This is a genomic window from Limnohabitans sp. TS-CS-82 (assembly GCF_002943475.1).
Window position 1 is genome coordinate 1 of record NZ_PTQX01000014.1, and the last position, 55603, is coordinate 55603.

62 protein-coding genes, 1 tRNA gene and 1 riboswitch (1 of these 64 cut by a window edge) are annotated in these 55603 nt (G+C 57.8%); of the genes, 38 read left to right on the forward strand and 25 right to left on the reverse strand.

Going from position 1 to position 55603, the window contains the following annotated elements:
* The 4 genes from C5F52_RS22355 to C5F52_RS22370 all read left to right on the forward strand — a co-directional run.
* A partial coding sequence (locus tag C5F52_RS22355) for an IS3 family transposase (RefSeq protein WP_146100140.1) occupies window positions 1–204 on the forward strand: 204 nt, incomplete at its 5' end.
* Between the two features lie 124 nt (window positions 205–328).
* On the forward strand, window positions 329–1078 hold the full coding sequence (locus C5F52_RS22360) for a hypothetical protein (protein ID WP_104800579.1): 750 nt from the start codon (window positions 329–331) through the stop codon (window positions 1076–1078).
* A 344-nt stretch (window positions 1079–1422) separates the two neighbouring features.
* Window positions 1423–1944, forward strand: coding sequence for a hypothetical protein (locus C5F52_RS22365; RefSeq protein WP_146100141.1), 522 nt, complete (start codon window positions 1423–1425; stop codon window positions 1942–1944).
* Window positions 1945–2021: 77 nt separating this feature from the next.
* Entirely contained in the window at window positions 2022–2945 is a 924-nt protein-coding gene (locus C5F52_RS22370) for a hypothetical protein (protein WP_104800581.1), read from the forward strand.
* Between the two features lie 410 nt (window positions 2946–3355).
* On the opposite strand, the gene C5F52_RS22375 is transcribed toward C5F52_RS22370, so the two are convergent.
* The gene (locus tag C5F52_RS22375; protein ID WP_104800582.1) at window positions 3356–3856 is read right to left on the reverse strand and encodes a GNAT family N-acetyltransferase; all 501 of its coding nucleotides are present in this window, start codon (window positions 3854–3856) and stop codon (window positions 3356–3358) included.
* A 23-nt stretch (window positions 3857–3879) separates the two neighbouring features.
* On the reverse strand, window positions 3880–4185 hold the full coding sequence (locus tag C5F52_RS22380) for a DUF1778 domain-containing protein (RefSeq protein ID WP_104800735.1): 306 nt from the start codon (window positions 4183–4185) through the stop codon (window positions 3880–3882).
* Between the two features lie 918 nt (window positions 4186–5103).
* Between C5F52_RS22380 and C5F52_RS22390 the strand changes: the two genes are divergently transcribed.
* Window positions 5104–5955, forward strand: a complete 852-nt coding sequence (locus tag C5F52_RS22390; protein WP_161499751.1) for a hypothetical protein — start codon at window positions 5104–5106, stop codon at window positions 5953–5955.
* Between the two features lie 110 nt (window positions 5956–6065).
* Here C5F52_RS22390 and C5F52_RS22395 read toward each other — a convergent pair whose 3' ends face one another.
* The 7 genes from C5F52_RS22395 to cysS all read right to left on the reverse strand — a co-directional run bounded on the left by C5F52_RS22395 (window position 6066) and on the right by cysS (window position 12279).
* Window positions 6066–6773: a hypothetical protein gene (locus tag C5F52_RS22395; RefSeq protein WP_104800585.1), complete on the reverse strand. Its 708-nt coding sequence runs from the start codon at window positions 6771–6773 to the stop codon at window positions 6066–6068.
* Window positions 6774–6911: 138 nt separating this feature from the next.
* Window positions 6912–7004: transfer RNA gene (locus tag C5F52_RS22400), tRNA-Ser, on the reverse strand.
* Between the two features lie 24 nt (window positions 7005–7028).
* Entirely contained in the window at window positions 7029–8297 is a 1269-nt protein-coding gene (locus C5F52_RS22405) for an aspartate kinase (protein WP_104800586.1), read from the reverse strand.
* Window positions 8298–8332: 35 nt separating this feature from the next.
* Window positions 8333–9298, reverse strand: a complete 966-nt coding sequence (tilS, locus tag C5F52_RS22410; RefSeq protein ID WP_104800587.1) for a tRNA lysidine(34) synthetase TilS — start codon at window positions 9296–9298, stop codon at window positions 8333–8335.
* Window positions 9264–10238, reverse strand: coding sequence for an acetyl-CoA carboxylase carboxyltransferase subunit alpha (locus C5F52_RS22415; RefSeq protein WP_104800736.1), 975 nt, complete (start codon window positions 10236–10238; stop codon window positions 9264–9266). The genes tilS and C5F52_RS22415 overlap by 35 nt, the downstream gene beginning before the upstream one ends.
* Before the next feature lie 20 nt (window positions 10239–10258).
* On the reverse strand, window positions 10259–10903 hold the full coding sequence (locus C5F52_RS22420; protein ID WP_104800588.1) for a DNA-3-methyladenine glycosylase: 645 nt from the start codon (window positions 10901–10903) through the stop codon (window positions 10259–10261).
* Window positions 10904–10905: 2 nt separating this feature from the next.
* Window positions 10906–12279, reverse strand: coding sequence for a cysteine--tRNA ligase (gene cysS / locus C5F52_RS22425; RefSeq protein WP_104800589.1), 1374 nt, complete (start codon window positions 12277–12279; stop codon window positions 10906–10908).
* Between the two features lie 192 nt (window positions 12280–12471).
* On the opposite strand from cysS, the gene C5F52_RS22430 reads away from it, so the two are divergent.
* From C5F52_RS22430 to C5F52_RS22445, 4 genes are read left to right on the forward strand one after another with little or no spacing between them, the layout of a single operon-like run.
* The gene (locus C5F52_RS22430; protein ID WP_161499752.1) at window positions 12472–13014 is read left to right on the forward strand and encodes a tetratricopeptide repeat protein; all 543 of its coding nucleotides are present in this window, start codon (window positions 12472–12474) and stop codon (window positions 13012–13014) included.
* The gene (locus C5F52_RS22435) at window positions 13011–13616 is read left to right on the forward strand and encodes a peptidylprolyl isomerase (RefSeq protein ID WP_104800591.1); all 606 of its coding nucleotides are present in this window, start codon (window positions 13011–13013) and stop codon (window positions 13614–13616) included. Before C5F52_RS22430 ends, C5F52_RS22435 begins: the two co-directional genes overlap by 4 nt.
* Before the next feature lie 42 nt (window positions 13617–13658).
* Window positions 13659–14165, forward strand: a complete 507-nt coding sequence (locus tag C5F52_RS22440; protein ID WP_104800592.1) for a peptidylprolyl isomerase — start codon at window positions 13659–13661, stop codon at window positions 14163–14165.
* A 5-nt stretch (window positions 14166–14170) separates the two neighbouring features.
* Complete coding sequence (locus C5F52_RS22445; protein WP_201747076.1) at window positions 14171–14995, forward strand: UDP-2,3-diacylglucosamine diphosphatase; 825 nt, start codon at window positions 14171–14173, stop codon at window positions 14993–14995.
* Window positions 14996–15062: 67 nt separating this feature from the next.
* On the opposite strand, the gene C5F52_RS22450 is transcribed toward C5F52_RS22445, so the two are convergent.
* The gene (locus C5F52_RS22450; protein WP_236657972.1) at window positions 15063–17951 is read right to left on the reverse strand and encodes a DUF349 domain-containing protein; all 2889 of its coding nucleotides are present in this window, start codon (window positions 17949–17951) and stop codon (window positions 15063–15065) included.
* Between the two features lie 82 nt (window positions 17952–18033).
* On the opposite strand from C5F52_RS22450, the gene C5F52_RS22455 reads away from it, so the two are divergent.
* The 21 genes from C5F52_RS22455 to C5F52_RS22555 all read left to right on the forward strand — a co-directional run bounded on the left by C5F52_RS22455 (window position 18034) and on the right by C5F52_RS22555 (window position 33290).
* Window positions 18034–18879, forward strand: coding sequence for a lytic transglycosylase domain-containing protein (locus tag C5F52_RS22455; RefSeq protein WP_104800593.1), 846 nt, complete (start codon window positions 18034–18036; stop codon window positions 18877–18879).
* A 3-nt stretch (window positions 18880–18882) separates the two neighbouring features.
* Window positions 18883–19012, forward strand: a riboswitch (ZMP/ZTP riboswitch).
* Between the two features lie 53 nt (window positions 19013–19065).
* The gene (gene glyA, locus C5F52_RS22460) at window positions 19066–20310 is read left to right on the forward strand and encodes a serine hydroxymethyltransferase (protein WP_104800594.1); all 1245 of its coding nucleotides are present in this window, start codon (window positions 19066–19068) and stop codon (window positions 20308–20310) included.
* Window positions 20311–20333: 23 nt separating this feature from the next.
* Window positions 20334–20783 carry a transcriptional regulator NrdR gene (nrdR, locus tag C5F52_RS22465; protein ID WP_104800595.1) on the forward strand — a complete coding sequence of 150 codons (450 nt, stop codon included), beginning with the start codon at window positions 20334–20336 and terminating at the stop codon, window positions 20781–20783.
* Window positions 20784–20836: 53 nt separating this feature from the next.
* The gene (locus tag C5F52_RS22470; protein WP_104800596.1) at window positions 20837–21358 is read left to right on the forward strand and encodes a Tfp pilus assembly protein FimT/FimU; all 522 of its coding nucleotides are present in this window, start codon (window positions 20837–20839) and stop codon (window positions 21356–21358) included.
* Window positions 21349–21906 carry a type IV pilus modification protein PilV gene (pilV, locus tag C5F52_RS22475; protein WP_104800597.1) on the forward strand — a complete coding sequence of 186 codons (558 nt, stop codon included), beginning with the start codon at window positions 21349–21351 and terminating at the stop codon, window positions 21904–21906. Before C5F52_RS22470 ends, pilV begins: the two co-directional genes overlap by 10 nt.
* Before the next feature lies 1 nt (window position 21907).
* Window positions 21908–22654 (forward strand): PilW family protein, encoded by a 747-nt coding sequence (locus tag C5F52_RS22480; RefSeq protein WP_161499753.1) that lies wholly within the window; start codon window positions 21908–21910, stop codon window positions 22652–22654.
* Entirely contained in the window at window positions 22651–23388 is a 738-nt protein-coding gene (locus tag C5F52_RS22485; protein WP_146100144.1) for a pilus assembly protein, read from the forward strand. Before C5F52_RS22480 ends, C5F52_RS22485 begins: the two co-directional genes overlap by 4 nt.
* Window positions 23389–23396: 8 nt before the next feature.
* Window positions 23397–23858 (forward strand): type IV pilin protein, encoded by a 462-nt coding sequence (locus C5F52_RS22490; RefSeq protein ID WP_104800600.1) that lies wholly within the window; start codon window positions 23397–23399, stop codon window positions 23856–23858.
* 25 nt (window positions 23859–23883) lie between these two features.
* Window positions 23884–24063, forward strand: coding sequence for a type II toxin-antitoxin system HicA family toxin (locus C5F52_RS22495; RefSeq protein ID WP_104800601.1), 180 nt, complete (start codon window positions 23884–23886; stop codon window positions 24061–24063).
* Window positions 24064–24074: 11 nt separating this feature from the next.
* Window positions 24075–24491, forward strand: coding sequence for a type II toxin-antitoxin system HicB family antitoxin (locus tag C5F52_RS22500; protein WP_104800602.1), 417 nt, complete (start codon window positions 24075–24077; stop codon window positions 24489–24491).
* Between the two features lie 25 nt (window positions 24492–24516).
* Window positions 24517–25620, forward strand: a complete 1104-nt coding sequence (gene ribD / locus C5F52_RS22505) for a bifunctional diaminohydroxyphosphoribosylaminopyrimidine deaminase/5-amino-6-(5-phosphoribosylamino)uracil reductase RibD (protein ID WP_104800603.1) — start codon at window positions 24517–24519, stop codon at window positions 25618–25620.
* A gap of 31 nt (window positions 25621–25651) precedes the next feature.
* On the forward strand, window positions 25652–26341 hold the full coding sequence (locus C5F52_RS22510) for a riboflavin synthase (RefSeq protein ID WP_104800604.1): 690 nt from the start codon (window positions 25652–25654) through the stop codon (window positions 26339–26341).
* Entirely contained in the window at window positions 26338–27474 is a 1137-nt protein-coding gene (ribBA, locus tag C5F52_RS22515; RefSeq protein WP_104800605.1) for a bifunctional 3,4-dihydroxy-2-butanone-4-phosphate synthase/GTP cyclohydrolase II, read from the forward strand. Before C5F52_RS22510 ends, ribBA begins: the two co-directional genes overlap by 4 nt.
* A gap of 22 nt (window positions 27475–27496) precedes the next feature.
* The gene (gene ribH, locus C5F52_RS22520; protein WP_104800606.1) at window positions 27497–27970 is read left to right on the forward strand and encodes a 6,7-dimethyl-8-ribityllumazine synthase; all 474 of its coding nucleotides are present in this window, start codon (window positions 27497–27499) and stop codon (window positions 27968–27970) included.
* A complete protein-coding gene (gene nusB, locus C5F52_RS22525) occupies window positions 27967–28503 on the forward strand; it encodes a transcription antitermination factor NusB (RefSeq protein WP_104800607.1) in 537 nt (178 codons plus the stop codon). The genes ribH and nusB overlap by 4 nt, the downstream gene beginning before the upstream one ends.
* 2 nt (window positions 28504–28505) lie before the next feature.
* Window positions 28506–29693 (forward strand): pyridoxal phosphate-dependent aminotransferase, encoded by a 1188-nt coding sequence (locus C5F52_RS22530; protein ID WP_104800608.1) that lies wholly within the window; start codon window positions 28506–28508, stop codon window positions 29691–29693.
* Window positions 29694–29698: 5 nt separating this feature from the next.
* Window positions 29699–30103, forward strand: coding sequence for a tol-pal system-associated acyl-CoA thioesterase (ybgC, locus tag C5F52_RS22535; RefSeq protein WP_104800609.1), 405 nt, complete (start codon window positions 29699–29701; stop codon window positions 30101–30103).
* Window positions 30100–30789, forward strand: coding sequence for a protein TolQ (gene tolQ / locus C5F52_RS22540; protein ID WP_104800610.1), 690 nt, complete (start codon window positions 30100–30102; stop codon window positions 30787–30789). Before ybgC ends, tolQ begins: the two co-directional genes overlap by 4 nt.
* Before the next feature lie 14 nt (window positions 30790–30803).
* The gene (locus C5F52_RS22545; protein ID WP_104800611.1) at window positions 30804–31235 is read left to right on the forward strand and encodes a biopolymer transporter ExbD; all 432 of its coding nucleotides are present in this window, start codon (window positions 30804–30806) and stop codon (window positions 31233–31235) included.
* Window positions 31236–31260: 25 nt separating this feature from the next.
* Window positions 31261–32223, forward strand: coding sequence for a cell envelope integrity protein TolA (gene tolA / locus C5F52_RS22550; RefSeq protein WP_104800612.1), 963 nt, complete (start codon window positions 31261–31263; stop codon window positions 32221–32223).
* A 26-nt stretch (window positions 32224–32249) separates the two neighbouring features.
* On the forward strand, window positions 32250–33290 hold the full coding sequence (locus tag C5F52_RS22555) for an acyltransferase family protein (protein WP_104800613.1): 1041 nt from the start codon (window positions 32250–32252) through the stop codon (window positions 33288–33290).
* Here the strand turns inward: C5F52_RS22555 and C5F52_RS22560 are convergent.
* The 8 genes from C5F52_RS22560 to C5F52_RS22595 form a co-directional block, all read right to left on the reverse strand.
* Complete coding sequence (locus tag C5F52_RS22560; RefSeq protein ID WP_201747077.1) at window positions 33254–34243, reverse strand: tripartite tricarboxylate transporter substrate binding protein; 990 nt, start codon at window positions 34241–34243, stop codon at window positions 33254–33256. The genes C5F52_RS22555 and C5F52_RS22560 overlap by 37 nt on opposite strands.
* Window positions 34244–34290: 47 nt before the next feature.
* Window positions 34291–34932 carry a maleylacetoacetate isomerase gene (gene maiA, locus C5F52_RS22565; protein WP_104800614.1) on the reverse strand — a complete coding sequence of 214 codons (642 nt, stop codon included), beginning with the start codon at window positions 34930–34932 and terminating at the stop codon, window positions 34291–34293.
* 59 nt (window positions 34933–34991) lie between these two features.
* On the reverse strand, window positions 34992–35693 hold the full coding sequence (locus C5F52_RS22570; RefSeq protein ID WP_104800740.1) for a fumarylacetoacetate hydrolase family protein: 702 nt from the start codon (window positions 35691–35693) through the stop codon (window positions 34992–34994).
* Window positions 35694–35804: 111 nt separating this feature from the next.
* Window positions 35805–36842, reverse strand: coding sequence for a cupin domain-containing protein (locus C5F52_RS22575; RefSeq protein WP_104800615.1), 1038 nt, complete (start codon window positions 36840–36842; stop codon window positions 35805–35807).
* A gap of 15 nt (window positions 36843–36857) precedes the next feature.
* Entirely contained in the window at window positions 36858–38066 is a 1209-nt protein-coding gene (locus C5F52_RS22580) for a 3-hydroxybenzoate 6-monooxygenase (protein WP_104800616.1), read from the reverse strand.
* A 138-nt stretch (window positions 38067–38204) separates the two neighbouring features.
* Window positions 38205–39410, reverse strand: coding sequence for an MFS transporter (locus tag C5F52_RS22585; protein WP_236657973.1), 1206 nt, complete (start codon window positions 39408–39410; stop codon window positions 38205–38207).
* Between the two features lie 22 nt (window positions 39411–39432).
* Window positions 39433–40557, reverse strand: a complete 1125-nt coding sequence (gene aroC / locus C5F52_RS22590) for a chorismate synthase (protein ID WP_104800618.1) — start codon at window positions 40555–40557, stop codon at window positions 39433–39435.
* A 45-nt stretch (window positions 40558–40602) separates the two neighbouring features.
* Window positions 40603–41064 (reverse strand): CBS domain-containing protein, encoded by a 462-nt coding sequence (locus tag C5F52_RS22595; protein WP_104800619.1) that lies wholly within the window; start codon window positions 41062–41064, stop codon window positions 40603–40605.
* 77 nt (window positions 41065–41141) lie between these two features.
* Here C5F52_RS22595 and C5F52_RS22600 point away from each other — a divergent pair, with 77 nt between their 5' ends.
* A complete protein-coding gene (locus C5F52_RS22600) occupies window positions 41142–42485 on the forward strand; it encodes an O-acetylhomoserine aminocarboxypropyltransferase (protein ID WP_104800620.1) in 1344 nt (447 codons plus the stop codon).
* A 12-nt stretch (window positions 42486–42497) separates the two neighbouring features.
* On the forward strand, window positions 42498–43337 hold the full coding sequence (locus tag C5F52_RS22605) for an alpha/beta fold hydrolase (RefSeq protein ID WP_104800741.1): 840 nt from the start codon (window positions 42498–42500) through the stop codon (window positions 43335–43337).
* A gap of 3 nt (window positions 43338–43340) precedes the next feature.
* On the opposite strand, the gene C5F52_RS22610 is transcribed toward C5F52_RS22605, so the two are convergent.
* Entirely contained in the window at window positions 43341–44561 is a 1221-nt protein-coding gene (locus C5F52_RS22610) for a YihY family inner membrane protein (RefSeq protein ID WP_236657974.1), read from the reverse strand.
* Window positions 44562–44583: 22 nt separating this feature from the next.
* Between C5F52_RS22610 and C5F52_RS22615 the strand changes: the two genes are divergently transcribed.
* Window positions 44584–45012: a DUF2069 domain-containing protein gene (locus C5F52_RS22615; RefSeq protein WP_236657975.1), complete on the forward strand. Its 429-nt coding sequence runs from the start codon at window positions 44584–44586 to the stop codon at window positions 45010–45012.
* A 12-nt stretch (window positions 45013–45024) separates the two neighbouring features.
* The gene (locus C5F52_RS22620; protein WP_104800623.1) at window positions 45025–46458 is read left to right on the forward strand and encodes an FAD-binding oxidoreductase; all 1434 of its coding nucleotides are present in this window, start codon (window positions 45025–45027) and stop codon (window positions 46456–46458) included.
* Here C5F52_RS22620 and C5F52_RS22625 read toward each other — a convergent pair.
* Both C5F52_RS22625 and C5F52_RS22630 read right to left on the reverse strand, forming a co-directional pair.
* On the reverse strand, window positions 46433–47110 hold the full coding sequence (locus tag C5F52_RS22625) for a response regulator transcription factor (RefSeq protein WP_104800624.1): 678 nt from the start codon (window positions 47108–47110) through the stop codon (window positions 46433–46435). The genes C5F52_RS22620 and C5F52_RS22625 overlap by 26 nt on opposite strands.
* Before the next feature lie 21 nt (window positions 47111–47131).
* Complete coding sequence (locus C5F52_RS22630) at window positions 47132–48079, reverse strand: hypothetical protein (RefSeq protein ID WP_104800625.1); 948 nt, start codon at window positions 48077–48079, stop codon at window positions 47132–47134.
* A gap of 174 nt (window positions 48080–48253) precedes the next feature.
* On the opposite strand from C5F52_RS22630, the gene C5F52_RS22635 reads away from it, so the two are divergent.
* From C5F52_RS22635 to xth, 4 genes are read left to right on the forward strand one after another with little or no spacing between them, the layout of a single operon-like run.
* Window positions 48254–49081 (forward strand): thymidylate synthase, encoded by an 828-nt coding sequence (locus C5F52_RS22635; protein ID WP_104800626.1) that lies wholly within the window; start codon window positions 48254–48256, stop codon window positions 49079–49081.
* A gap of 27 nt (window positions 49082–49108) precedes the next feature.
* Complete coding sequence (locus C5F52_RS22640) at window positions 49109–49618, forward strand: dihydrofolate reductase (RefSeq protein ID WP_104800627.1); 510 nt, start codon at window positions 49109–49111, stop codon at window positions 49616–49618.
* On the forward strand, window positions 49619–50194 hold the full coding sequence (locus C5F52_RS22645; RefSeq protein WP_104800628.1) for a DUF4337 domain-containing protein: 576 nt from the start codon (window positions 49619–49621) through the stop codon (window positions 50192–50194).
* A gap of 17 nt (window positions 50195–50211) precedes the next feature.
* On the forward strand, window positions 50212–50976 hold the full coding sequence (gene xth / locus C5F52_RS22650; protein ID WP_104800742.1) for an exodeoxyribonuclease III: 765 nt from the start codon (window positions 50212–50214) through the stop codon (window positions 50974–50976).
* A 43-nt stretch (window positions 50977–51019) separates the two neighbouring features.
* On the opposite strand, the gene ntrC is transcribed toward xth, so the two are convergent.
* The 4 genes from ntrC to glnA all read right to left on the reverse strand — a co-directional run.
* Window positions 51020–52573 carry a nitrogen regulation protein NR(I) gene (gene ntrC / locus C5F52_RS22655; protein ID WP_104800629.1) on the reverse strand — a complete coding sequence of 518 codons (1554 nt, stop codon included), beginning with the start codon at window positions 52571–52573 and terminating at the stop codon, window positions 51020–51022.
* A gap of 49 nt (window positions 52574–52622) precedes the next feature.
* Window positions 52623–53672, reverse strand: a complete 1050-nt coding sequence (gene glnL, locus C5F52_RS22660; RefSeq protein WP_104800630.1) for a nitrogen regulation protein NR(II) — start codon at window positions 53670–53672, stop codon at window positions 52623–52625.
* Window positions 53669–54169, reverse strand: coding sequence for a hypothetical protein (locus tag C5F52_RS22665; RefSeq protein ID WP_104800631.1), 501 nt, complete (start codon window positions 54167–54169; stop codon window positions 53669–53671). Before C5F52_RS22665 ends, glnL begins: the two co-directional genes overlap by 4 nt.
* 185 nt (window positions 54170–54354) lie before the next feature.
* On the reverse strand, window positions 54355–55603 hold the 3' portion of the coding sequence (gene glnA, locus C5F52_RS22670) for a type I glutamate--ammonia ligase (protein ID WP_104800632.1). 167 nt of this gene lie beyond the right edge of the window; 1249 of the gene's 1416 nt are visible here — the last part of the coding sequence; its start codon lies beyond the right edge, outside the window; its stop codon occupies window positions 54355–54357.

The following is a 55603-nucleotide window of genomic DNA, read 5'->3' on the forward strand; positions in this document are numbered from 1 at the left end:
AACGGGTTGTACAAGGCCGAATTGATTCACCGCCGTGCGCCTTGGAAAACGAAGGAGTCTGTGGAATTGGCAACCCTTGAATGGGTGTCATGGTTCAACCACCACCGACTGCTGGAGTCGATTGGGTATATTCCACCTGCCGAGGCTGAGGCCAACTACTATCGGCAACTCGCTGAGAAGGCCAACACCGAAGTGTTAACTTAAACCAACTGGCCTCCTCGAAATGCGGGGCGATTCAGCTACACCCTATAAAGCAGGGAAAAGACGGCGAATACACCTCCATGGACCTCGCGCATGTTGCGCCATGGCCGTAACAAATGGAGTTCACATGCCTAAAAGTAAAGATACCTTAGACGCCGCCGAGTGGGGCAATTCTGCAAATATTGAGATGATCGCGATCGATGAAGCCCTCTCCGCCCCTAGTCCGAATCCTCGTTCGCCTGCATTTGCTGTTCAAGAAATATTCAGAATTGCAAAAAGCTATGGGGGAGAAGATCAAATTTTCATGACCAAAGAAGCGTTCTTAGTCATGTTTCCAAGGCTTAAAGGAACGTTTTACAAGGGAAAAATGAGCTGGGATAGCACTCGCTCGTGCTGGAATTTGCAAGATGGTCCAACTGTTGATGCATCGAGGATTCAGGCAGATGTGCTGCGTTGGTACGTCAACGCTTGGGACTTCAGTAGACACACGCGTGACCCGGAATTTCAATATCCAGAGGATCAAGAATTTGGACCGTCAGGTGAAGGCGTCGATAAGCTATTTCACGCATTGATGCCACTCTGTGGTGAGTTAACGCGCCGCATCTTTTTTGATAGAGAGTCGAGCCGCTTCGGCTATTGCGACGTGTACAAAGCAGATGGCACTGATAAGTACGTTGCCGAAATCGGCTTCTTCGACGACACAAGAACTCATCGCATACAGTTCGGTGCGCAGCCGTTTTGGCAGCTTGAAGGTTTGTCGGTACCAGCTCTACTTAGTAAGTACAACGTCCTAAGCTACAGAGTGCACAGTATCTCGGCGCGAAGATCAAACGTCAAAAAACAAGTGGCACATAGCGACTCGCCTACGTTCTTCTAATTGCTGCACAGACTATTCGGTCGCTCGTCTCAGCCGAGCGACCAGATTGCAGCGGATGCAGTCATCGACCGTTGCAAGTTGAACTGCAGCCATCGGCCAAAAGCTGACTTCCAAGAGTCTTCCCATAATCGGACATTGGATGCCCTTTTTGGGGGATGGGTATGCAGTGCTACATTCATTAGTCTGCAGCAGCGTTTGTCGGGCTTTCTAGAGGACGACACCAAATAGCAAATGGGAAAAATTGCTTTGATATCAAAAAAATGGGCGTACGGGATCCGCCAAGCCAGACCGATGCTCTCGGTTTTAGGCTGCAGGCTTGTACGGTCTACATTAGGTTAGGTCACATGGAACACCCGGAGCGCGTGCGCCGCGTGGCCCTTCTTTGCTGTCACTGTCTGCGAAACATTGCGTTCTATCGAGCCGGGTGGCAACATGGGGCGCTGCGCATTTCGCGTCAATTCTGGATTGGCGCAAACGCGAACGCCCTCGACGTTGCGGTCCTCGATTGGTGCAAGCTCTTTGCCGATCGCAAAAGCAAACATCACTGGAGGCGGGTAGTTGCAGATCACAGCGCATTTTTAAAGGATCTCTACGCCGCCCTTCAAGTGACGGACAAGGAGTATCGCGCAGTCGTGAGATCCGTTCTCCGTTATCGCAACAAGTTCGTCGCTCACCTTGACGAAGAGCGAGTCATGAACATTCCGAGAATGAGACTCCTTCGCAAGAGCAGTGCTTTCCTGTACAACCGTTTGCGCTCGGATGCCGTTCAACAATTGCCCCTCGGTGATGCTCCTGCAACTGCCGCACATCATTACGCGTTTATGTATCGTCAAGCCATTCAGGAGCACGACAGCCATGCAAAATAAATGTGTCGTCAACGCGGACGCACTAGTGCGTTCGCGTGCATTGCGAGTTTCTGTTCTGCTCAAACATTAGGCCTCAGATGTCACTTATTCACGACATACAAGCCGCTTCAATCGCCCAGAATTCGGATATCCCGACCATGCTCCGCATGTGCAAACTCTTGGCGGCGAGAATCTCGCATCAAGAGTTCGCACACTGGGTGGATCTCGAACTCAATGGCTACCCCACAGTCGATGAACTGCCGGACTATCGCGTTGTGCGGGCGGACTCTTACGGCACTTTCGTAGGCGCATTTCAGCAGGCCGGCAAGTTGCAAATTCCCGTTTCGGTTCTACCCAAGGAGATTCAGGAGCAATACCAAAACGCTTACATGGGCAACAGTATCAGTGCATATACTGCATTGATAGAGGGAGGGAAGTCCGGCAGCGTCCAGGAGCCTTGGCCAGTTGCGCTAGCGATCCACCATGCATCCAAGCTCACACCGCATATGCAGTGCATTGCGGCATGGAAAGAGATACCGATCGGGGCGGTCGTTCGTTTGATGGACTCTGTGAAGACAAGAGTTCTTGGCTTTGCAATCGATCTTGAGCGAGAGGCCCCGAACGCAGGTGAACTCCCAATCGGAAGCCAGCCCCCATTAAGTCCCGAGAAAATGACTCAGATCTTCAACACAAACATCACAGGCAACGTTGGCAATATCGCCAACGCTAGTTCAGGGTTCATACAGTCCTCGACAGTAGTTGTTCGTCAGGGCGAATGGCAGTCACTCCAAGCCCGACTGTTCGAACTAGGTCTCACTGAATCGGACACATTGGGACTAAAGGAAGACTTGGAACGTGCACTTGCCGCGTCCAGCGATGAGGAACGAAAGACGACCGCTGGCACATGGATTGGGCGCCTTGCTGGCAAAGCTGCATCCGGCGCTACTGGCGTTGGCATTGAGGTGGCCGCCACGGCAGTGGCCAAAGCTGTTGCCGCTTACTTTGGCCTTGCTGGCGCCTAACCCCTCCTGCGAGGTCGGACCGACGGCAAGGCGACCCACCTCGCCTCGCACGTTGAACGTCTGCCCTCAATCGTGCCCACCGACCGCTTTGGGGCCGGTTGTTTGAATTGAGCTTAAGTTGGCAAACGACCGCTCGCAGCCTTTTGCAGACTATTACCTACAATCAGTTTTACACCTAAGTACTTTGATCTCTGGTGTAGCAATGAGGTTTGTCGTCAGGCGATATCTGCTTTCGTAAGGGTCTTCTACAAGCAAAACAAGTACTCACAAAACTCAATGTCGTGTTTTCAAATCTACTGAACAGCTCATGTCTGGACTTGTCGCGATAAGCCTTCGTAAGGTTAACTTTTGTCGCGAAATCACTCTGTAATTTTCGAGTTGCGGATCACCTACTTACGGATGCATAGCTGCTACTTAATCAAGCTCTTCACCATAGCGAGCGGTAAAAACATAAATAGTGGTTGTTGAGGCAGCGCTACGAACCCGTGATGCGCATAAAAATTTGCCGCTGTAGCATCTTTGGCATCCACAACAAACGCATATGCTGCAATTTCTGCAGTGGCAGCTCTGTGCAATGCATCAGCCAACAAGGCGGCGCCAAGACCTTGGCCTTTAAAAGACTTATCTACGGCCAGCCGCCCCATGCGGACCGCAGGCACGCTGGGATAGCGAGGAAGTTTTTTAACGGTGGCTTCGGGCAGGTCAGCCAACACAACACTAGCTGAGGCAAGTGTGTAGTAACCAGCGATTTGCCCATGCATAGCAGTGGCAACAAAACAAGCTGTCACTCGGCGCTTGATATCTTGACTTACCTGAGTTCGGAAATATCGATCCAAGGGTTCAGAACCACTGTCAAATATTGACCGGTCACTAGCAGAATCCAGCGCGGTAACAGAAAATTTATGTGCCATTGGGTGGCTGACTTCAGCCAAACTTACGCCGCCAAAAGCTTGCTAGCTTTAGCAAAAGCACGCTTGAGGGCTGCATTTGGCTTTGCAGGCGCTATCAACGCATTAGCAAACGTTTCTTGATCCACGACAGACAAACGCACCTGATCAGACTGGGCAATTGCGCTACTGGCGGCTATCTGCAACGCATGTACGACAAAGTCAGTCATGGTTCGACCTTGTATCTCAGCTGCACGTTTCACAGTCATATGTAAATCTTGGCTAATCCGAGCCTCCAGTCGAGCGGACTGAGCTTTGAATGAGCGCGGTGCAACAACAGCTCTAGCAGTCATGACATTTCTCCTAATTTCACCAAGATTGTACGGCATTTTGCCGGAAAAACAAATCCCCTTTTATTAAAGAGGAAGCCGAATCAGCCCAAACGCTAAACCACAGCAAGTGCGCCCCACAGCTACTTACTGACTACCAGCGTTTCGCATGAGAGCAAATCAGCTGATCCATGCCAACTGGCCTAACTCCTTTCTTCCCGAAGACCCAAACGAAAGCTCAACAACAACACACTTCTTAAGTGTGTTGTTGTTGAGCTTTTGTCAGGCCCCGTCGCACCAGATGGTACGAAGCCAACCTGGTGACTTGAATGGAAAAATATTTTCGGACACACCCTTAAAAAAAATTAGCCACAAGCGATTACATCAGAAGGACCTTTCGCATCGTGCAGAAAGGCCTTCACAAAAAGGGAACATATGACAATAAAAGATTACGACTGGGGCTTTGGTCGAGGCTTAGAAAACATGGCGATCAGCGGGGCGCTGAATGCAGAAAGTCCTAATCCGCGCTCGCCCGCTTACGCACTACAAGCACTTGCTCGGACATTTCAGAACCGAATTCACAGCTGCAATTGGCTGGTTCGACGACTATCGCACTCACAGAATACTTGAGCCAGTTAGCAATTTTTGGCAATTAGAGGTTCGCAAGGTAATGCCGCTGCTGAGTGAATTGCACGTAACGAGCTACAGACTTCAGTGTATCTACGCCAAAGAAATGGGATGGCTGCGATGAGAAAGTTTGACATCACCAAAGAGATCATTGGTCGCACTCCAGAAATTCTCGAACTACTCGGAGTGGATGAACGAGCAATGCAGCGAAAAGTACATTGCCCTATTCCAAGTCACGCGGACGAAAAACCATCTTTTCGTGTGTACAAAGATGATGACAGGTTTAATTGTTCGTGCTACGTGAGAGGAGGATCAATGATTGACCTCATCATCAAGATGGAACGCGCAAAAAACTTCTCTGATGCTGCAAGATGGCTTAGAAAAGATCTTCTTGGTCACACGCCACAAATCAAGAAGATCAAAGTTCACGACAACTTCATTCCAGAGCACGGCAGCAAAAAAGATTGCTCAGATAGGGACGACATCTTGCGAGTTCTAGCGCGCTGCGTCGACGTCCCTCTATTTCATCCATATGTGGTGAAAAAAGGCATCTTGCCTGTTGGCGCTCGATTCGAACCGATTCTCAAAAATCTAGTTCTGCCAATTCACGATAAGGAATATATCGTCATAAGTCACGCGGCTAAGTCAGTCCAATATCAGCAAGAAGTTGGCTCTCACGCCAGCAGAGGTAGCGGCGCTATCACCGACGCCTTCAGATTAGAAGTCTTAATGCGAGTAATGACTCCCAGGGAGGCTAAAGATTTTCGAATAGATGATCTGCAACGACACCGTTTTGTGCGAATGCAAGTGACGAAAGCTAACTCGCTTCCACCAGACTTAATGCACCCCGTCTGGCTTGAGAGAGTTAACGGCGGAGCTTTGACACTCTCAAGTTTGAAACCTGCGACTGTTACAAGGCCGCGATCCGCACTTGAACTTTTTTTCGAAGCTAATCCAGAGACTGGCGAACTCAGCCCGATATCTCTTTCGTTTGCGACATGGAAGGTCAAGGCTTTAGATGCAGGCTTATTGACAGGGAAGACAGACTCAGCACGCGACATGTCAGCAAGACGATTGCTAGCAACTATTAAGAGTTCAAAATGGATTGAGGTACATCAAGGAATTTACAAGCCAACGGACGAGGGCATTGCCGAGCTTTTAGGATAAGGAATGCAGCAGCAGCCTCGAACATCTGCTGCAAGTCATTGCAATGAGAACTATCCTAAGCTCCCAGTGGTTTATCAAGCGGGCCGCTCCTGGCTGACTAAGGCCTTGAATCATTCGTTGTGCAGCGAAGCGTTGGGGAAGTTTGTAGAAAACTTCCACTTCATTTTGCCCAGTCGATACGCATGTGCGATGACTTTGCTACCGAGATTGAAAGTTATCAAAACAGCGGTGCTTGTGTTCATGAATGCCGCGGCATTTGGGCTAGCAGGTACGCCAAGAAAGTGGCTAGTTCGCATGACAAGAAGCTGATCATCAATCGATTCAGCCTCTTCCACTCTGTACCAATAATCATGATCGCTGACGTAAGGCGGGTTCAAAACTTCTCTTGGATATGCATCACTGAGCATCTCAGCAACGAATTCCCGCTCATCGGTACTGCTGAGCAGCGAAAGGCGATTGCACATGGCTTGGAAAGTTCTGGCTCTTTCTAATTTTGCAAGCTCGGCCCTGACACTTAATCGCCTACTGAGTCTAGTACTAGCAGGCTGCTTGCGTAGTTTTGAACTTGCCTCAGGCTGAACTGAGATTGATTCTTTTGAGACTTGCTCACCCGAATACAACCAGTGGGCGACATCAAGCAAAGCAACACACCAACGACCGCCAAGTTTTTGGATCTTGAACGGCAAAGCACCGCGGGCAATCAGACCTTCGATAGATCTTTTTGTTTTTCCCAAAATTTTTACAATGTCGCCTGTGAACAACACAGACTGCCCCGGAAACTGGGTGCGCAACTCTTTTAAATAGTCATCAAGCTCCACAGAAAAGCCCCAAAACAAAAAACCCACCAAAAACCCACAGGGAAGTGAGTTTTGATGGGTATTTGTAAGCAGTTGAGTGCGTCAAGGTACAAGTCAGAATTTAGTAAAAACTTATCTAAGTCCTTGATTTATATAGCTTGGCGGAAACGGAGGGATTCGAACCCTCGATGAGGCTCTACACCCCATACTCCCTTAGCAGGGGAGCACCTTCGGCCACTCGGTCACGTTTCCAGCAGACTCAGATTATAGCTGAGCTTAGGCGCTCGGCTGATCCAAATCGAAAGCTTTGTGCAGTGCGCGCACCGCGAGTTCCATGTATTTTTCGTCAATCACGACCGAGGTCTTGATTTCGGAAGTGGAGATCATTTGGATGTTGATGCCCTCTTCGCTCAACGAGCGGAACATCTTGCTGGCCACGCCCACATGGCTGCGCATCCCAATGCCCACGATCGACACTTTGCAAATCTTGGTGTCGCCCTGCACATCGCTGGCACCCAAGGCTGGCAACACTTTTTCTTTGAGCAAATCGGTGGTGCGAGCGTAGTCATTGCGGTGCACGGTGAAGCTGAAATCCGTTTTGCCATCTTTGCTGATGTTTTGGATGATCATGTCGACTTCGATGTTGGCATCGGCCACAGCACCCAAGATTTGGTAGGCAATACCGGGTTTGTCGGGCACACCGACCACAGAAATTTTGGCCTCATCGCGGTTGAATGCGATGCCCGATACGATTGCTTGTTCCATTTTTTCGTCTTCCTCAAAGGTGATCAACGTGCCTGATTTGGCTTCTTCGTTGATGTCAATGTCCCACGCAGTGAAGCTGGACAACACGCGCAGCGGCACCTTGTATTTACCAGCAAATTCCACCGAGCGAATTTGCAACACTTTGCTCCCCAAAGAAGCCATTTCCATCATTTCTTCGAAACTGACGGTTTGCAAACGGCGCGCTTCAGGCACCACACGCGGATCGGTCGTGTACACGCCATCCACGTCGGTGTAAATCAAGCACTCATGGGCTTTCAGTGCAGCAGCGACGGCCACAGCTGAGGTATCTGATCCGCCACGGCCCAAGGTGGTGATGTTGTCTTCATCGTCTTTGCCCTGAAAGCCAGTGATGATGACCACGCGACCCGCGTCCAAATCGGCACGCACACGCGCATCGTCAATCGACTCAATGCGGGCTTTGGTGTAAGCGTTGTTGGTACGGATGGGCACTTGCCAACCTGCATAACTGACCGAAGGCTGGCCTTCGGCTTGCAATGCGATGGCCAACAACGCAGACGAAGCTTGCTCGCCTGTGGAGGCCAGCATGTCGAGTTCGCGGTTGTAGGCGGTGTCAGCTTTGGACGGCGCCAGCTCTTTGGCCAAGGCCAACAAGCGATTGGTTTCACCGCTCATTGCGGAGGGGACGACCACCATTTGGTGGCCAGCACGGGCCCATTTGGCCACGCGCTTGGCGACGTTGCGAATGCGCTCTGTTGAGCCCATCGACGTGCCGCCGTATTTGTGAACGATCAATGCCATATTGCGTGGAAAAGGGTTGTTATGTCAGGCAAAAGCTAAAGATTGTAGCAACGCAACACAGCCCCATCGCGCCGCACAAAGCCATGGCCCACCTTGATGTCAATCTGGTGCCCGCGTGTGGTGCAAGCTTTGACTTGCCGCAACAAGGCTTGCATTTGCGCGGCACTGGCTTGCGTGCCCTCCAACGTCAACCAATGGCGCAACACATTCGACTGCCGCGCCTCGCTGAGCAGCTGCAAGGCACGAATCGCAGGCGGCTGCCCCACGGTTTGCAAATCTTCCTCGGCCAGTTCGGTCAACAAGGTTTGCGCCTGCGCCGCGTGTCGGGCACTGCGCGCAAAGGTTTGACGAAACGCCGGAAACGCGCGCGCCAACACAGGCAACACATCGATGCGAATGCGGTTGCGGGTGAAACGGGTGTCGGTGTTGGTGGGGTCATCCACCCACACTTCACCCGCGGCTTGCAAGGCGTCACGCAGAGCCTGCCCCGGCACATCCAACCAAGGACGGTGGTAGGTCACGCCGCCTCGGTCAGCAAGCGCGGGCATGCTGGCCAAACCCGGCAAGCCCGCACCGCGCGACAAGGCCAACAACAAGGTTTCGACTTGGTCATCCGCGTGTTGCGCCAACACCATGTCTTTGATGTGGCCGCCCCAGTTCTGCTGCAAGGCATTGGCGAAGGCGGTGTAGCGCGCTTGGCGCGCTGCGTTTTCGGGGCTTTCACCCACGGCATGGGCAGCATTCACGCGTTGCACCACCAGCGGCACATCAAAGCGTTGGCACAAGGCTTCGCAATGCTGAACAAACCCATCCGCCGCCGCCTGCAAACCGTGGTGCACATGAACGGCATGAACGCGCCCCGGCCAGTGTGTGGCGCAGGCGATCAGCATGGCGGTGGAATCGGCCCCGCCGCTGAGCGCGACGGCAAAGGGGCCTAAGTGCTGGAACGCGTCCAGCGATGGAAAATTAGCGTTCAGCTTTGGTGTCGGTGAACCGGCCATAGCTTTGCAAACGCTCGTAACGCTTGTCGAGCAACTCTTTGACCTTCATGTCGGTCACTTGGCGCCATGCATCGTTCAAGCCGCGCTTGAGCTGTGCCGCCATTTGTTTGGGGTCGCGGTGTGCGCCACCCACGGGTTCGTTGACGATTTTGTCGATCAAGCCCAAGGCTTTCAGACGGTGCGCAGTGATGCCTAGGGCTTCTGCAGCGTCTTCGGCGCGGTCCGAGGTTTTCCACAAAATCGAAGCACAGCCTTCAGGGCTGATGACCGAGTACACCGAGTACTGCAGCATCAACACTTGGTCCGCCACGCTGATGGCCAACGCGCCGCCCGAGCCACCTTCACCAATGATGGTGGTGATGATGGGCACTTCGAGCTGTGCCATTTCAAAAATGTTGCGTCCAATGGCTTCAGACTGGCTGCGCTCTTCGGCGTCGATGCCGGGGTAAGCGCCAGGCGTGTCGACAAAGGTGAACACGGGCAGCTTGAACTTCTCGGCCGTCTTCATCAAACGCAAGGCTTTGCGATAGCCCTCGGGTCGGCTCATGCCAAAGTTACGCGCAGCACGTTCTTTGGTGTCGCGACCTTTTTGATGACCCAAAACCATGCAAGCATTGCCGTTGAAACGGGCCAAACCACCCACGATGCTCAAGTCATCGGCAAAGTGACGGTCGCCGTGCAACTCCACAAAGTCGGTGAAGATGTCGTTGATGTAATCCAACGTGTACGGACGCTCCGCGTGGCGCGCGATCTTGGTGATCTGCCAAGGCGTGAGGTCGCTGTAAATGTCCTTGGTCAGCTGCAAGCTTTTCTTGCTGAGCTGCTCGATCTCCTGCGAGATGTCGACCGCCGACTCACTTTGCACATAGCGCAACTCGTCGATCTTGCCTTCAAGTTCGGCAATCGGTTGTTCAAAGTCGAGGAAAGTTTTCTTAGCCAAATTCAATACTCCTTAGCTGCTCAATATTCAACGGGCAGCGGGTCTAGCGAGCGCCAAATATACCAAGTCGCCACGCTGCGATACGGGGCCCACGCAGCGGCGACCTCGCGTGCTTCGTTGCGACTGACAGATTCGCCCGAAAAATAGTTGTGGCTGATGCCATTGATCAAACCCACATCATCCAGCGGCAACACATTGGGCCGCATGAGGTGAAAGATCAAAAACATCTCAGCCGTCCAACGGCCGATGCCGCGAATGGCCACCAGTTCATCAATGATGGCCTCGTCGTCCATTTCGGACCATTTTTTAACGTGCAAGGCGCCATTGTCAAAATGCAGCGCCAAGTCGACCAAATACTCCACCTTGCGCGCCGACAAGCCAGCCGCCCGCATGTCGTCCACCTTGAGCTTGAGCACATTGGTGGGGGTGATTTTGCGGGGTAACAAGGCAAAGCGGTCCCACACAGTTTGAGCCGCTTTGACCGAAATTTGCTGACCCACGATGCTGCGCGCCAAGGTGACGAACGCGTCGCCTCGGGACTGCAGCGAAGCCTCCCCAAACTGAGGAATCAGGCGCTTCATCACCCGATCTTTTTTCATCAGGTGCTTGCAAGCCTCCGCCCAATACTCGGGGGTGGCAATGGTGATTTTTTCGATCACGGCCATGCTCAGCCACGCTCCCAGGTGGTGCCGGTAGGCGAATCTTTGAGCACGATGCCCTCGGCAGCCAAGGCTTGGCGAATGCGGTCAGCCTCGGCAAAGTTCTTGGCAGCTTTGGCGGCTGCGCGGGCGGCGATTTGGGCCTGAATGGCTTCTTCGTCGACCCCTGCACCGGCTTGGGCAAAGGCTTTGGGGTCGTCTTGCAACAAGCCCAACACGCCGCCCAAGGCTTTCATCAAGCCAGCGGTCTGCGCCGACTGCGTGCGGTTGACTTCGCTGGCCAGTTCAAACAACACGGCCACAGCCTCAGGCGTGCCAAAGTCTTCGTCCATGGCAGCTTTGAAGCGTGCGGCATGGGGCTCGGCCCAATCAATCGTCACGGCATCGGGCGTGACCGTGCCCAACGCGGTGTACAAGCGTTTCAAGGCACCACGAGCGTCGTTCAAATGCACGTCGCTGTAATTGAGCTGGCTGCGGTAGTGGCTGCGCACCACAAAGAAACGCACGGTTTCGGCGTCAAATTCTTTGAGCACATCACGGATGGTGAAGAAGTTGCCCAAGCTCTTGGACATTTTTTCGTTGTCCACGTTGATGAAACCGTTGTGCATCCACACGCTGGCCATCTTGTGACCTGTTGCGCCTTCGCTTTGGGCAATTTCGTTTTCGTGGTGTGGGAACTGCAAGTCCGCGCCACCACCGTGGATGTCAAAGCTCTGGCCCAACATCTCGCAGCTCATGGCCGAGCACTCGATGTGCCAGCCGGGGCGGCCTGCGCCAAAAGGGCTGGCCCATTTCACTTCGTCGGGCTCGCTGGTCTTTGCTGACTTCCACAGCACAAAGTCCAGCGGGTCTTGCTTGCCATCGTCGACGGCCACGCGCTCGCCCGCTTGCAACTCGTCCAGCGACTTGCCGGACAACTTGCCGTAGCCTGGAAACTTACGCACGGCGTAATTCACATCGCCATTGCTGGCTTGGTAGGCCAAGCCTTTGTCTTGCAAAGTGCCAATCATGGCAAGCATTTGCGGCACATAGTCCATGGCGCGGGGCTCGTGCGTGGGGCGCTCGATGCCCAAAGCATCCGCATCTTGGTGCAAAGCATCAATCATGCGATCGGTCAGGCCACGCACGGTTTCGCCGTTTTCCAGCGAGCGTTTGATGATCTTGTCGTCAATGTCGGTGATGTTGCGCACGTAGGTCACGCGGTAGCCGCTGGCTTTGAGCCAGCGCTGCACCACGTCAAACGCGACCATCGAACGGGCGTGGCCCAAATGGCACAAGTCGTACACGGTCATGCCGCACACGTACATGCGGACATGGCCAGGTTCGAGCGGCGAAAATTTCTCCAGCGCACGCGTGAGCGTGTTGTGAATGCGAAGCGTCATGAGTGAGTCGTGAAAGACCGCGCTTGAGGCGGACATGAGGGGTGTGACAGAGGGCGGCGTTATAGACCCTCTGTTTTACAATAACGACAGTATACAAAGCACATGAAAAACCCTGCCCTCACTTCCCACGCCACGAGCTCGCGACTGTTTTTGCAGCGCTGGGTTTTAGGGTGCACGCTCTGCGCGAGCCTCATGTGCGCGGCTAACTCGGTCTTGGCACAAACCAACGCCAGCCAAGACTGGCAGCCCGGCCAGCCGTCGGTGCCGCAAATGCAAAGTGACCCGCACGACAACGTGCGCAAATTGCTGCGCCAAGCCAAATACCCACAAGCTTTGGTGCTGGTCGAAAGCGGTCTTCAAACCAAACCCAACGACCCTCAAATGCGGTTTTGGCAAGCCTTCCTCTCCGAGCAGCTGGGACAACCCGCGGTGGCACTGCCTCTCTACCTGAGCCTCACGCAAGACTACCCAGAGCTGGCCGAACCCCACAACAATTTGGGCGTGCTCTACGCCGCACAAGGTGACTACGCCCGCGCCAAAGTCGCCATCGAGGCAGCCCTGCGTGCCAACCCCAACTACCCCGCAGCCCACGAAAACATGGGCGACTTGATGGTGCAACTGGCACGTCAATCGTACGAACGTGCCCTAGGCCTTGAGCCCACGCATCGCGCGCCTGCCAAGAAAATCGAAGCTCTTCAACCCGCACTTGCACTCACCCAAGGCACATCACCATGACACTTTTGAGCATCTCTCGTCGCGCCCTCTGCGCTTTCGGTTTAACCGTCTGCAGCTTAGTCACGCCCTTGGCCATGGCCCAAGACGCAACCAAAGCACCGCAGGTGAAGTTCGTCACCAATGCGGGCGAGTTTGTGGTCGAGGTCTACCCAGACAAAGCCCCCAAAACTGCCGAAAACTTTTTGCAATACGTGCGTGACAAGCACTACGACGGCACCATTTTTCACCGCGTGATTGGCAACTTCATGGTCCAAGGCGGCGGCTTCGACACCCGCTACATGGAGCGCCCCAGCCGTGCACCTGTGATGCACGAAGGCCGCGAAGCCCTCGCCAAAGGCGGCCCCCGCAACACGGTGGGCACGCTCGCCATGGCGCGCACCAATGCACCACACTCAGCCACCGCACAGTTCTTCATCAACGTGGTGGACAACGGTTTTCTCGACCCCACACCCCAGCAATGGGGCTACACCGTGTTTGGCAAAGTGGTCTCGGGCATGGACACCATCCAAAAAATCAAAAGCACGCCCACAGGTTCGGGCGGCCCTTTCCCCTCCGATGTGCCGCGCATGCCCATCGTCATCCAATCGGCCACTTTGCTTTAAACACGCACAGGCCTTTCTTCTTTCATTTTCAGGAAACACACCATGAGCAACCCACAAGTCGAACTGCACATCTTGGACCACGGCGTCATCACCATCGAACTCGATGCCGAAAAAGCCCCCAAGTGCACCGAAAACTTCTTGAGCTACGTGAACAAAGGTCACTACGACAAAACCATTTTTCACCGCGTCATCCCCGGCTTCATGGTGCAAGGCGGCGGTTTTGAGCCAGGCATGACCCAAAAGCCCTGCGACGAACCCATTGAAAACGAAGCCAACAACGGCCTCAAAAACAACCACTACACCCTCGCCATGGCGCGCACGTCAGACCCACACTCGGCCACCGCCCAGTTCTTCATCAACGTGGCTGACAACGACTTTTTGAACCACAAAGCACCAAGCCAACAAGGCTGGGGTTACGCCGTGTTCGGCAAAGTGGTCAGCGGCAACGACGTGGTCGACAAAATTGCAGCCGTTAAAACCGGCCGCAAAGGCTTCCATGACGACGTGCCCAAAGAAGACGTGGTCATCGACAAAGCGGTCGCGCTTTAAGCCCTGTGTCAGCACTGCCGCGCCTGAGTCTGCCTGTACCCAGCGTGCAAGCCCCCCAGCAGTGGCAGCGCATCGACTTCATCTCCGACCTGCACCTCGACGCCAGCGAGCCCGCCACCTTTGAGGCGTGGGCCCAGCACATGGCGCACACGCCCGCAGACGCCCTCTTCATCTTGGGCGATTTGTTTGAAGTCTGGGTGGGCGATGACACCCAAGACCCCTTTGCACTGCAATGCATGGACGTGCTCCAGCGCACGACGCAACGCATACCTGTGTATTTCATGTGTGGCAACCGCGACTTTTTGGTGGGCGACGCCCTGCTCAAAGCCACGGGCATGCAGGGTTTGAGCGACCCCACCGTGTTGCACATCGACGCGAGCAATGACACGCCCAGCGCTCTGCGCTTGTTGCTCAGCCACGGCGACAGCCTGTGTTTGGGCGACACCGATTACCTCGCCTTTCGCGCCCAAGTGCGCCAACCCGCTTGGCAACAGCAATTTTTGGCGCAACCGTTGGCCGAGCGTCAAGCCTTTGCACGCCACTTGCGCGAGCAAAGCGAAGCCCGCAAGAAAACGCACACCGACTATGCCGATGTCGACGACGCCGCTGCGCGCAGCTGGCTACACGCGGCGCAAGCTTCGGTGTTTTTACACGGCCACACCCACAAACCCGCCGTCCACGACTTGGGCGATCGCCTGACCCGCTGGGTGCTCAGCGACTGGCATGCCAATGCACAGCCGCCACGCTTAGAAGTGCTGAGTTGGCTGCGCAGCCAAGAAAAAAGCCCCACAAGGGGGCTTTGTCGATTGCCGCTGAGCCGCTCCTTTTAAGGAATTTGCCACTTAAAGGGCATGCGGCATTTCTGGAAAGGACAGTCTCGGACCGTCCCCTTCACACTCAGCGCTTGAGCAACACCTTCAACGCCGATTGCAAACGACGCGCAGCGGTCTCGTCATAAGCACCCGCCAAGACTTGCGCCGCATCAGCGGCCCATGTCATTTGAGGCGAAGGATCGTTGCGACGGGTCAGCATTTGCAATTGCAAGGCACGGCGTGCATCCATTTGCGCAGCAGGTGTCGGCAACTCAGCCGCCACTTCCAAACGCAACAAAGGCGTGACCGTTTCCGCTTTGACATCGCTCGCCAAGGCTTGCGCCCATTGCGTGCGTTGCGCAGGCGTGAGCTTGCTGCCAATGGCTTGCGCCGCGGGCAACTGGCTGGCATCGCGCTTTTCCCAAGCGTGCATCAACTGGGTGAGCACTTCGCCATGGGCTTGTGCTGCCAAGCGACGCAGCGCGTCTTGTGCGGACTCCAAGGCGAAACGCTGCGCACGGAATGCGGCGTCACCCAAACGTGGACCGCGTGGGGCAAATCCGTCACGGCCATCGCGCGAAGGACGAGCTGCGCCATCGCGGTCACGGCCAAAACCAGCGCCTTTGTCACCGCCAGCGCGGTCGCCAAACTTGCCGCCGCCAGGCTTGCCATCACGGCCACGTCCGGCAGGGGCCACTTCGGTGCGCTTTTGACCTGGGCGGTCATCGCCACGCACAGCGACCACGGGACGTGGTGCAGCTTTAGGAGCGGGGGCAGGTGCTGCAGCGACTTCTGGCTCAGCAGCGTCAGCCGTGTCAGCGCTCGGCTCTGCGCCAGCTTCGGGCGCTGCAGACGCATCCGCAGAGGCATCGCCAGTCTCGGAGGCCACAGGTGCATCCGCAGACTTTGCAGACTCCGCCACAGGCGCCACAGCAGCAGGTGCAGCCACAGGCAATTCGCCACGCGCAATTTGCTCCAACGCTTGCATGGCTGAGCGAATTTGTGCGCCGTCGCCTTTGGCAATGGCGGATTCGAGCGCTTTGGACGCATCGATCACGGCTTTGTCGTGTGGGGTCAGCGCGGTTTGTGTCTGTTCGCGCGACGATGTTTTGCGGGCAAATGCCTCGTCAATCGGCTGACGGAAGGCATCCCACAGCTTTTGCTCTTGCTTGCGGTCCAGCACCACGGTGTGGGCTTCTTCTTGCCAACGCTGTTGCAAAGCTTTGACGGCATCAATGCGCAAAGTGGGTGCAGCACCCAACTCTTGCGCTTCGGCAATCAGACCATGGCGACGCGCCAAGCTGGCTTTTTGCACTGCCTCCAAAGGTTCATGGGCGGCGTGAATGACGGCTTTCCAAGTGGGCTGCAACTCCGCAAACATCTTCTCGCTGAGATGGCCGCTGTCGCGCCAGCGTTGAGCGAATTGGTGCAATTGACGCGCCACGCCTTTCCAATCTGGACCTTGGGCATGCTCAGCAGACCACGCTTTGACCTCTTCAATCAAGGCCAAACGCTGCGCTTTGTGGGCAGCCGTTTGTGCGCGGGCTTCTTTGAGCCACACATCAACCACTTCATGGGCGCGGTTGCAGGCGGCGTCAAAACGCTTCCATAACGCGGGGTTAGGCGCGGCTTCTTTGTCGATTTTTTTCCATTGATCGCGCAAGTTACGCAAGGCTTCTTGCAACTTGCGACCACCCATGGCAGGCACGCGCGCTTCTGTCACCGCAGCAGCTGGCGCAGACTGGGCAGCCGTAACTTCAGCCGCTGGCGCGGGGGCCGCAACTGGGGCTGGCGCCTCGGAGGCTGCTTGTTCAGCAACGTCAGCAGGTGCCAGCACTGGAGCGGGTTCGACGGCTTCAACAGCAGGCGCGGCTTCGACCACGGGCGCCACCACTTCAGCGGTCACAACGGGCTCGACCCCATCTGCCGCAACGGGCGTGCTCGCGGTTTCAGGCGCAGCTTGCGGGGCCTCAACCGTTGTATCGATCGCTGCATCTACCACTGCCTCTGCCGGTGCGGCAGCAGCATCTGCCGCCACACGGGCTTTTTTGGGTGCCGCAGCAGGCTTGAACAACGCTTCCGCTTGGAGCACCAGCTCCATGCGCTTTTGGTCCACCACGGCTTTGTCAGCGGTGGGTTTGACCTTGCGGGTCACGTCCAAACCACCGGCGGCGGGGGCTTTGGGCGCAGGGGCAGCCTTTTGAGGCAGCACTTCACCGCGCGCCACGCGCACTTGGTCAGCCCAAGCCGGCACAGCGGGCAAAGGGGCGGCAGCGTCAGCAGCGGCGGCTTCGGTCAACGTCAAAGCCGCGCTAAAAGCGGTCCAAACGGCTTGCACTTGCTGGGCGCTGGTTTGCAAGGCGGGGGCAAATTTGGCATCCACGCTGGGCCACTGAGCATCGGCCGACAGGGCTTGTGCTTGGGCATTCCAACGGTCCAAATCGGCTTGCAGGCCATCACGCAAAGCCAAGGCGTCTTGCCAAGGCTTGGTCGAGAGCACTTCAATGCGCTGCGCCAACAACACAGCAGCTTCGCGCTGCACTTGGGTTTGGTGCTGCAAATCTTCAATGGCTTTGACGCGTTCGGCCAACGCGGTCTTCAAACCGGCCAAAGGCTCGCGTGACAGAGGGGCGCCCGCTTTCGCGGCATCGCGTTGCCAACCCATGGCATCGGCCAAGTTGATGCGGGCGGCGTCGCGCAAAGCCTCACCTTTGATGGCCCACTCGACGATCAAGGCGTCTTGGTCTTTGGTGCGGCGCAGCTCATCGAGCTTTTCGCGCAGCACTTTGGCAGCGCCCTTGTCTTTGCTGCTCATTTCGTTAAAAACGGCTTGCAATTGCTCCAACGTGGGATGGCCAGCCAGCCAATCGCGCAGGCGTGCCGTGCGGTCTCCCGAGTTGGAAGCGGTGAAGGCGCCGCCAGTCAAAACGTCAAGGGCAGCAAGGTCGAGGGGTTTCGCAGAAGAATCAGTCACAAGTAGAGCTCACAGTAAATTAGCAGTGATTGTCGCCGAGGCTTTAAAATTTTCATCCTCCTGACTTTATAAATTTGCACAAATGACCCTGGTTGCCACATTGACGCGAGGATTGCGCACGTTTGCATCCGACGTGGCCCAAGGCTTTTTTGCGATCACCCACAACGGCATGGCCGTGGTGGGCCTGTCTTTGTTCTTCTTTGCGGTGGCCATGACGGTGCGCCCCGATTTGCGCGCCATCACCGAAACCAAACTGATTGGTTGGCTGCAAGAACGCCAGTACGACGCCACCGGCTTGGCCTCCGACGTCGACGCGGTCGACCGCGCCACGGCCACCGATCCGCGAGATTTGCCCAAACAACAAGCGAATTTGGCCTATTGGCTCAGTCGCAAATACCGCGTGGCCCCCGAGCCTGTGAGCGCCTTGGTCAGCGAAGCCTACGACTTGGGGCCACGCAACGAGATCGATCCCACCCTGATTTTGGCGGTCATGGCCGTGGAGTCAAGCTTCAACCCCTTCGCCCAAAGTAGCGTGGGCGCCCAAGGTCTGATGCAGGTCATGACCAAAGTACACGCCGACAAATACCAAAGTTTTGGCGGTGCCATGGCGGCTTTTGACCCCGTCGCCAACCTTCGCGTCGGCGTGAATGTGCTCAAAGAATGCATCACCCGCGCCGGCAGCGTGGACGGAGGCCTGCGGCTTTATGTGGGCGCGGGCAACACCAAAGACGACAGCGGTTACGCCGCCAAAGTCGTGGCGGAGCATGGCCGCTTGTTGCAAGTCGCCAAAGGCGTCAAAGTACCCACCACGCCACCGCCATCGACCGCAGCTGAAGCGGCGACCGCTCGGTTGGAGAGTTTGTGGGAGAAAGCCCAGCGCCTGACGCCCTTCGGCAAAGAGCCCAAAGACGAAGAAGATCCACGGTAAACTCTTGCTGCGCGCAACTGGCGATAGGCGTGCGGGGCATCAGCTCTGCACCGCTGACGTGGATGTATGACCACTGGGAAGCGCGCAGCCTCTCTAATTAAGAGGTGTTTTGCCGTTCGCCTGGGCAGCCCTGCCGCTAACTTTTCAGTTAAAGCCGGGACACCACCTTTCTCTAGGACTGCCAGTATGTACAACCGCAACATCTTGATCGAACAGACAGACCCCGAAGTTTGGGCCGCCATTCAAGCCGAAAACGCCCGTCAAGAGCACCACATTGAGCTGATCGCCAGCGAAAACTACGCCTCCCCCGCCGTCATGCAAGCCCAAGGCTCGCAGCTGACCAACAAATACGCCGAAGGCTACCCCGGCAAGCGCTACTACGGTGGCTGCGAATTCGTGGACGTGGCCGAGCAACTGGCCATCGACCGCATCAAAACCATCTTCGGCGCAGACGCTGCCAACGTGCAACCCCATTGCGGCGCATCGGCCAACGAGGCCGTGTTCCTCGCGTTCTTGAAGCCCGGCGACACCATCATGGGCATGAGCTTGGCCGAAGGCGGTCACTTGACCCACGGCATGGCCCTGAACATGTCTGGCAAATGGTTCAACGTCGTGTCTTACGGCTTGGACAGCAACGAAGCCATCGACTACGAAGCGATGGAAGCCAAAGCCCGCGAACACAAGCCCAAACTCATCGTGGCCGGCGCTTCTGCCTACAGCTTGCACATCGACTGGGAACGCTTTGCCAAGATCGCCAAAGAAGTGGGCGCCATCTTCATGGTCGACATGGCCCACTACGCTGGCTTGATCGCCGCTGGCCAGTACCCCAACCCCGTGCCTCACGCCGACGTGGTGACTTCCACCACCCACAAGAGCTTGCGCGGCCCACGCGGCGGCATCATCTTGATGAAGGCCGAACACGAAAAAGCCATCAACAGCGCCATCTTCCCTGGCCTGCAAGGCGGCCCCTTGATGCACGTCATCGCAGCCAAGGCTGTGGCGTTCAAAGAAGCCATGCAGCCTGACTTCAAAGAGTACCAAGCCCAAGTGGTGAAGAACGCCAAGATCGTGGCTGAAACCTTGACCGCACGCGGTTTGCGCATCGTCAGCGGCGGCACTCAAAGCCATGTGATGTTGGTGGACTTGCGCTCGAAGAAGATCACCGGCAAAGAAGCCGAAGCCGCTTTGGGCGCTGCGCACATGACGATCAACAAGAACGCCATCCCGAACGACCCAGAGAAACCATTCGTCACCAGCGGTGTGCGCATTGGCACCCCCGCCATGACCACCCGTGGGTTCAAAGACGAAGAAGCCCGCATCACCGCCAACTTGATTGCTGACGTGTTGGACAACCCACACGACGAAGCCAACATTGCGGCGGTGCGTGCCAAGGTGCATGCCTTGACCAGCCGCTTCCCGGTCTACAAGTAAGCCCTGCAACAGGCCGCTGACTTATGAAATGTCCTTTCTGCGGCCACTTGGAAACCCAAGTGGTCGAGACACGCATCTCAGAAGACGCGACGTCTGTGCGCCGTCGTCGGCAGTGTGGCGCTTGCGACAAGCGCTACACCACCTACGAACGGCCCGATGTGAGCTTTCCCAACATCGTCAAAAAAGACGGTCGGCGCATCGAGTACCAACGCCAAAAACTACTCGACTCCATGAGCTTGGCGCTGCGCAAACGCCCCGTCAGCACTGAACAGGTGGACAACGCGATTGAGCACATCGAAGAAAAGCTGCTCAGCTCAGGCCAGCGCGAGCTGCCCACCACCCGCATTGGCGAGCTGGTGATGCGTGAGCTGAAGAAACTCGACAAAGTGGCCTACATCCGCTTTGCCAGCGTGTACCGCAGCTTTGAAGACATCGACGATTTCAAGAGCTTGGTGGACGAAGTTCGCACGTAGTTTTCGAGTTGTAACAAAGCGTCTCCCCACCTCAGAGGCCTAGCATTTGCGGCATGCAAACGCTGGGCTTTTCTGTTTTCAGGGCATCCAACTCGCACGGTTTCACGCTGGTGGAGTTGCTGGTTTGCTTATGCCTGCTAGGCGTGCTCGCCGCCTTTGCCGCACCAAACTGGCTGCGATTTCAAGAACGCGCCCGCGTCGAAGCCACCCGCGACCAGCTGATGAACGACTTGCAAAACGCCCGCTTGCGCGCACTGCAACTCGGCCAAGCCTTGGAGCTATCGCGGCTGAGCGATTGCACTTGGGTCACATCGGCAAGCACCGATTGGAGCTGCGGTTGGCAATTGAGCACCAAAGCGGACAAACAAGTCGTGTTCACCACGCCGCTGCACAACAGCTTGGGGCTGACGTTTGCCAAAGTCGACCCGCTCGACATCAGCCCGCGCGGTGACTTAGGCACCGTGGGCGATCGCTGGGTGATCAAGTCCAAACAACCCGCGCTGAACTTGGCCGTCGCGGTGTGCCTCAACAGCGCCAGTCGCATTCGCTGGGTGTCGGGGGAGGCTTGCAGTTGAAGCGATGCGTCACACCCACCCACGCCCTGCGTTGCCACCGTCAACCGCAACGTGGCGTGGCTCTGCTGGAAGCCTTGATGGCGCTGTTGCTGCTTGCCTCAGGCGTGCTGACCTTGCTGTGGACGCACCAACAAGCTTTGGCCTTGCAACGCCAACAAGTCATGCGCGCCGTCGCGATGGGTTTGGCTGACGACTTGGCCGAACGCATGCAACTCAACGCCCCTCGAACGGCCGACTACGCCAAAGCATGGGGCGCTTCTGCGACAGCCACGGGCAGTTCAACCAAGCTGCCCGACTGCGCAGCTCAACCCTGTTTACGCACCGAACTCGCCCAATGGGACATGCAGCAACTGCAACAAACACTGCAAAACCAACTGCCCGAAGGCGACGCCGCCGTGTTCGCCCTCACCGATGCCCCAGGCTGGTGGGGCATCGTGCTGGCATGGCGCGACGACCGCATGACCTACCGCACCGATGGCGCGTCTGGCACGCCGACCTGCCCCGACAACAAAAGCTGTTGGCGCTTGTTTTTTCGTCCGGCGGTTTGAGATGCGCGCCCATTCAAACACCCTCGGTTACACCCTGCCCGAGTTGCTGATTGGCCTGTCCTTGGGGTTGATGGTGATCGCTGCCGCCACCGCGGCCTATGGCGTGAGCCGACAAACATGGGCCAGCATGGCCGCCATTGACGCCGTGCATGCCAACGCCCGCATGGCCTTGCGCAAGGTGCGCGAACACGCACACATCACAGGTGCTGCTTACCTCGATACAACGGCATCGCCCAACACCCAACTCTCTAGCGTCTACAGCCCCGATCAACCCGATTTGCAAGGCGTGAACGGCAACAAAGCCGACGAGCACGTCGCGCTGGGACACTGGAACCACGTCTCTGCCCGCGATTGCCAAGGCAACCAACCCATTGGGACCCAAATCATCCGCAACGATTTCAGACTCAACACCAACAAAGAACTGACCTGCAAAGACCTCACCCCCACCAGCAGCACCTACCAAGCCCTAGCAGAAGGCGTGGAAGACTTTCAGGTGCGCTACGCGCAAGCCAACCCCGTCACTCAAACGCTTCAATGGAAAACGGCCGACCAAGTCAGCGCCATGTCGCAAGTGCTGGCCATTGAGGTCTGCTTGCGAGTGGCCAGCATCACACCCGTCAACAACGTCAGCAATGGGTCCGCCGCCAGCCAAGGCTGTGCGGGCGAGACAGTGGCTGCCGATGGCCGGTTACGGCGGGTGTTTCGCCGCGTCATCACGCTGCGCAACCGCGACGGTCTGCTGCCATGAGGCGTCATCCTCGGTCTCAACAAGGCTTGGCGCTGCCCACTGTGATGGCGATGCTCATGCTGGCCAGCGTCGGCACGGTGCTGGCATGGCGGCAGCTGTGGGTCAACGAAATACTTTTAAAAACCGAGGCCGATCAACTGCGCACCCAACACAAAGCAGAAGCCGTGCTGCCTTTGGCGGTGCAAGACATTGTGGGCAGCGCCAGTGCAGCCAGTGGTGTGAACGCACCCAATGTGCCACTTGCGCCTCTTGCACCGACTCCCCCTACGCCATCTTTGTCGATGAACACGCGCTACGTGGCAGGCGACAGCACACAAACGCACGTCTTTTTTCCCACCAATCTGGCCGAACGCGACCTGCTGCGCCAGCGCCTAGGCAGCGATGCCTGCCGCAGCGGCATTTGCGCGGTCACGCCACCTAAAACAGAAAAAGACGACCTCTTTTCACGCGCCTCCACTTGGAAAAGCATGACCGCCTCAGCCATGCCCGTCAGCGCCAGCGACACGCCTTACGGCGCTGGCACCGCGTGGTACTGGGTCGACATCCAACCCGATGCCGCTCAACTGTCCTCGGCAGCCAGCGCCAGCAGCGCACCGCCCTTTATCTACCGCATCACCGTGTTGGCCACCGGGGTGCTGCCCAGCAGCAGCACCGTGTTGCAAACCCTCTGGACCCGCACCCGTATGAGCGACACGCGCGGCCACCGCCACAGTTGGCGCATCTTGCAAGACTGAACACACCTATGCCACACACCCCCAGCGTCAAGTGCAACACCCAGCTTTCGTGTCAATGGGCCCATCGGCCGGCCCGCCAACTCGGCTTCACCCTCTTGGAGTTAACCATCGCCCTCGCTTGCACGGCCATCCTCACCAGCTTGGCGTGGCCCAACTACCAAGCCCTTTTACAACGCAACCAACGCGCCCAAGCCCGCACCGCCCTGCTGCAAGCCGCCCATTGGCTAGAACGCGCCGCCAGCGCCAACGGCAACTACCCCGCTCCTGCCGAAGTGCCCACCAGCGTGTTGCAAATGGAAGGCGTCAACTACAAGCTCAGCCTCAGCAGCACCGCCCAAACCTACACCCTCAGCGCCACCCCATTTGGCCCGCAAAGCGCAGACGCCTGCGGCACCTTGACGCTCAACCATTTGGGCGCACGCGGTGTGCAAGGCGCCAACGCAACCACCGGTCCGTGCTGGGGCCGCTGAGTTAAAACACAACACTTCTGTTATTATGAATTCCAAGCAACTGAAAAAATGGCTGGAGCAACAAGGTGCAACCTTTCAGTCTGGCAAGGGTTCTCACCTGAAGGTTTTTCTCAATGGCAAGCAGTCCACCTTACCCATGCACGGCACAACCGAACTTGGCAAAGGGTTAGAAGCAGCCATCAAACGACAGCTTGGCTTGAAATGAAGGAGTGAAAGATGTTTGACTACCCTGTAACACTGACCCCCGACAATGGCACCGTGCTGGTGACGTTTGTCGACATCCCAGAAGCCATCACCTTTGGCGCGGACCAAGACGAGGCCTTGTTGAACGCTGTCGACGCGCTTGAAACGGGCTTGTCTTTTTATGTCGACGCCCGCAAACCGCTCCCCATCCCCAGCCAAGCTTCAGCCCATCAACCCACCGTGCGCCCCTCAGCGCTGGAATGCGCCAAGCTCGGTGTGTACCAAGCTATGACAGAACAAGGCATCAAAAAAGCCGAATTGGCGCGCCGTTTAGGTTGGCATATGCCGCAAGTTGACCGCTTGTTTGACTTGCGCCATGCCTCCAAACTCGACCAAATCGAGGCTGCTGCACACGTACTTGGCAAGCATGTTTACGTGCAGATTGCCTAACCACAACGTCTTCGTCACGCCTCTCATGTCCTTTTACACGCACGACACCGCCTTCATGCACCAAGCCTTGGCGCTGGCCCGTGAAGCACTCTTCCTCACCTCACCCAACCCCCGCGTGGGCTGCGTGATCGTCAGCCCTCAAGGCGTGGTGCTAGGCAGTGGCCACACACAGCGCGCAGGCGAAGCGCATGCCGAGGTGATGGCCTTGCGTGACGCACAGGCCCAAGGGCACGAAGTGCAAGGAGCCACCGCCTACGTCACGCTAGAACCTTGCAGCCACCAAGGTCGCACCGGCCCGTGCTGCGACGCCCTCATCCATGCGGGGTTGGCGCGTGTGGTCGTGGCCGAAGGCGACCCCAACCCGCACGTGGCGGGCCAAGGCATCGCACGTTTGCGGGCCGCAAGCGTGCAGGTGGATGTGGGTTTACTGGGGGCCGAAGCCCATGAACTCAACATCGGCTTTTTCAAACGCATGACGCACGGCACGCCTTGGGTACGCATGAAAGTCGCTGCGTCACTGGACGGTCAAACCGCCCTCGACAACGGCGTCAGCCAATGGATCACCTCCGAGCCCGCCCGCCAAGACGGCCACGCGTGGCGCGCCCGAGCGTGCGCCGTGCTCACCGGCATTGGCACCGTGCTCGAAGACGACCCTCAATTGAATGTGCGCGCCCTGTCCACCCCACGCCAACCCACCTTGGTGGTGATGGACAGCCAACTCGAAACGCCGCTCACTGCCAAGCTGTTTGCACCGCAACGCCCCGTCTGGATTTACTGTGCGGCAGATCGCCCAGAACGCCGCGCGGCCCTCGAAGCCCAAGGCGCACAGGTCATTTGCTTGCCCAACCCCCAAGGCAAAGTGGACCTCGCAGCCATGTTGCAAGATTTGGGCGCTCGACAAATCAACGAAGTCCACGTCGAAGCAGGCCACAAACTCAACGGCTCGCTGCTGCGGGCCGACTTGGTGGACGAACTCTTGGTCTACCTCGCGCCGCAACTCATCGGCCAAGGGCGTGGCATGACCAACCTCGGCCCGCTCACCCAACTGAGCGATGCCAAACCCCTCCACTTTCACGAAGTGACACAAATCGGGCCTGATTTACGGATATTGGCCCGTCCCGTGCGGTAAGCCGCGCGTAAACCTGCGAAAATATCAGACTATGTTCACCGGAATCATCACCGGCGTGGGGCGCATCACCGCTGTCCACGACCTGGGTAGCTCTTTACACCACGGCAAGCGCCTCACTTTGCAGGCGCCCGCTGGTTATCTCGACGACGTCGGTTTGGGGGACAGCATCGCTTTGAATGGCGCGTGCATGACCGTCACCAGCTTTGACCTCGACACCCATCAATTCACCATCGACATCTCTGCCGAATCGCTGGCCCGCACCAGTGGCTTGGCCGAATTGGGTCGCGTCAACCTTGAAAAAGCCTTGCGTGCCCATGACCGTTTGGGCGGCCACATCGTCTCAGGCCATGTGGACGGCATTGGCACCGTCACCTACTTCGCACAAATCGGCGAAAGCTGGGAACTGCGCGTGATGGCCCCGCCGGAGTTGGCCAAGTACTTGGCTTACAAAGGCTCCATCACCATCAACGGCGTGAGCTTGACCGTCAACCGCGTCGACGACTTCTTGGGCAACCACGGTCCGCAAGGCCACGAAGCCCTGCGCGGCTCAGAAGTCAGCATCAACCTCATTCCCCACACGGTCGACAACACCGCGCTTGGCAGCCTGCAAGCCGGCAGCACCGTGAACCTCGAAATTGACACCGTGGCCCGTTACGTCGAACGCATGTTGCGCGTCGACGCCTCGCTGACCGCCCCCACCTCTTTGAAAGCTCACCCATGAGTGCATCCCAAACGGCCACGGACAAAACGCCCGTCAGCATTTCTCCCGTGGAAGACATCGTCGCCGACATGAAGGCGGGCCGCATCGTGATCTTGGTCGACGAAGAAGACCGCGAAAACGAAGGCGATTTGGTGCTGGCGTCTGACCACGTCACCCCCGAAGCCATCAACTTCATGGCCCGTTTTGGCCGTGGCTTGATTTGCCTCACGCTCACCCGTGAGCGCTGCGAATACCTCAAACTGCCACCCATGGCCGCGCGCAACGGCACGGTCTACAGCACAGCCTTCACCGTGTCGATCGAAGCTGCTGAAGGTGTGACCACCGGCATCTCTGCCGCTGACCGTTCGCGCACCATCGAAGTGGCCGTGGCCAAAGCCACCCAGCCCACCGACTTGGTACAGCCCGGCCATGTGTTCCCACTCCAAGCGGTGGACGGCGGCGTGCTGATGCGCGCCGGCCACACCGAAGCCGGTTGCGACTTGGCCGCCATGGCCGGTTGCTCACCCTCTTCCGTGATTTGCGAAATCATGAAAGACGACGGCACCATGGCTCGCCTGCCTGATTTGCAAATCTTCGCCGCCGAGCACGGTTTGAAAATCGGCACCATCGCCGACTTGATTGAGCACCGAAGCCGTAACGAATCGTTGGTGCACAAAGTGGGCTCACGCCCCATGGCCACCGCCCACGGTGAATTCACCGCCAACGCCTACAAAGACATGACCAGCGGCGCGGTGCATCTGGCGCTCGTCAAAGGCACTTGGCAAGCCGACAGCGAGGTGTTGGCGCGTGTGCACGAACCCCTGTCCGTGTTCGACGCTCTAGAGCCCAACCGCATCATGCACTCGTGGGGCTTAGATGCCGCCATGCAGCGCATTGCCAAAGAAGGCCAAGGCGTGGTCGTGTTGCTCAACTGCGGCGAAAGCGGCGAACAACTGCTGGCCCAGTTTGAGGGCACAGCCCGTTCGGCCCATGCCCCCGAGCGCGGCCGCATGGACTTGCGCACCTACGGCGTGGGCGCACAAATTTTGCGCGACTGCGGCGTGCACAAAATGCGCCTCATGGGCAACCCACGCCGCATGCCCAGCATGACCGGCTACGGACTTGAAATCACGGGCTACCTGTCCAAAGAATAACAACGACTAAAGAATAAAAACCATGTTTGTCTCCAACCTCGCCTCCACCACCACGCTCGACGGCAGCGCTTTGAAGATTGGCATAGTCCAGGCGCGCTTCAACGACGACATCACCAACGCACTGGCCGCTGCTTGCATCGCCGAACTCAAAGCCATGGGCGTGCGTGACGACCGCATCACCCATGTGCATGTGCCCGGCGCCCTCGAAGTGCCCTTGGCCTTGGCCGCGCTCGCGCAAATTGAAGACCCAGAGCCGTTCAGCGCCCTCATTGCGCTGGGCTGCATCATCCGTGGCGAGACCTACCACTTTGAGTTGGTGGCCAACGAGTCAGGCGCAGGCGTGACGCGTGTGGGCATGGACTATCACATCCCCATTGCCAACGCCATCCTCACCACCGAAGACATGCCCCAAGCAGTGGCCCGTCAAACCGACAAAGGCCGCGACGCCGCCCGCGTGGCCGTCGAAATGGCCTTGTTGTTGGAGCAATTGGCATGAGCGACCACACCCCCGCCCACGACGACAAAGCCCCACGCAAAACGGCCCCTAAATCGGACGGCAATGGCACCACCAAAAGCGCCGCCAAATCTGGCCGCAGCCGCTCGCGTGAATTCGCCTTGCAAGGCCTCTACCAATTTTTGGTGGGCAAAAACGAAGCGGCTGACATCGACGTGTTCACCCGCGACTTGAGCGGTTTCCACAAATCCGACTCCGTGCATTACGACGCGCTGCTGTACGGCTGCGTGGAGCAACGCGAAGTGCTCGACGCCTTGATCGTGCCCTTGCTCGACCGCAAGATCGAAGAAATCTCTCCCATCGAACACGCCGTGATGTGGATGGGCGCGTATGAGTTCAAGCACTGCATCGACGTGCCTTGGCGCGTGGTGCTCAACGAATACATTGAATTGGCCAAATCATTCGGCGGCACCGATGGCCACAAGTATGTGAACGCTGTGCTGAACGGCTTGGCCCCGCAACTGCGCCCACACGAGGTGCAAGCCGACCGCGCCAAAGGCATCGTCCGTTCTTGACCATGAAAATTGCCCAGCGCGCGCAGCGCATTGAGCCGTTTTACGTGATGGAGGTGGCCAAAGCCGCCGCCGAACGCGCAGCCCTTGTGGCGCACACCGATGCGCCCATGATCTTTTTGAACATTGGCGAGCCCGACTTCACCGCCCCCCCTTTGGTGCAAGAAGCCGCGGCCCGTGCCGTGCACGACGGCCTGACCCAATACACCCCCGCACTGGGCTTGAGTGCTTTGCGCGAACGCATCAGTGCGTGGTACGCCACACGCTTTGGCGTGAATGTGCCGGCGCGCCGCATTGTGGTGACGGCGGGCGCCTCTGCCGCGTTGCAACTGGCTTGTCTGGCCTTGGTCGAAGCGGGTGATGAGGTGCTCATGCCCGACCCCAGCTACCCCTGCAACCGCCATTTTGTGAGCGCGGCAGAAGGTCGTGCAGTACTGGTGCCAACCACGGCGGCAGAGCGCTTTCAACTCAGTGCCGCGCAAGTGCGTGAACATTGGGTGAACGGCCAAACACAAGGCGTGTTGCTGGCCTCGCCGTCCAACCCCACCGGCACCTCCATTCATCCTGACGAATTGCGTGCCATTCACAACGAGGTGTCGCAGCGTGGCGGCTTCACCTTGATCGACGAAATTTATTTGGGTCTGAGCTACGACGCGCAATTCGGCCAGTCCGCGCTCGGGTTGGATGACCAAGTCATCAGCATCAACAGCTTCTCCAAATACTTCAACATGACCGGTTGGCGCTTGGGCTGGCTGGTGGTGCCCGATGCCCTGCTGCCCGTGATCGAGCGCTTGGCACAAAACCTGTTCATCTGCGCCAGCACGGTGGCACAACACGCCGCACTGGCCTGCTTTGAGGACGACAGCATCGCCGAGTACGAACGCCGTCGCGCCGAGTTCAAAGCGCGCCGTGATTTCTTTGTACCCGCACTGAACGCCTTGGGTTTGAACGTGCCCGTCATGCCTGACGGCGCGTTTTACGCGTGGGCTGACTGCACGGCCGCGTGCGACAAACTGGGCATTCAAGGCAGCTGGGATTTCGCCTTTGAAATGATGAAACAAGCCAACATCGCCATCGCCCCCGGACGTGATTTTGGCCATGCCGACACCGCGCGTTATGTGCGCTTCTCCACCGCCCGATCCTTGCCCGAATTGCAAGCGGCCGTGGCGCGTTTGCAAACGCTTCTAGGTTGAACCGCATGAACCAGACCACCCCGTTTGAACACGCCGTGCGCATCTATTGGGAAGACACCGATGCCGGTGGCATTGTGTTTTACGCCAACTACCTGAAGTTTTTTGAGCGCGCGCGCACCGAATGGTTGCGGGCTTTAGGCATTGGCCAACACGCCTTGCGCGAAGAAACCGGTGGCATGTTTGTGGTCAGCGAAACCGCCGTCAAATACCACCGCCCTGCGCAACTCGACGACCTGCTGCGCGTCACCGCTCGCCTGAGCGAAGGTGGCCGCGCCAGCTTGGTCATCGCCCAACAAGCATGGCGTGGCGACACCCTGCTGTGCGAAGGCACCATTCGCATTGGCTGGGTGGACGGAATCACACTAAAGCCTGCGAGAATCCCCCCCTCTGTATTGGAACGTTTGACATGACACAAGATTTTTCCATCGTCCATTTGTTGCTCAACGCCAGTTGGGTGGTGCAAGTGGTGGTGCTGATGCTGATGGGCGTCTCCATCGCCAGTTGGACCGCGATCTTCCGCAAAATCATTTCGATCAAACACGTCAAAGCCTTGAACGACGAGTTCGAGCGCGAGTTCTGGTCGGGCACCAGCTTGAACGAGTTGTTTGCCTCAGCGGCACAAAACGCCAAACACTCGGGCCCGATGGAACGCATCTTTGCCAGCGGCATGCGCGAGTACCAAAAACTGCGTGAACGCCGCATCAACGACAGCAGCGCTTTGATGGACGGCGCACGCCGCGCCATGCGCGCCAGCTACCAACGCGAGATGGACGCGATTGAGTCCAACCTGTCGTTGCTGGCGTCGGTCGGTTCGGTGTCGCCTTATGTGGGTTTGTTCGGCACGGTCTGGGGCATCATGCACGCCTTCACCGGTTTGGCAGGCATGCAGCAAGTGACCTTGGCCAAAGTGGCGCCTGGCATTGCCGAAGCGTTGGTGGCCACCGCCATTGGCCTGTTCGCCGCCATTCCTGCGGTGCTGGCCTACAACCGTTTCTCGCGTGACATTGACCGCATCTCGATCAAGCTGGAGACCTTCATCGAAGAGTTCAGCAACATCTTGCAGCGCAACGTCAGCGCAACGTCCACTGCCAACTGAGCCGCAGACACAACATGGCTTCCATCGCTCCCCGCTCAGGCCGCGGCCGTCGCGCTATGAACGACATCAACATGGTGCCGTTCATCGACGTGATGCTGGTCTTGCTGATCATCTTCATGGTCACGGCCCCCTTGATTTCTCCCAGCGTGATTGATTTGCCCAGCGTGGGCAAGGCCTCGTCCGTGCCCGACCAAGTGATTCACGTCGAAATCAGCAAAGACGAAAAAATCACACTCAAAAGCACGGGCACCGTCAGCAAAACCTTGCCCAGTTCGCTAGAAGCTTTGGCCCGTGATGTGAAAACCTTGCAAGGCGAAGTGGCCCAAGGCCCCGTGGTGATCACCGCCGACCGCACCATCAAATACGAAACCGTGGTGAAAGCCATGGACACGCTGCAACGCTCGGGCGTGCAGCGCGTGGGTTTGTCGGTTCAACTCGCTGAGTGATGCCCACACGCACGTTGTTTCCGTCATGAGTGCCCAAGCCCAACATCTGGAATTTGCACCGCCCCCTGCTGAAGGCACGGGGCGCTCATTGGCAGCCGCCTTGTTTGTGCACGGCTTGTTGCTGGTGGCATTGACGGCAGGCATTCAATGGCAGCAAGACGACAGCCTGTCGGTCGAAGCCGAGCTGTGGTCGGCCGTGCCCATGGCTGCAGCGCCGCCTTTGGCGGCTGTGCCGCCCCCACCGCCTCCGCCCCCCGAGCCGACGCCTCAACCAAAACCTGAACCCCTACAGAAGCCTGTGGTGCAACCGCCGCCGCCCGAGCCCAACCGCGAGGCTGAAATTGCGTTGGCCAAGCGTCGCAAACAACTCGACGACGAGAAAAAGCTGCAAGAAGCCAAAGAGGCTGAAAAGCGCAAGCAACTCGAACGTAAAAAAGAAGAAGACAAAAAAGCCGAGTTGAAGAAGGCTCAAGAGAAGAAAGACAAGCTCAAAGCCGAAGAAGAAAAACGCAAGCTCGATGCCAAGCGTGACGACGAACGCAAAGAGAAAGAGCGCAAAGAAGCCAAGCAGCAGCAAGCGCAAAAAGACGCCAAGCAAGCCGCTGAGGACGCCAAAAAGCTCGACGCCATTCGCTCCGAAAACATGCGCCGCATCGCGGGCATGGCTGGGGCCACAGGCAGCGAAAACGCCACGGGCACGGCCCTGCGCGCTTCAGGCCCGTCTGACAGCTATGGCGGACGCATTCGTGCGCGCATCAAGCCCAACATCACCTTCACCGAAGACATCGCCAGCAACACGCCCGCCGAAGTGGAAGTGCGCTGCGCGCCTGACGGCACCATCGTGTCGCGCAAGCTGGTCAAGTCCAGCGGCAGCGCCGCTTGGGACAACGCGGTGCTCAAGGCCATCGACAAAACCGAGGTGCTGCCTCGGGACACCGATGGTCGCGTGCACTCGCCGCTCATCATCAGCTTTCGCCCCCGCGATTAAGAGCACGCACTAGACAAGGTCGTTTGATGGAACGTTCGTTCACAGTGGATGTATTCAAAGTGGTGGCGGCACAACTGATCGTGTGGCACCACTTTTCGGCTTATGGGCCGATGTCAGAAGCCATGACCCTGCAATGGCCGCAGTTGATCGAATGGCTGTATCGCTACGCACGTTTAGCCGTTCAAGTATTTTTGGTGGTGGGCGGTTTTTTAGCGGCCCAATCGGTCATGAATAAACCCATGACGCACCCCGTCATCCACATTTTCAACCGCTATCTGCGTTTGGTCCCCATTTACATCTTTGCGCTCAGTCTGATCAGCTTGGTCGTGGCCATTTTACGGACCGACATCCACGCCGATTGGTTACCCAGTGCACCGACGTTTTCGCATTTTTTGGCCCATGCCTTGTTGGTGCACGATCTATTTGACATCGAAGCGCTCTCTAGCGGCGCGTGGTACGTGGCCATTGACTTTCAACTCTTCGTCGTTTTGGTCGTGTTGTGCAATCGCTTGCAGCCCTATGGCGTTCGCGTGTTGTCTTTGGGCGTGGCGCTGTTGTGCGTCGCTTCAATGTGGTGGTTCAATCGCATCGATGAATTGGACATCTGGGCCATCTACTTCTTTGCGGCTTATGGCTTGGGCGTGTTGGCTGCATGGGCCAAGCGCTCTGCGTTTGACGCGGCGGTGTTTTGGATCACGGTGTTGTTGGCGGTGGGCGCCTTGTGGATCGAGTACCGCACGCGCTTAAGTTTGGCGTTGATCACCGCTGTTTGGCTCACCATCAAGCCCAAAAGCAGGGTGCATTGGACGCCCATGAAACGGGTGGTGCATCGCTTGGCCAACAGCGCCTACGTGCTGTTTTTGACCCACTTTGGCGTGATTGTGGTGTTCAGCGCGCTATGGAACATCGGCCATTTTCACGACCCTGTCACCGCCTTTGCGCTGACAGGGTTTGCGTGGGGTTGCGCCGTGGGACTGGGTTTATTTCTGCATGAGAAAGCAGAAATCCCTGTCCACCACTGGCTCTCGCATCAGTCCAAGCTGATGTTTTTGCGCTTGACCAACTGATCGTAGATTTTGCTTTTCACGTCAGCGTTCTTGCGAATCTCGTCGGGCGACCACGTGATGGTTTCGAACGCAAAGGTGTTGTAACGGGCTTTGACATCGGGGTCTGCCAGCACTTTGAGCACGTCGGCGTTGATCTTGGCTTTCACATCGCTGGGCAAGCCTTTGGGCGACACGAGCACCACAAACGAGTTCACGTCAAAACCTGCAAAACCGGTGGCTTCGGTCACCGTGGGCACCTCAGGCATTTGGGGCAAACGCTTGGCGGCAGCGACGGCGAGGTAACGAATCTTGCCGGCCTTGAAGACCCCTTGGCTGGACGGAATGCTGGCAAAACTCCACTGAATATCGCCCGCGCCCACCGAGGTGAACAACTGCGACACCTCGCGGTAAGCCACATGCGTCATCTCCGAACTGGTCAGCAACTCCAACTGCTCGCCGCCCAAATGGCCGGGGCTGCCGATGCCCCATGAACCGTAGCTCACTTTGTTGGGCTCAGACTTGGCGGCCGCAATCAGGTCTTTCATGTTTTGCCATTTCGAATCGGTGGCGACGGCCACCAAGAAAGGCGTGCGAAACAACGGTGCCACGGGGTCAAAGGTGTTGAGCGTGACGAAGTTTTTCGACTTGTACAGCAGCGGCAACGCAGACAAATGTTCGCTGTCGAGTTGCAGCAAGGTGTAGCCGTCGGCAGGCATGCGTTGCGTGGCATCAATGGCGATGAAACCGCCACCGCCCGGTTTGTTGGTGATGGTCACCGGCTGGTTCCACAGCTTAGAGAGTTTTTCAGACACTTGGCGTAGCACGGCATCAGGACCGCTGCCAGCCGCAAAGGCGGTCACGATGTTGACGGGTTTGGTCGGAAAAGTGGCCGCTTGTTGCGCAGCGGCGGGCAGCGCCCAAGCCATTGAGCCCGCCACACAGGCGGCGGTGAAAGAAGTTTTCAAGAAGTTCATAGGAGTTTCCATTTCAAAAATCAGGTGCTTTTGTGTACGGACGGCCATCACGCTGCGTCAGGTTGTTGCATAGGTGCGGCTTTTTGGAAGGCTTCCAGTTGCATGCACGCCGCTTCGACAGCCGCGATGCACGGCCATTGGCTCAGGTCCACTTTGAAGCGGCGTGAGCTCTCCACTTGGGGAATCAAGTACACATCGGCCAAGGTGGGCGTGTTGCCAAAGCAAAACGCACCGCGCCGGGTGTCTGCTGCCAGCAAGGCTTCGATGGCGTTGAAGCCGTCGGTGATCCATGTGGCGCACCACGCGTTGATGGCGTCTTCGTTGGCACCGAACTGCTTGCGCAGGGTTTCCAAAATGCGGCGGTTGTTGATCGGATGAACGTCGCAACCGACGATGGCGGCCAACGCACGCACATGGGCGCGGTCAAGCGCGTCAGCGGGCAAGAGCGCTGGCGTGGGATAGGTCTCTTCCAGCCATTCGATGATGGCGGGCGACTGAATCAGCACGTGCTGCTCGCTCACCTCCAACGCAGGCACCAAGCCTTGCGGGTTCAAAGCTTTGAAGGCTTCTTTCAAATGCTCTTCCACACGCAAATCAACGGCGATGTAGTCGGTGCTCACCCCTTTGAGGTTGAGGGCGATGCGCAAACGGTGCGAGGTGCCGCTGCGGAAAAAGTTGTAGAGCTTCATGGGGCGATGTCCTGTCGTGAGGCAGGCGCTCAAAGGTTGCGCCTGCGTAAAAATTTGAATTATTCAGCAGCGCCGACGGTCAGCGCGACTTCAGCCACACCTTCCACACGGCCAGTGATCTTGTCGCCGGGCTGCACCGCGTTCACGCCTTCAGGGGTGCCCGTGTAGATCAAGTCGCCGGGTTGCAGGTGGTAGAACAGCGACAGGTCGGCGATGATTTCGCGCACATCCCAGATCAGCTTGTCCACGTTGGACGACTGCTTGGTTTCGCCGTTGACTTCGAGGGCAATCGCGCCCTTGTCGATGACCACGCCTTCCATCGGCACGATCTCGGTACACACCGACGATTGCTCCACGTCTTTGCCCAAATCCCAAGGACGGCCCTTGTCGCGTGCCACCAATTGCAGGTCGCGGCGGGTCATGTCCAAACCTGCGGCGTAGCCGTAGATCACTTCGTGGGCTTTGTCTGCACTGACACGGAAACCGGCCTTGCCGATGGCGATGACCATCTCCATCTCGAAGTGGTAATTTTTGGTTTCAGGTGGGTAGGCCACGGTGGCGCCGCTGGGCGTGAGGGTTTGCGGCGCTTTGGTGAAGTAGAACGGACGCTCTACCGATTTGTCGACGGGCTTGCCCATTTCGACCGCGTGTGCGTGGTAGTTGCGACCCACGAAGAACAAACGGTTGATGGGGAAGCGCTCGGTTTTGCCACGGATGGCGAGCGACTGAACGGCGGGTGGCGTGAAGAGGTAAGAGGTCATGGTGTCGTTCAAAAGGTGAAAGGTTTTTTGTAGGAGCCAGCCTGCTGGCGATTCAAGCGCTTGCGGTCCGTGGACCATCGCTTGCAGGCAAGCTCCTACAGAGGTTTGGCATCAGCCGCGGTTCTCGTAAACACCCAGCTTGCGGTGCAGCGGCGATTCGTCGGCGATGAACACGAACGCAGGCTGGCCGGCGTTCAGGTTGGTCAGCGTCACGGCTTCGTAGCCGGGGGCACAGCAGGTGTCGGCTTCAGCCAACGTGAAGGTGCTGGCCACAATCTGCGCTTGCACCGCGCCTTCGATGACGTGGAACACCTGTGCTGGTGAGCGGGCAGGCAGGCGCAGCGTCTGGCCGGGGCGCAGCATCAGGGCATAAAAGCCCAGGATGTTTTCGGCATCGCCACCGGTTTCGGGGTTGGTGTAGGTGACCTGCACCTGTTCCAGACCCGCATCGTCAGCGGCCAGCGATTCCAGCGCCGCTTTGGCGTCTTTCCAGGCGTAACGCAGCATGGGGTAAGCCTTCTTGCTGCGCTCAAACACATGGCTGGGCACCACGCCGCCACGGGCGTATTGCTTGTCGCCCTGGCCGGGCACCACGGTCTGGCGTTCGCCGTTGATGTGGTAGCTGGCCTCCATGTAATAGACCAGCGGCAGGTCCAGCACATCGAGCCAGATGACCGGCTCGGTGCCGTCGTGGCCGTGCTCGTGCCACAGGCCTGTGGGTGTGAGGATCAAGTCGCCTCGGCTCATCGGGCACTTCTCGCCGTCCACCGTGGTGTAAGCGCCTTCGCCCTCGACGATCATGCGCACCGCGTTGGGTGTGTGGCGGTGGCTGGGGGCCCATTCGCCGGGCATGAGCAACTGCATGCCCAAATACATGGCGGCTGAGGCCTGCATTTTTTCCAGCCCGTGGCCGGGGTTGGCCAGCACCAGCACGCGGCGCTCGGCTTTTTCAATCGGGGTCAGCTCGCCTGCTTTGAGCAGCAAGGGCTTGATGTCCTTGTAGGCCCAGCAAGTGGGCTGGGTCTGGCGCGTGGGCACCTTGGGGGGCAGCACGCCGCGCAGGCTGGGCCACAGGGGCACCAGGTTCAGGTCACGCAAATCCTGCACATAGTCTTTAGGCAGGTCTTCTAAACGTCCGAGTTCTTGCATGTGAGAGTCCTTTGTTCAATGGCCAGCGGCTGACAAACAGTTGCTGACGTTCCAACCGTAGAGCCATTCCATGGCGTCGTAAAAACGCTCTGGACTGCGACCGCGCCACAAGTCATTGCGCACCAAACGCTCCACACCTTTGGCATGGTACAGGCGGCCCATCTCGCGGCCCGACAACACGATACGTGCTGTGCGTGAGACGCGGGCACGTTGGTACAAGTCAAAGGCTTTGACGAAATCGTTGTTCATCACACGCAGTGCTTCTCCCAAGGTGACGGCATCCTCAATGGCCATGCAAGCGCCTTGGGCCATGTATTGCGTGGTGGGGTGTGCAGCATCGCCCAACAGCGTGGCGCGTCCGAATGACCATTGGCCGATGGGCTCGCGGTCTGCGGTGGCCCAGCGCTTCCATGTTTTGGGTAACTCGATGAGTTGGCGTGCTTTGGGGCAAATGCCTTGGAAGTAGCTTTGCACCTCTTCTTTGCTGCCGTCCGTCACGCCCCACTCTTCTTGCTGGCGGCTGTGGAAGGTCACCACCACGTTGTATTGCTCACCGCCACGCAATGGGTAGTGCACCAAGTGGCAGTTGGGTCCGACCCAAATGCTGGCCGCGTTCCATTGCAGGTTTTCGGGGAAATCTTTTTTCTCGACCACAGCGCGGTACACCACATGACCCGTGATGCGCGCAGGATCGTTCACGTACTTAGCGCGCACCACCGATTTCACGCCATCGGCGCCAATGAGGGCAATGCCTTGGTGGGTATTGCCGTGTTGGTCGGTCACGGTGACGGTGCTGTCGGTTTGCTCAATCTGCTCGACTCGGGTAGACGTGACGAACTCGACCTTACCTGTGTCTTGCGCGCCTTCAAGCAGCGACTTGTGCACATCCACACGGTGAATCACCGCGTAGGGATTGCCGAAGCGCTTGATGAACGCCTCGCCCGTGGGAATCTTGCCCACTTGGTACTCGTCAATCGCGTCGTGCATGACCATGTAATCGGTATAGACCGCGCGGCTGCGTGCTTTCTCGCCCACGCCCAAGGCGTCAAACGCGTGAAAAGCGTTGGGGCCGAGCTGAATGCCTGCGCCAATTTCGCCAATCTCCGGCGCTTGCTCTAACACCTTGACGTGAAAGCCCTGACGCGTCAACGCCAACGCAGCCGCCAAGCCGCCAATGCCACCGCCGGCAATCAGCACCGGCAGGGTTTGTGTGTTCTCACTCATGGTCTACCCTTTAAAAAGTATGGACATATTCAGTATGCTGATGTTTATTTTAAACACAACTCAAGAATTGACCTCTAGGGAGAACCCTTGATATCCAAAAAGAACGCTAATGAAGATAACGGATGGTTTTCAAATGGCTCAGCCACGCATACTATTCAAACGCATACACCGCCAAGCGCACAAACAAGCCAGCACAGACGTCACCACCGAAGCGCCATACACCGCTGACAGTCCAAACGCATCGCTCAGCGCACCGCCGCCTAAGGCGCCCAACACCCCGGGCACACCGTAGCCAATGGAGGCGTAAAGCGCTTGCCCCCTGCCTCGCAAGCGGCCCGGGAAATGGTGCGACAACAAAGCGATGCACACAGTGTGTTGGGTGGCAAAGGTCAAGGCGTGCAAGAGTTGCGCGAACAACAACGCAAGCAACCAACCCGCAGCCCAAGTGGTGAGCCCCATGCGCAACACCATGGCTACGGCACAAATCAGCAACCATCCCGACAAACTGAAACGCGGCAGCCAGCGGCTTTGGGTGAAGAACCACACAATCTCCGCCGCCACCGAGACGGCCCAGAGCACGCCGATCATGGTTTTGCTGTAACCCAAGGCATCGAGGTACAGCGAGAAAAAGACATAAATGCCAATGTGCGACAGCACATGGAAAAACACCGTGGCAAAAAACCACTGCACTTGAGGCTGACGCAACACGCCCCACACGGGCGGCCGAGCCTCGTCGTGGTGCGCCGCTTCGCGGTGGTTGGGCAGCCACCACACGCTGGCGTTGAGCACCAGCAAGGAGCCCACCGCCCACACCGGGAAACTCTGCATGCCCATGCGCTCAAACCAAACGCCTGCGGCCATCACGGTGACCAAAAATCCCAGCGAGCCCCACAAGCGCACACGTCCATAGCGACGGGCATCAAAGCCCTCACCGCTGCTGACCCAATGGGCCAAGGCCGCTTCGCTCATGGGCATCATGGCGCTGGTGTGGATGAACATGAGCAACAGCACCAAGGCCAACCAGCCCACGCCACCGTCCACCAACAAGCCGCACGAACACAAGAGCGCAGCCCCCGCACAAAAGCGCAGCAACTTGACGCGTTCCCCCGTGTGGTCGCTCAGCCAGCCCCAGCCGTAAGGCGCCAACACGCGCGTCGTCGCCTGCACCGCCGTGAGCAAACCAATGACGGTGATGGAGAAACCCAGGTCTTTGAGCCACAGCGGTAAGTACGGGTTGAAAAACCCGATGTGCGCGAAGTAACTCGCGGAGAGCGCCGCAAAAGGAAAGAGCTGAAAACGAGAAAGCGCGTTGCTAGAACGCGCTTCTGAGGTGGAAGATGTCAAAACAAACCCGCGTGTAAGGCCATCAAGCGCCCATGTGGCCAGAGGTGTGCCCCGGGACATGACCCGCAATCGCAGGCATCGCCACTTGCACATCGCCGCATTGGGCGCGGTGACGCAAGGCGTGGTCGATCACCACCAAGGCCAACAAGGCCTCAGCAATCGGCGTGGCGCGAATGCCCACGCAAGGGTCGTGACGTCCCTTGGTCACCACCTCGGTGGGTTGGCTGTTTTGGTCGATCGACACGCGGGGACTCAAGATCGAGCTGGTGGGCTTGATGGCAATGCTCACCTCCAAATCTTGGCCGGTGCTGATGCCGCCCAACACGCCACCGGCGTTGTTGGTGAGGAAGCCTTCTGCCGTCAACGAGTCACCGTGCGTGGTGCCGCGTTGGGCCACGCTGGCAAATCCTGCGCCAATCTCGACGCCCTTGACGGCGTTGAGGCCCATCATGGCGTAAGCGATGTCGGCATCGAGCTTGTCGTACAAAGGCTGGCCCAAACCCACGGGCATGCCAGAGGCCACCACGCGGATGCGCGCGCCGCACGAGTCGCCCGCTTTGCGCAGGCTGTCCATGTAGTCTTCAAACGCTTGCACATCGGCGCAGGGCGCGTAGAACGGGTTGTGCCCCACATGGTCCCAGCTCTCAAAGGGAATGGGCAGCTCGCCAATTTGGGTCATGCAGCCAAAGAACGTGGTGCCAAATTTATCTTTGAGCCATTTCTTAGCCACCGCGCCAGCCGCCACAGTAGGTGCAGTCAAACGGGCGGAAGAACGGCCGCCACCGCGTGGGTCGCGAATGCCGAACTTTTGGAAATAGGTGTAGTCCGCATGACCCGGGCGGAAGGTTTGCAAGATGTTGCCGTAGTCTTTGCTGCGCTGGTCGGTGTTTTGAATGAGCAGTGCAATCGGGGTGCCCGTGGTCTTGCCCTCGTACACGCCCGACAAAATTTGCACTTGATCGGGTTCGTTGCGCTGCGTCACATGGCGGCTGGTGCCGGGACGACGGCGGTCGAGTTCGACCTGAATGTCAGCCTCACACAAGGACATGCCCGGTGGGCAGCCGTCAATCACGCAGCCAATGGCTGGGCCGTGGGATTCACCAAAGTTGGTGACGGTGAAAAGGGTTCCGAAGGTATTGCCGCTCATGGGGAGAGATTATCCCTGAGCGGCGCAGCGTTTCTGAAAACCGACTCAGGCTTTCTCTTGCTCTTCCAAACCGCTCGGCCAGTCTTTGATGTAGGCCTTGAGCATTTGGTTTTCGAATTTTTGGCTGTCCACCACCGACTTGGCCACGTCGTAGAAGCTGATCACACCTTGCAGTTGGCGGTTGCCAATGACGGGGATGTAGCGCGCGTGGCTCTCCAGCATCATGCGACGGACTTCGTCGAGTTCGGTGTCGGGGGAGCAGGTCAGCGGGTGGTCGTCCATCGCGCTGCGCACGGTGGAGTCGCCCAAAACGCCGCCACTGCGGTGCAGGGCTTGAATGACTTCACGGAAGGTCAGCAAACCGACCAAATCACCGTGCTCCATGACCAAGAGCGAACCCATGTCTTTTTCGGCCATGGTGGCCACAGCACTGGCTAGGGGCTCCATCGGATCGATGGTGAACAAAGTTCCGCCGCCTTTGACGCGCAGGATATCGCTGACTTTCATGGTTTATCTCCTCGGGTGGGGATTGAAATATAGCCCACAATGGCTGTGCACAAACTGACAAATCCCCCGAGGAAACCATGCCTGGCTACACCGATCCAAGTTTTGACACACTCGCCCTGCACGCAGGCGCCGCACCCGATCCCACCACGGGCGCCCGCGCCGTGCCAATTCACATGACCACCTCGTTCGTGTTTGAGTCCAGCGACCACGCGGCGGCGCTGTTCAATTTGGAACGTGCGGGCCATGTGTACAGCCGCATCAGCAACCCGACCAATGCGGTGTTGGAGCAACGTGTGGCGGCCCTCGAAGGCGGCATCGGGGCCATCAGCACGGCCAGCGGCCAGGCCGCCTTGCACCTCACCATTGCCACGCTCATGGGCGCGGGCTCGCACATCGTGGCCAGCACCGCTTTGTATGGCGGTTCGCACAACTTGCTGCACTACACGCTGAGCCGTTTTGGCATTGAGACCACCTTCGTGCAGCCCCACGACGTCGAGGGCTGGCGTGCCGCTGTGCGCCCCAACACCAAGCTGTTCTTTGGCGAAACCGTGGGCAACCCCGGCTTGGATGTGCTCGACATCCCCACCATTTCGGCCATCGCCCATGAGGCTGGTGTGCCGCTGCTGGTCGACTCCACCCTCACCTCGCCTTACCTCATCAAACCTTTCGAATTGGGCGCTGATTTGGTCTACCACTCGGCCACCAAGTTCTTGAGTGGCCACGGCACCGTGATTGGCGGCATCGTGGTGGACGGCGGCAGCTTTGATTGGGAAAAGAGCGGCAAATTCCCCGAGCTCACCCAAAGCTACGAAGGCTTTCACAACATGGTGTTCAGCGAAGAAAGCACCATCGGCGCCTTTTTGCTGCGCGCGCGCCGCGAAGGCTTGCGCGACTTTGGCGCCTGCCTGAGCCCGCACAGTGCGTGGCTGATTTTGCAAGGCATCGAAACCCTGCCCCTGCGCATGGAACGCCACATGGCGAACACCGAAAAAGTGGTGCAGTTCTTGGCCAGCCACCCGATGGTCAGCCGCGTGGGGCATCCGCTCATCGAGAGCCACCCCAGCCACGCGCTGGCTGAAAAGCTGTTGCGCTTTGGCGCACGCGGCGCAGGCTCGGTGTTCAGCTTTGACTTGAAAGGCAGCCGCGCGCAAGGCGTGGCCTTCATCGAAGCCTTGAAACTCTTCAGCCACCTCGCCAACGTGGGCGACTGCCGCAGCTTGGTGATTCACCCCGCCAGCACCACGCACTTTCGCATGAGCGACGAGGCCTTGGCAGGCGCAGGCATTGGCCCAGGCACCATCCGTTTGTCTATCGGCTTGGAAGACCCCGCCGATTTGATCGACGATTTGAAACGCGCCTTGAAAGCCGCTGAAAAAGCGGGCGATGTAACGGCTCAAACGCATCCAGCGCCCCAAGCCTAAGGAGAGATGGCCATGAAATTCCAACTCCAAACAGCCGCCGGCCAACCTTACGAAGCCTATGCCTACACCGGCGGCAAAGCCTTTGATGCGGCCAAGCCCACGATTGTGTTTATCCATGGCGTGCTCAACGACCACAGTGTGTGGATTTTGCAAAGCCGCTACCTCGCGCACCACGGCTTCAACGTGCTGGCGGTCGACTTGCCCGGCCATTGCCGCAGCGGTGGCGATGCCCCCGCTTCGGTCGAAGAAGCTGCGCAATTCATCGAAGCCTTGCTCAACGCTGCGGGCATCGAAAAAGCTGCTTTGGTGGGCCACAGCTGGGGCTCACTCATTGCGCTAGAAACAGCCGCACGCTTGAAAAACCGCATCACCCATTTGGCGCTTGTCGGTACGGCCTTCCCCATGAAGGTGTCGCCCGCCTTGATTGACGCCTCGCTCAACGCGCCCATGAAAGCGCTGCAAATGGTGAATGTGTTTTCGCGCGCCACCTTGGCCGCTCCGCCCTCGGCGCTGGGCCCCGGCACGTGGGTGTACGGCGCGTCGATGGCGCTGGGCCGTCGCGTGCTGGCCAGCAACACCGCCGTGAATGTGTTTCACCGCGGTTTTGTGGCCTGCGACAGCTACGCCAACGGCTTGACTGCGATGGATGCCGTGACGTGCCCCGTCCTGTTTTTGCTGGGCGCCACCGACCAAATGACCACGCCCAAAGCAGCCAAGCCCTTGATCGAGCAAGCCAAGGCAGGCGGCAAAACATACAGTGTGGTCAACGTGCCCATGGGGCACCACCAAATGAGCGAATCTCCCGAAGAAACCTTGCAAGCCCTGAAAAAATTTCTGGGCGTGACGGTTTAAAACTCAGAGCACGTCGCGCAAACGGAGATCTTGCCAACGCATCCACAAACCCTCGGACTCGGGGCTGCGCACCAAGAGCAAGCGCTCCATCAAGGGCGAGAGCAAGGTTTGGTGCGGGTCGGCCAGCATCACATAGCGAGCTTCTTTGAGGTGGGTTTGCTGGGCATCGACTTGCTCGCTCAAACGGGCGATCCAGTCCAGATCGACCAAGGTGGCGAGCACCTCTTCGAGTTGTAAGGGGTCTAAATGCAAGTCCGCGCAAAGGGTGCTGAGGCTGGCCCCGTGCTCGTCGCTGTTGCGCGCCACTTGCAAGCGTTGCAGCACCTCCAACGCCAGCTGGAAACGCCAGCCCACACTGCGTCCATCGCGAGAAATACCGTCTAACAAACTGGGCAAATTGGCCACCAACACAGCGCCCAGCAACACGATGGTCCACGCCAAATACATCCAGACCAACAGAATCGGCACCGTCGCAAAAGCGCCGTACACCACCGAATAAGTGGGCATTTGTCCAAAGTAATACGCCAGCACTTTGCGCGCAATTTCTGTGGCGGCGGCCACCCACACACCACCCACCAACGCATGGCTCCAGCGCACTTGGGTATAGGGCACGTAGCGGTACATGGCGCTCACGCTCCAAGCCAACAACAAAAACTCCAATGTGCTGAGCAGCCAGCGCATATTGCCCGTCATATCTGGTGCCAAGCCCCGCGAGATCGCCACGAACTGAGACATGAGCACCAAGCTCACCCCCATCAGCAGTGGCCCCAAGGTGATGGCGGTCCAGTACAGCAACAAGCTTTGCGCAAACGGGCGACGCTTGCGTACACGCCAAATGGCGTTGAGTGTGCGGTCAATGGTGAAGACCAAGGTGACCGCGGACAGAAACAAGGCGGTCACACCCGCGACGCCTAAGCGGCTGGCCTTGCTGGCAAATTGGCTCAAATAGCCCAACACTTGACGCGAGATGTTGTCGGGCACAAAGCTCTCGACCAAGCGTTTTTGCAACACCGTTTGAAAGTCGCTGAAGATCGGAAATGCCGTGAACACCGCCAACGTCACCGCCAGCAAAGGCACCAACGCGATGGTGGTGGTGAAGGTCAAGCTGCCTGCGGTTTGCCCCAAACGGTCCTCACGAAAGCGCTGGCGCAGCACGCGCGCGGTGTTACGCCAAGGAAATCGGGCCAGTCGGTCGAGGAAGCTTTGCAGTTGCGGGACAATCATGGGCTGAATCATGCCATCGTCTATGCACACCTCTACCCAAATCCCCGCAGAAATTACCCCGCGTCACGTCACGCTCACCCGAGGACTGGCCGTGGGCTGCTTGCTGGGGCTGATCGTGCTTGGCTTGGCCTGGGAACTGTGGCTGGCCCCTTTGCGCCCCGGCGGCACGCTGCTCGCACTCAAAGTGTTGCCACTGTGCTTCCCACTGACGGGTCTGCTGAAAAACCGCATGTACACCTACCGTTGGCTCAGCCTAATGATTTGGTTGTATTTCACCGAAGGCGTGGTCCGCGCTTGGGGCGATGCCGCACCGAGCAACTATTGCGCCCTACTTGAAGTACTGCTGTGCGTGGTGCTGTTTGTGGCGTGTGCCATGCATGTGCGCTTGCGCATTCGTCACGCCAAAAACAACCCGACATCCGACGCCACCACCGTATCAGCCAACGTCTAAATCCGAGGTTTTATGTCTCACACCGTTGCTCCCGCCACCCAAGATTTACTGGTCGCTTTGCGCTTGGCGCTGGGCGACGCCCATGTGTTGACCGACGGCGACTTGTCGTCCTACGAACAAGACTGGCGCAAGCGCGTGCGTGGCAAAGCCTTGGCCGTGGTGCGCCCGGGCAACACACAAGAGGTGGCGGCTGTCGTCAAAGCCTGCGCCAAAGCGGGTGTGAGCGTGGTACCGCAAGGCGGCAACACGGGCTTGGTGGTGGGCTCGATTCCCGACACCTCCGGCACGCAAGTGCTGCTGAGTTTGCAGCGCATGAACGCTGTGCGTGCCATTGACGCCGACAACCTCACCCTCACGGTCGAAGCCGGTTGCGTGCTGCAAAACGTGCAGCACGCGGCCGAGCAAGCTGGCTTTTTGTTTCCCTTGAGTTTGGGCTCGGAAGGCAGTTGCACCATTGGCGGCAATTTGGCCACCAACGCGGGCGGCACGCAGGTGGTGCGCTACGGCAACACGCGTGAATTGTGTTTGGGCCTCGAAGTGGTCACCGCTCAAGGGGAGGTGATGCACACCCTCAGTGGCCTGCGCAAAGACAACACGGGCTATGACCTGCGCAACTTGATGATCGGCAGCGAAGGCACGCTGGGCATCATCACCGCAGCGACCATGAAGCTCTATCCCCTGCCTGCGGTCAGCCTGACCGCTTGGGCTGCCGTGCCATCGGTCGAACACGCCGTCAAATTGCTGGGACTGGCACACCAACACTTGGGCGCAGGCTTAACGGGTTTCGAGATGATGGGCCAATTCGCCCTCAGCTTGGTCGACAAACATTACCCGCAACTGCGCGTGCCTTTGTGGCAAGACACGCCCTACTGTGTGCTGCTGGAAAACTCAGACACCGAATCTGAAGCCCACGCCCGCAGCCGGTTTGAGCATTTGCTAGAACTGGCCTTTGAAGACGGCTGCGTGACCGACGCTGTGGTGGCCGAGAGCTTGTCGCAAGCGCGCAATTTGTGGCACATCCGCGAAAGCATCACCTTGGCGCAGGCGGAGGAAGGGTTGAACATCAAACACGATATTTCGCTACCGGTGTCTGCCATTCCCGCATTCGTGGCCAGCACCGACGCGCTGCTGACACGTGAAATTGAAGGCGTTCGCATTGTGAATTTTGGCCACTTGGGTGATGGCAATTTGCACTACAACGTGCAAGCGCCTGAAGGCAGCGACAACCAACTGTTCTTGCAAACGCAAGAAGACCGCGTGAACACGCTGGTCTACGACGCCGTCAAAGCCTTGGGCGGCTCGATCTCGGCAGAGCACGGCGTGGGCAGCTTGAAGGTAGACACCCTGCCCGACTACAAAGACCCCGTGGCGCTGGCACTGATGCGCCACGTCAAACGGGCGTTGGACCCACAGGGCTTGCTCAATCCGGGTCGCGTGGTGCGTTGATTTCGGTGTACAGCTCGGACGTCAATTCGACGTTTTCGAGCAGCTTGATCAAGTCCGGCAAGGCCTCGACCCCCAATTTGTTCATCACCCGCGCACGGTGCAGTTTCACGGTGGCCGCAGCCCCCCCATCTAATTCTGCAATGTGTTGGTTGGTGTAGCCGCGCACGATCCAACTGCACACCTCAAACTCACGAGCGGTCAAGGTCTTGAGCTTGGCCTTCACTTTATCGACACGGTGGTCTTGCTTTTGGGTATTGACGGCCAATTGCATGGCACGTTGCAAGACATCCAACAATGTTTGTGGGGTGAATGGCTTGAGTAAAAAATCCATGGCGCCTTGCTTCATGGCTCGGATGATTTCCTCAGAACGGCTATCTCCGCTGGCAAACACGACTGGCACAGACGGCGCCATCGTCTGAAGCTGCATTTGCAAATCGACCCCCAAAGTGCCGGGCATGCGCATGTCTAACAAGATCACGCAGGGCTTGCTCAACACCGGATTTTGCAAAAAGAGATCGGCACTTTCATACGAACTCACGTTGTAACCAGCACGCGTCAACAGAGTCGAGAGGCTGCGGCGAATGGCGGCATCGTCGTCGATGACAACCACATGACCTTGGGATGAAGAGACTTGAAAAGAAGATGGAGGCATGGGCCTAGATCATGCCAAAGATCAAGGCGTAAGGACTTTTTCAACCAATACTATTTTTTGAACCGCCCCCTCAGGCAAGCTGGCCCGCCAACCTTGGAAGTAAATCTGAGTTTGCGTCAAACCAGTGCCTGATATTTGCCAAGGCGAGGTGCCGTAAACGCTGCGGCCCTCCCCCGCTTTGAGTTGCAGCGTGGTGGCTTGTTTGTTGCCATCGACCACGCACAAACTCGTATCGACTGGGCTGACGAGATAGACAAATCGGCCCTCTTTTTTCGGCTCAGCAGGCGACACTTCGGGCCCTGGATCGCTGGAAAAGGCACAGTGGCTTGACGCTCGAATTGCAACAGCCTCCGCTGCAGAGGCCTGCTTCACGGCCTCAGAGGCCACCACCGCCACAGGTGCCGCCTGCAAAGCCGCATTCGGCACAGTCAGCGCAGGTTTGGTGACGGATACACGAGCAGCAGCGGGGGCATCCATCACCTCGTGTGACGCAGCCAAAGCCAGTGTCATCGATGCATCACCGTCATTGGGATAAAACGCCACAACGCCCGCCAAGGTCACAACAATGGCTAAACCAGCAAGTACAACCTTTTGACGGCCCATCCATGTTCTCGCGCTGGCGAGAAACTCCCAATCATCCACAGGCTGCGTTGTCAAATCAGCAATGTGGTTCAGGCTCTCATTCACAGAGGCCGCCATCGCTGGGGGCATAGCGTCATCGTCTTCAGACGCTGTGAAGACGACAGGCGGCGGCGCACCCAAAATCATCAACGTGCGTTTGTAGGCCTGACGCTTAATGGCCGGGGAATAAAACAAGTCATCGCTTCCCACCTCCAAGGACTTCACTTGTGCCACAGACAAACACGCAATGCGCGCAAGTTGCACAACGTCCATGCCCACTTGCGCACGCAACTGCTGCAAGTACGTGGGGTCACACGTTTCATAAACATTAGGCTGTGTTTCAGACATGATTTGAAATATGTTGAGAATTGGGAGCAAATTAATTTGTTTGCGTAACTTCAAATGTCTGGCAAGAGCCACTCACAGTCAATACGCCAACCGGTCTATAGTACTTTAATACTAACTTCAAGTTATTTAAACCGCTTAAACTTAAACAGATTTTTTTTGAGTGATTACCCTCCTATGCGCCCCATTCGCCGCCAATACGAAGACTTCATGCAACACGTCAACACGCACGGCGTGGCTAAGACAGATCGCACCGGCACGGGCACAAAAAGCGTGTTTGGCTACCAAATGCGGTTCGACTTGAACGAAGGTTTTCCACTGGTGACCACCAAAAAGGTTCACCTGCGCTCCATCATTCAAGAACTGTTGTGGTTTTTAACAGGTTCCAGCAATAACAACTGGCTTAAAGAACGTGGTGTGAGCATTTGGGACGAATGGGCGCGTGAAGACGGCGATTTAGGCCCCGTCTACGGCGTGCAATGGCGCAGCTGGCCCACCCCAGATGGCGGTCACATCGACCAAATTTCTGAAGTCATCCAAACCTTGAAGTCCAACCCCGACTCGCGCCGCATCATCGTCAGTGCTTGGAACGTGGCTGAACTCAACCAAATGGCCTTGATGCCTTGCCATGCGTTTTTCCAGTTTTATGTCGCCCCCGCCCAAAACCCGGGTGAGCGTGGCCGTTTGAGCTGCCAGTTGTACCAACGCAGCGCCGACATTTTCTTGGGCGTGCCCTTCAACATCGCCAGCTACGCCTTGCTCACACACATGGTGGCCCAGCAGTGCGATTTGGATGTGGGTGACTTCATCTGGACCGGCGGCGATTGCCACATTTACAGCAATCACCACGAACAAGTGGCGCTGCAACTCAGCCGCGAACCCTTCGCCTACCCCACGCTGCATATCAAGCGCAAACCCGACAGCATCTTTGGCTACGACTACGAAGACTTCGAAGTCGTGGACTACCAATGTCACGGTGCCATCAAAGCGCCTGTGGCGGTTTAACGCGCCTTGCACAAGCCTTCTAAAACCATGCGTTTGAACCTCATCTTTGCCCGCGCGCGCCGTGGCGTCATTGGCCTGAACAACACCCTGCCCTGGCATTTACCTGAGGACTTGGCGCACTTCAAAGCAACCACCTTGGGCCAGCCTGTCATCATGGGGCGCAAAACTTGGGAGTCACTGCCACCCAAGTTTCGTCCTCTGCCCGGTCGCGCCAACATCGTTGTGACCCGACAAACCGATTGGCAAGCGCCAGGCGCACAAGTGGCCCACGACATGGCGCAAGCCTTGGCTTTGTGTGACGCCGAGGCCGACGTCTGGGTGATTGGTGGCGCCGAGGTCTACGCCCAAGCTCTGCCCTTGGCGCAACGTGCCGTCATCACAGAAATTGACGCAGACTTTGAAGGGGATGCCTTCGCCCCCACATTTGATGCCACGTGGCTAGAAACCGCACGCTCGTCACACATCGCCACCAACGGCTTGGCCTACAGCTTTGTCACCCTGACTCGCCACCCCAACACAACCTCAAAGGAAATTTGAATGTCTGACCACGGCTTCCACGTCCACGGCCCTCACGACCACGAACTCGAACACGCCGCCCAAGGGCATGGCGATGGTTTCACCAACAAGATCGCCATGTTCACGGCCATGATCGCCACCGTCGGCGCTATTTTTGGCTACATGGGCGGCGCCACCCAAGCCAACGCAGGCTTGTACAAAAACAATGCGGCCATCAAAAAGACCGAAGCATCCAACCAGTGGAACTATTACCAAGCCAAAAGCAGCAAGCAAAATTTGAGCGAACTGGCCCTCGCGTTGACCCCCGCTGCCAAGCAAGACTTCTACGCCGAAGAAATCAAACGCTACAAAGCTGAAAAAACAGAAATCAAAGCCAAAGCCGAAACGCTAGAAGCTGAATCCAACGACTGGGACCGGGCCTCTGACGAGCAAATGCACCAGCACCACCGCTGGGCCCAAGCCACCACCTTGTTGCAAGTCGCCATCGCCTTGGCCGCCATTGCCTTGCTCACCCGCAAACGCTGGCTGCAATTCGCCATGTTTGGCGCAGGCGCCGTGGGCGTGAGCGTGGGCGTACTGGCCTTCATGCACATCTGACCGTGAGCGCTGCCCCCATGCAACTGGCAACCTGGAACGTCAACTCCCTCACCGTGCGCTTGCCGCAAGTCCTCGACTGGCTCGCGGCCAACCCCGTGGACGCCTTGGTGCTGCAAGAAACCAAAACCACCGACGACAAGTTTCCCAAAGAAGCCATCGAAGCCGCTGGCTACAAGGTGGCCTTCTTTGGGCAAAAAACCTACAACGGCGTGGCCCTGCTCTCGCGCAGCGATGCCACCGAGGTGGTCAAAAACATCCCCGGCTTTGAGGACGACATGGCCCGCGTGATCGCAGGCACGGTCGATGGCGTGCGCGTGATCGGCGCTTACTTTCCCAACGGCCAAGCGCCTGACAGCGACAAATTTGTTTACAAAATGCGTTGGCTAGAAGCCTTGAACCAGTGGGTGCGCGAAGAACTCAAACAGCACCCCAAGCTCGTCTTGATGGGCGACTTCAACATCACCGTGGACGACCGTGATGTGTGGGACCCCATCGGTTTGAAAGACACCATCCACTGCACCGTGGCTGAGCGCGAGCACTTTCAATCGCTGATCGAGTCAGGCATGCACGACGCCTACCGTTTGTTTGACCAGCCCGAAAAAACCTACAGCTGGTGGGATTACCGCGAGTTCGCCTTCCGCCGCAACCGTGGTTTGCGCATTGACCACATCTTGGTCAGTGAGACCCTCAAACCCTCGGTACAAGCCTGCGTGATCGACAAAGCCCCACGCAAAAACGAGCGACCCAGCGACCACACACCGGTGGTGGTGACCCTGGGCTGAATCGCCCCACGAGCCGCCACCGCAGCGGCTCGTTCTGTCCGTCTCAATCGTCGAGACCCAACTCTTGAATTTTGCGGGTGATGGTGTTGCGGCCAATGCCCAGTTTTTGGGCGGCCTCAATGCGCCGTCCGCGCGTGTTGACCAAGGCGGTTTGAATCAAACGCGCCTCAAAGCGATTCACCAGCACGTCCCACACATCCGTGCGTCCTGAAACGAGCAAGCTCATGGCTTCGGCTTCTAGCCCCTGCTCCCAATCGGCGCCTGGCATGTTGAGCACCACGGGGGCACCAGCGCCACTGTCTGCATTGCTTGAACCGGGTGCAGAAGATTTGGGCAACTCAGCGGATGCGGAGCTGCTGTGGCTCATCGCCACCGCCGCCGTGTCTTGGCCCACATGCACCGCGGGCTCTGCGCCCTCGCCTTGCAACTGCACTTCAGGGGGCAAATCTTTGGGCTCAATCACCTGCGCGGGCGCCATGACGGTCAGCCAGTGACAAATGTTCTCTAACTGACGCACGTTGCCAGGAAAACTGAACTGGTTCAACACGTTCTGCGCCAAATCGGAGATACGTTTGGACTCCACGCCCAATTGTTGTGCGCTCTGCTGCAAAAAGTGGCGCGTCAGTGCAGGGATGTCTTCACGACGTTCGCGCAAAGCCGGCAAACGCAAGCGAATGACGTTCAGGCGGTGAAACAAATCTTCGCGAAACACGCCGTCCTTGACGCGCTTTTCCAAGTCTTGGTGGGTGGCCGCAATCACACGCACATTGGCCTTGATGGCACTGTGGCCGCCAACGCGGTAGTAATTGCCGTCACTCAAAACGCGCAGCAATCGGGTTTGCAGGTCGAACGGCATGTCGCCGATTTCGTCCAAAAACAAGGTGCCTCCCTCGGCTTGCTCAAAGCGGCCGCGGCGTGTGGTTTGCGCGCCGGTGAAGGCACCACGTTCGTGCCCGAAGAGTTCGCTTTCCAACAAATCTTTGGGAATGGCGGCGGTGTTGATGGCCACAAACGGGCCTTTGTTGCCTGCGTCACCGCGTGGCGAGTGTTTGTGCAGCGCACGGGCCACCAGTTCTTTGCCTGAGCCGCTTTCGCCGGTGATCATCACCGTGACGTTGCTTTGACTCAGGCGACCAATGGCACGAAACACGTCTTGCATGGCCGGCGCTTGGCCCAGCATTTCGGGCGTGGCGTCTTGCAACTCAATTTGCGCTTGCTCGCGTTGGCTTTCGTCCACGGCACGGCGGATCAACTCCACGGCCTTGGGCAAGTCAAACGGCTTGGGCAAGTACTCGAAGGCGCCGCCTTGGAAGGCGGAGACAGCGCTGTCTAAGTCTGAAAACGCCGTCATGATGATGACGGGTAAAGCGGGCAAACGCTCTTTGACTTTGCCCAACAAATCCAAGCCCGAACCACCCGGCATGCGGATGTCGCTGACCAGCACTTGCGGGCCTTCGTCGGGGCCTGCGACCTCAAGCGCTTGCAACACTTCGCGGGGGTTGGTGAAGCTGCGCGTGGGCATGTTCTCACGCAGCAGCGCCTTCTCCAGCACGAAGCGAATTGACTGGTCGTCATCCACAATCCAAATCGGTTTCATGTCAGCGCTACTTTCTCAAAATTCATAGATGGGCCTTGGGTTGAATGCGTCAAGGCAGAGGGATCAAGATTTTGAAATCTGTGCGTCCCACCACACTGTCGCACTCAATCAAACCGTGGTGCTGCTGCACAAAAGTTTGTGCCAAATTCAGCCCCAAGCCTGATCCGCCATCTCGTCCAGAAACCAAGGGAAAGAACAACCTGTCCTTGATTTCTTCCGGAATGCCGGGCCCGTTGTCTATCACATGCAATTCCAGTGCCAACCGATAGCGTTGTTTGCTGAAAGTCACTTGTCGGTTGATGCGGGTGCGCAAAATGATCTGCGCGTCCCCTGTTGTGATGCGGTCCACCAGCGCTTGTGCCGCGTTGTGCACGATGTTGAGCACGGCTTGAATCAGTTGCTCACGGTCACCACGCAGCTCGGGAATGGACGTGTCGTAGTCGCGCACCACGCGCAGGCCTTTGGGGAACTCGGCCAAGATCAAACTGCGCACGCGCTCGCACACCTCGTGGATGTTGACATCGCCCACCACATGCGGGCGGCGGTGCGGTGCCAGCAAACGGTCGACCAGCACCTGCAAGCGGTCTGCTTCATGAATGATGACTTGGGTGTATTCGATGAGGTCTTTGCTCTCCACCTCCATTTGCAGCAGCTGCGCCGCACCGCGAATGCCACCCAGCGGATTTTTGATTTCGTGGGCCAAGTTGCGAATCAGCTCTTTGTTGGCTTGCGCTTGATCGATCAGGCGTTCTTCACGGTCTTGACGGGTCTGCTGCTCCAAGGGCAAGAGCTCCACCAGCACTTCATCGGCCCGATCGCTGGGCGCCACGATGACGTGCACGGGCAGCGGCTCTTGGTTGGGACGGCGCAAATGCGCGTCGTAACGCAAGGCCGCAAAGGCGTTGGTTTGCGCGCCTTGCAACGCGTTGTCAAACGCCTGCGTCTCGGTGAAGTAGCCCGACAGCGGCGTGCCTTCGATGTTGCGGCGGGACAAGCCCATCACATCTTCAAGCGCGGCATTGGCGAAGACCACCACGCCGTCAACGCGAACAATCGCCACGAGGGTGGCGAGCAAATCAAACATGTGTGTCGGGGTCATGGTGTGGTTGTTCCAACGGAGGTTGCGGACAAGCGTGCCAGTTCACGCTGCAGGCCGGCCACATCGGCTTCGCTGCGTTGCAAGGCAGCACGCAGCTGGGCCACACGCTCTTGGTATTTTTGGGGTTGTCGGTGCTCATCGGCTTGCCGCTCAGGCTCGCCGTTGCGCCACAGGCGCAGGAGTTCGGCATGACGCATTTGGGCTTTTTGCAGCTCCGTTTGCAGCAACAGGCCCGCTTGCACATCGCGCTGACGCTGCGCTTGAGGTTCTACTTTGTTGGCGCTGACGACCGCGGCGGAAGACGGTGCATCCGGTGAAACGGCTGAACCTGACAAGGTGGACGTCTGCACTTGCGTGCCTTCAATCACGGTGACATTGCCGCCCGTCAAAGGTTTGCAGTTTTGATGGGGTGCCGGTTGGTTGGTGTACACATTGCCGCAGCGAAACACGCGTGGTGAATCGGCCTGCACGGATTGAACGGCACACAGCGCCAGCACAAGACCCCATGAAACGGCAGACCGTGCTCGCGTCAGATCTGGGCCAACGAAGAGGCACCTAAGTCTGAGCGGCAAGCGAGGCAATGCAATACAGGTCATGTCAGCCCAAGTTAAAAACCAGTCACGATTGAAACAAAAAAGGACGGCTCGCGCCGTCCTTTTTGTGTGTCTACCGTTGTAACGAATTACAGCGAGTAGTACATGTCGTATTCGACAGGAGACACTTCAACGCGGCTGCGGGTCACTTCTTGCATCTTCAATTCGATGTAAGCGTCGATCCACGAGTCGGTGAACACGCCGCCTTTGGTCAAGAAGGCGCGGTCGTTGTCGAGGGCTTCCAAAGCTTGGTCCAAGCTAGAGCACACGGTTGGCACCAACTTGTCTTCCTCTGGAGGGAGGTGGTACAAGTCTTTGGTGGCTGCTTCGCCGGGGTGAATCTTGTTCTCGATGCCGTCCAAGCCAGCCATCAACAAGGCTGCGAAGCCGAGGTAAGGGTTGCACAATGGATCTGGGAAGCGCGCTTCCACACGACGGCCCTTGTCGCTGGCGACGTTAGGGATGCGGATCGAAGCAGAGCGGTTCTTGGCCGAGTAAGCCAATTTCACAGGGGCTTCGAAGTGAGGCACCAAACGCTTGTAGCTGTTGGTACCTGGGTTGGTGATGGCGTTCAAAGCACGGGCGTGCTTGATGATGCCGCCGATGTAGTACAGCGCCAAGTCAGACAAACCAGCGTAGCCAGTGCCTGCGAACAAGTTCTTGCCGTCTTTCCAGATGGACTGGTGAACGTGCATGCCAGAACCGTTGTCGCCAGCGTAAGGCTTAGGCATGAACGTGGCAGTTTTGCCGTAAGCGTTGGCCACGTTGTGGATCACGTACTTTTGCAGCAATGTCCAGTCAGCGCGTTCGACCAAGGTGGAGAAACGTGTACCGATTTCGCATTGACCAGCGCCCGCCACTTCGTGGTGGTGCACTTCGACAGGGATGCCCACAGATTCGAGCAACAACGACATTTCGCTGCGCATGTCGTGTGTGCTGTCGACGGGAGGCACGGGGAAGTAACCGCCTTTGACGCGGTTACGGTGACCACGGTTGCCGCCTTCGATTTTCTCGCCGCTGTTCCAAGGGGCTTCGTATTCGTTGATGGCGTAGAACGTGTTGTTTGGCTCCGTGCTCCAACGCACTTCGTCGAACAAGAAGAACTCTGGCTCTGGACCGAAGTAAGCGGTGTCGCCAATGCCAGACTGCTTGAGGAAAGACTCAGCGCGCTTGGCGATCGAACGTGGGTCACGCTCGTAGGCTTTGCCGTCTGTGGGTTCGATCACGTCACAGATCAAGACCAAAGTGACTTCTTCAAAGAAGGGGTCAATGATGGCGCTGTTGGGATCGGGCATCAACAACATGTCAGAGGCTTCAATGCCCTTCCAACCTGCGATA

Excerpts from the sequence above, each read along its gene's own strand:
- C5F52_RS22645 (WP_104800628.1), top strand. The coding sequence starts at position 49,619 with ATGTCTGACCACGGCTTCCACGTCCACGGCCCTCACGACCACGAACTC.
- cysS (WP_104800589.1), bottom strand. The coding sequence starts at position 12,279 with ATGACGCTTCGCATTCACAACACGCTCACGCGTGCGCTGGAGAAATTT.
- C5F52_RS22605 (WP_104800741.1), top strand. The coding sequence starts at position 42,498 with ATGAAATTCCAACTCCAAACAGCCGCCGGCCAACCTTACGAAGCCTAT.
- tilS (WP_104800587.1), bottom strand. The coding sequence starts at position 9,298 with ATGGCCGGTTCACCGACACCAAAGCTGAACGCTAATTTTCCATCGCTG.
- C5F52_RS22640 (WP_104800627.1), top strand. The coding sequence starts at position 49,109 with ATGCGTTTGAACCTCATCTTTGCCCGCGCGCGCCGTGGCGTCATTGGC.
- xth (WP_104800742.1), top strand. The coding sequence starts at position 50,212 with ATGCAACTGGCAACCTGGAACGTCAACTCCCTCACCGTGCGCTTGCCG.
- C5F52_RS22360 (WP_104800579.1), top strand. The coding sequence starts at position 329 with ATGCCTAAAAGTAAAGATACCTTAGACGCCGCCGAGTGGGGCAATTCT.
- C5F52_RS22530 (WP_104800608.1), top strand. The coding sequence starts at position 28,506 with ATGAAAATTGCCCAGCGCGCGCAGCGCATTGAGCCGTTTTACGTGATG.
- C5F52_RS22580 (WP_104800616.1), bottom strand. The coding sequence starts at position 38,066 with ATGAGTGAGAACACACAAACCCTGCCGGTGCTGATTGCCGGCGGTGGC.
- glyA (WP_104800594.1), top strand. The coding sequence starts at position 19,066 with ATGTACAACCGCAACATCTTGATCGAACAGACAGACCCCGAAGTTTGG.
- C5F52_RS22430 (WP_161499752.1), top strand. The coding sequence starts at position 12,472 with ATGTGCGCGGCTAACTCGGTCTTGGCACAAACCAACGCCAGCCAAGAC.
- C5F52_RS22420 (WP_104800588.1), bottom strand. The coding sequence starts at position 10,903 with ATGGCCGTGATCGAAAAAATCACCATTGCCACCCCCGAGTATTGGGCG.
- C5F52_RS22610 (WP_236657974.1), bottom strand. The coding sequence starts at position 44,561 with ATGATTGTCCCGCAACTGCAAAGCTTCCTCGACCGACTGGCCCGATTT.
- maiA (WP_104800614.1), bottom strand. The coding sequence starts at position 34,932 with ATGAAGCTCTACAACTTTTTCCGCAGCGGCACCTCGCACCGTTTGCGC.
- ybgC (WP_104800609.1), top strand. The coding sequence starts at position 29,699 with ATGAACCAGACCACCCCGTTTGAACACGCCGTGCGCATCTATTGGGAA.
- C5F52_RS22600 (WP_104800620.1), top strand. The coding sequence starts at position 41,142 with ATGCCTGGCTACACCGATCCAAGTTTTGACACACTCGCCCTGCACGCA.
- C5F52_RS22490 (WP_104800600.1), top strand. The coding sequence starts at position 23,397 with ATGCCACACACCCCCAGCGTCAAGTGCAACACCCAGCTTTCGTGTCAA.
- C5F52_RS22375 (WP_104800582.1), bottom strand. The coding sequence starts at position 3,856 with ATGGCACATAAATTTTCTGTTACCGCGCTGGATTCTGCTAGTGACCGG.
- C5F52_RS22510 (WP_104800604.1), top strand. The coding sequence starts at position 25,652 with ATGTTCACCGGAATCATCACCGGCGTGGGGCGCATCACCGCTGTCCAC.
- C5F52_RS22480 (WP_161499753.1), top strand. The coding sequence starts at position 21,908 with ATGCGCGCCCATTCAAACACCCTCGGTTACACCCTGCCCGAGTTGCTG.
- C5F52_RS22455 (WP_104800593.1), top strand. The coding sequence starts at position 18,034 with ATGACCCTGGTTGCCACATTGACGCGAGGATTGCGCACGTTTGCATCC.
- ntrC (WP_104800629.1), bottom strand. The coding sequence starts at position 52,573 with ATGAAACCGATTTGGATTGTGGATGACGACCAGTCAATTCGCTTCGTG.
- ribBA (WP_104800605.1), top strand. The coding sequence starts at position 26,338 with ATGAGTGCATCCCAAACGGCCACGGACAAAACGCCCGTCAGCATTTCT.
- C5F52_RS22390 (WP_161499751.1), top strand. The coding sequence starts at position 5,104 with ATGATTGACCTCATCATCAAGATGGAACGCGCAAAAAACTTCTCTGAT.
- tolQ (WP_104800610.1), top strand. The coding sequence starts at position 30,100 with ATGACACAAGATTTTTCCATCGTCCATTTGTTGCTCAACGCCAGTTGG.
- C5F52_RS22555 (WP_104800613.1), top strand. The coding sequence starts at position 32,250 with ATGGAACGTTCGTTCACAGTGGATGTATTCAAAGTGGTGGCGGCACAA.
- C5F52_RS22625 (WP_104800624.1), bottom strand. The coding sequence starts at position 47,110 with ATGCCTCCATCTTCTTTTCAAGTCTCTTCATCCCAAGGTCATGTGGTT.
- C5F52_RS22635 (WP_104800626.1), top strand. The coding sequence starts at position 48,254 with ATGCGCCCCATTCGCCGCCAATACGAAGACTTCATGCAACACGTCAAC.
- C5F52_RS22470 (WP_104800596.1), top strand. The coding sequence starts at position 20,837 with ATGCAAACGCTGGGCTTTTCTGTTTTCAGGGCATCCAACTCGCACGGT.
- C5F52_RS22570 (WP_104800740.1), bottom strand. The coding sequence starts at position 35,693 with ATGACCTCTTACCTCTTCACGCCACCCGCCGTTCAGTCGCTCGCCATC.
- C5F52_RS22630 (WP_104800625.1), bottom strand. The coding sequence starts at position 48,079 with ATGTCTGAAACACAGCCTAATGTTTATGAAACGTGTGACCCCACGTAC.
- C5F52_RS22370 (WP_104800581.1), top strand. The coding sequence starts at position 2,022 with ATGTCACTTATTCACGACATACAAGCCGCTTCAATCGCCCAGAATTCG.
- C5F52_RS22620 (WP_104800623.1), top strand. The coding sequence starts at position 45,025 with ATGTCTCACACCGTTGCTCCCGCCACCCAAGATTTACTGGTCGCTTTG.
- C5F52_RS22440 (WP_104800592.1), top strand. The coding sequence starts at position 13,659 with ATGAGCAACCCACAAGTCGAACTGCACATCTTGGACCACGGCGTCATC.
- C5F52_RS22615 (WP_236657975.1), top strand. The coding sequence starts at position 44,584 with ATGCACACCTCTACCCAAATCCCCGCAGAAATTACCCCGCGTCACGTC.
- C5F52_RS22500 (WP_104800602.1), top strand. The coding sequence starts at position 24,075 with ATGTTTGACTACCCTGTAACACTGACCCCCGACAATGGCACCGTGCTG.
- C5F52_RS22545 (WP_104800611.1), top strand. The coding sequence starts at position 30,804 with ATGGCTTCCATCGCTCCCCGCTCAGGCCGCGGCCGTCGCGCTATGAAC.
- C5F52_RS22405 (WP_104800586.1), bottom strand. The coding sequence starts at position 8,297 with ATGGCATTGATCGTTCACAAATACGGCGGCACGTCGATGGGCTCAACA.
- ribH (WP_104800606.1), top strand. The coding sequence starts at position 27,497 with ATGTTTGTCTCCAACCTCGCCTCCACCACCACGCTCGACGGCAGCGCT.
- C5F52_RS22435 (WP_104800591.1), top strand. The coding sequence starts at position 13,011 with ATGACACTTTTGAGCATCTCTCGTCGCGCCCTCTGCGCTTTCGGTTTA.
- nusB (WP_104800607.1), top strand. The coding sequence starts at position 27,967 with ATGAGCGACCACACCCCCGCCCACGACGACAAAGCCCCACGCAAAACG.
- glnL (WP_104800630.1), bottom strand. The coding sequence starts at position 53,672 with ATGACCCCGACACACATGTTTGATTTGCTCGCCACCCTCGTGGCGATT.
- C5F52_RS22380 (WP_104800735.1), bottom strand. The coding sequence starts at position 4,185 with ATGACTGCTAGAGCTGTTGTTGCACCGCGCTCATTCAAAGCTCAGTCC.
- ribD (WP_104800603.1), top strand. The coding sequence starts at position 24,517 with ATGTCCTTTTACACGCACGACACCGCCTTCATGCACCAAGCCTTGGCG.
- C5F52_RS22485 (WP_146100144.1), top strand. The coding sequence starts at position 22,651 with ATGAGGCGTCATCCTCGGTCTCAACAAGGCTTGGCGCTGCCCACTGTG.
- C5F52_RS22495 (WP_104800601.1), top strand. The coding sequence starts at position 23,884 with ATGAATTCCAAGCAACTGAAAAAATGGCTGGAGCAACAAGGTGCAACC.
- C5F52_RS22575 (WP_104800615.1), bottom strand. The coding sequence starts at position 36,842 with ATGCAAGAACTCGGACGTTTAGAAGACCTGCCTAAAGACTATGTGCAG.
- C5F52_RS22365 (WP_146100141.1), top strand. The coding sequence starts at position 1,423 with ATGGAACACCCGGAGCGCGTGCGCCGCGTGGCCCTTCTTTGCTGTCAC.
- nrdR (WP_104800595.1), top strand. The coding sequence starts at position 20,334 with ATGAAATGTCCTTTCTGCGGCCACTTGGAAACCCAAGTGGTCGAGACA.
- C5F52_RS22560 (WP_201747077.1), bottom strand. The coding sequence starts at position 34,243 with ATGAACTTCTTGAAAACTTCTTTCACCGCCGCCTGTGTGGCGGGCTCA.
- tolA (WP_104800612.1), top strand. The coding sequence starts at position 31,261 with ATGAGTGCCCAAGCCCAACATCTGGAATTTGCACCGCCCCCTGCTGAA.
- C5F52_RS22595 (WP_104800619.1), bottom strand. The coding sequence starts at position 41,064 with ATGAAAGTCAGCGATATCCTGCGCGTCAAAGGCGGCGGAACTTTGTTC.
- aroC (WP_104800618.1), bottom strand. The coding sequence starts at position 40,557 with ATGAGCGGCAATACCTTCGGAACCCTTTTCACCGTCACCAACTTTGGT.